Here is a 56,152-nt window from a genome sequence, read left to right as displayed (position 1 = left end):
GCTGTCCGATGGCTTCGAAGATCCGCGGCGTCACCGAGCCCCGAGGGCTGCGGGAAAGCTGGAGGGCGAGTTGCGGGGAAAGCCAAGGGTGGCGCTCGATGGCCTCGAACAGACTCAGGCCGATGGCCCGGATCTCGTCCTGGGGTGAGCGTCCGGCGTCGACGGTCAGGGCGGCGGCGATGACGGACGCGGTCGCGGCGTCGAGCAGCGCGCCTTTGTTCGGCACGTGCCAGTAGATCGCCCCGGGACCGGTGGCGAGGCGCTCGGTCAACGTCCGGAAGGTGAGCCCGCGTTCGCCGTCCGCGTCGAGCAGTTCGACGGCCGCTTCGACGATGCGCTCGCGGGACAAAGCCTCCGCGCGGGTCCGTGGTGCCATGCCGTTCATCCTGGCAGAGCGCGGATCGGTGACTTTCGGGCTAGTTTCCCCGTATGGCGAAAAGCTCGGCGGTGGAGATCGAGGTCGGCGACCGGACGGTGCGCGTCTCGAACCCGGATCGTGTCTATTTCCCGGCGCGGGGCGAGACGAAGCTCGACCTCGTCGAGTACTACCTCGCGGTCGGCGACGGGATCGTGCGGGCGCTGCGGGAACGGCCGTGCATGCTGCACCGGTTCCCGTCCGGGGTCTCGGGCGACAAGGTCCACCAGAAACGGGTCCCGAACGGTGCCCCCGACTGGTTGCAGACCGTCCGCGTCGACTTCCCGTCCGGCAGGCACGCCTACGAACTGTGCGTCACCCATCCCGCCGACGTGATCTGGGCGGTGCAGATGTCGACCGTGGAGTTCCATCCGTGGAACTCCCGCCGCGCCGACACCGAACGCCCCGACGAGTGGCGGATCGACCTCGACCCCATGCCCGACTGCCCGTTCTCCACCGTGCGGAAGGTCGCCGGCACCGTCCGCGAGATCCTGGACGAACTCGGCATCACCGGCTTCCCGAAGACCTCCGGCGGACACGGCATGCACGTCTACGTCCGGATCGAACCGCGGTGGGGTTTCCAGGAGGTGCGCCGGGCGGCACTCGCCTTCGCGCACGAGGTCGAGCGGCGGATGCCCGACGAGGTCACCACGACCTGGTGGCGCAAGGACCGCGACCCCTCGAAACTGTTCGTGGACTACAACCAGAACGCCCGCGACCACACCATCGCGAGCGCGTACTCGGTCCGCGGCGTGCCCGAGGCCGTCGTCTCGACCCCGATCCGCTGGGACGAGGTGGACGACGTCGAACCCCGCGACTTCACGATCGCCACCGTGCCCGCGCGCTTCGCCGAACTCGGCGACCTGCACGCGGGCATCGACGACACGGCGTACTCGCTCGACACCCTGCTCGAATGGGCCGATCGCGACGGTCTCGATACCGAGGGCGAGTGACCCCCTTCCCGCATTTAGAGGACTAAATGCGGGAAGGCGTGGGCCTTGCCCGGTGGCTTTCGCAACGCCAGCTGCTGCCGTCTCCCGCGAAACCCGCGACCATCACCTCGGCGCCGACTCGGAGTGTCGCGAAAGCCACTTTCGAGACATCTAGCGTCCCGAAAGTGGCTTTCGCGACGCGTGCGATCCCGTGCCTCTTCCCGCATTTAGAGGACTAAATGCGGGAAGAGGGAGGGCGTCACTTGCCGACGTAGGCCGCCAGGTGTTCACCGGTGAGCGTCGAAGCGCTCGCGACGAGATCGGACGGCGTGCCCTCGAAGACGATCTTGCCGCCGTCGTGGCCGGCGCCGGGGCCGAGGTCGATGATCCAGTCGGCGTGCGCCATGACCGCCTGGTGGTGCTCGATCACGATCACCGACTTGCCCGCGTCGACGAGCCGGTCCAGCAGGCCGAGCAGGTTCTCGACGTCGGCGAGGTGCAGACCGGTGGTCGGCTCGTCGAGGATGTAGACGCCGCCCTTGTCGCCCATGTGCGTCGCGAGCTTCAACCGCTGCCGCTCGCCGCCGGAAAGCGTGGTGAGCGGCTGGCCGAGGCTGAGGTAGCCGAGCCCGACGTCGTCGAGCCTGCTGAGGATCGCGTGCGCGGCGGGGATACGCCCTTCGCCCTCGCCGAAGAACTTCACGGCCTCGGACACCGGCATCTCCAGTGCCTCGCTGATGTTCTTGCCGCCGAAGGTGTACTCCAGGACCGAAGCCTGGAACCGCTTGCCTTCGCATTCCTCGCAGGTGGTCGCGGTGCCCGCCATGATGCCGAGGTCGGTGTAGATGACTCCCGCGCCGTTGCAGGTCGGGCAGGCGCCCTCGGAGTTGGCGCTGAACAGCGCCGGCTTCACGCCGTTGGCCTTGGCGAACGCCTTGCGGATGGGTTCGAGCAGCCCGGTGTAGGTGGCGGGGTTGCTCCGCCGCGAGCCGCGGATGGGGGTCTGGTCGACCGAGACCACGCCCTCGTCGGCCGGGATCGATCCGTGGAGCAGGGAGCTCTTGCCGGAGCCCGCGACGCCGGTGACGACGCACAGGACGCCCAGCGGGACGTCGACGTCCACATTCCGGAGGTTGTGCCGGTTCGCGCCGCGGATCTCCAGTTTGCCGGTGGGCTTGCGGACGCTGTCCTTGAGCGACGCCCGGTCGTCGAGGTGCCTGCCGGTGCTCGTGTCGCTGGCGCGCAGACCGTCGACGGTGCCCTCGAAGCAGATCGTCCCGCCCGCGGTGCCCGCCCCCGGCCCGAGGTCCACGACGTGGTCGGCGATGGCGATGGTCTCCGGCTTGTGCTCGACGACCAGTACCGTGTTGCCCTTGTCCCGCAACTGCTGGAGCAGGTTGTTCATCCGCTGGATGTCGTGCGGGTGCAGCCCGATGGTGGGCTCGTCGAACACGTAGGTGACGTCGGTGAGCGAAGACCCGAGGTGCCGGATCATCTTCGTACGCTGCGCCTCGCCACCCGAAAGCGTGCCGGAGGGCCGGTCGAGGGAGAGGTAGCCGAGTCCGATGTCGACGAAGGAGTCGAGCGTGTGCTGGAGCTTCTCCAGCAGCGGCGCCACCGACGGCTCCTTGAGCTTGCGGACCCAGTCGGCCAGGTCGCTGATCTGCATCCGGCAGGCGTCGGCGATGTTGATCCGCTTGATCTTCGACGACCGCGCGAGCTCGCTCAGCCTGCTCCCGTCGCATTCCGGGCAGACCGCGAAGGTGACCGCCCGGTCCACGAACGTGCGGATATGCGGCTGCATCGCCTCGCGGTCCTTGGACAGGAACGACTTCTGGATCGTGGGGATCAGCCCCGAATAGGTGAGGTTGATGCCGTCGATCTTGAGTTTGACCGGCTCCTTGTAGAGCAGATCGTCCAGCTGCCGCTTGGTGTACTTCTTGATCGGCTTGTCCGGGTCGAAGAAACCGCAGCCGCGCAGGATGCGGCCGTACCAGCCCTCCATGGAGAAACCGGGGATCGTCAGCGCGCCCTCGTTGAGCGATTTGGTGTCGTCGTACAGCGCGGTGAGGTCGATGTCGTTGACCTTGCCCCGGCCTTCGCACCGGGCGCACATCCCGCCGGTGATGCTGAACTCGCGGCGTTCCTTGGTGGTCCGGCCGCTCTTCTCGACGGTCACGGCACCCGCGCCGGAGATCGAGGCGACGTTGAACGAGAACGCCTGCGGCGAACCGATGTGCGGTTTCCCGATCCGGCTGAAGAGGATGCGGAGCATCGCGTACGCGTCGGTGGCGGTGCCGACCGTGGAACGGGGGTCGGAGCCCATCCGCTGCTGGTCGACGATGATCGCGGTGGTCAGGCCGTCGAGCACGTCGACCTCGGGCCGGGCCAGCGTCGGCATGAAGCCCTGCACGAAGGTGCTGTACGTCTCGTTGATCAGCCGCTGCGACTCGGCCGCGATCGTGTCGAAGACCAGGGAGCTCTTGCCCGATCCGGAGACGCCGGTGAACACCGTCAGCCGTCGCTTCGGCAGCTCGACGGCGACGTTCTTGAGGTTGTTCTCGTTCGCCCCCACGACGCGGATCAGGTCGTGACTGTCGGCGGGGTGTTCCTCGGTCGCCTGCGGCCGGGAGGTCTTGCGCATCGTTTCTCCATCCTCATGGGGGCCGCGTGACGTTCCGTCAGCCTCACCGGGCTCGATCTAACCAGCTTCGAGCCGTTCTTCCTCGACGACGATCACGCTAGGTGAGTTCGGGGGACTTCCGCTTCTCGATTCCTGATCCGTATTCAGACGCTCCAGCCCTCGCTCTTGGTCGCCTTCAGGTAGTCCTCGACCGGCGGCCCGACCGGCCTGCCCTCGTACTGCGTCGACAGCACCACCGACGACCTGATCTCGCCGTGCTCGCCCAGCCGTTCGAAGAGGCCTTCGAGGTGTTCGAGCGATACGGCCCGCACCTTCAGCATGGTGCAGCGGTCGCCGCTGAGCCGGTGCAGTTCGACCACCTCGGGGTAGTCCTCCGACTTGCTGGTGCGCAGCAGGCAGCTGCCCAGCGAGCAGCGCATCTCGACGAACGCCTGCAGGCCGTATCCGGCGCGGTGCGCGTCGACCTGGGCGCGATATCCGGTGATGACGCCCGCCTCCTCCAGCCGCCGGACCCGTTCGGCGACGGCGGGTGCCGAGAGGTTCACGCGGCGGCCCAGCTCCTTGAACGAGAGCCGTCCGTCGGCCTGGAGCGTTTCGAGGAGCCGCCAGTCGAGGTCGTCCAGCGCCCTTTCCGATCGTAAGGTCATCGCGCCCGGATTCCTTCCATGATGCGCCTCGCACCCCCGCGAGGCCTTCGTCAGCCTATTCGCCGCGGCGCCGGGAATCCCTAGGTTTGAATCATGAAACCGATGTTCGCGCTCTTCATGGGCGTAGCCTGTCTCAGCACCGCGGTCGTCGGCCTGTCCACCACGGCCGCGCTGATCATGGTCGAGCACGCCGGCGCGGCGTGGAGCGGATTGCCGAGCGCCGTACTGGTACTCGGTTCCGCCGTGGGTTCGCTCTCGTCCGGCACGCTGGCCGCGCGGTTCGGCAGGCGCTTCGTTTTGGTGCTGCTGTACGGCGCCGCGGTGACGGGCGCGCTGATCTCGTTCGCCGGTGTGCTCGGCGGATCCGTGCTCGCGCTGGTGGCGGGGATGCCCCTGATCGGCTTCGGCAACAGCGGGGCGCAGCTCTCCCGGTACACCGCGGCCGACCTGTCGCCCGAGCACCGCAAGGGTTTCGCACTGTCCACAATGGTCTGGGCGGGGACGGTCGGCGCGGTCGCGGGGCCCGCCCTGATCGCGCCCGCGGCGGCAAGGGCGGAAGCCGCCGATCTTCCCGCTTTGTCCGGTCCGATCGCGGCGGGGGCGATCGTGGTGGCCATCGCCGTGGTCGCCGTCGCCACCCTGCCGCGGGGCCTCGCCGCCCCGGAGGAAGGAGTGCCGAAGCACCAGCGGATGTCCGTGCGGAACCCGGTGGTACTCGGACCGCTCGTGGCGATGGTCGGCGCGCAACTGGCGATGGTGGCGGTGATGACGATGACCCCCGTCCAGTTGCACGAGCACGGCCAAGGTCTCGACGTCGTCGGCTGGGTGCTGAGCGCCCATCTGATCGGGATGTTCGCGCTGGCGCCGTTGTCCGGCTGGATCGCCGACCGCTGGGGCGGCCGCGCGACCATCTTCGGCGGGATCGGGACGATCACCGTCGCGGCGGTCACCGTGATCGGCGCCCCCGATTCGCATCACGTGGGGATCCCGGTCGCACTCTTCCTGCTGGGTTACGGCTGGAACCTGGTGTTCGTCGGCGGCAGCAGCATGCTCAGCCGCGATCTCCCGGCCGCCCAGCGGACGAGGGCGCAGGGCACGGTCGACGCCTTCGTCTGGGGCACTTCGGCCGGTGCGAGCCTGCTCGCCGGACAGCTGTTCGGCCTGGGTGGCTACGTCCTGGTCGGCGTCGCGGGTGGTCTGTGCGCCCTCGCCCCGCTCGCGGTACTCGCCCGGCGGCCGGTGGTGCGCGAGGCCGGTGAAAAAGCCGGGCTCCGCTGATCTGCGAAACCCCGGCGCAGCCGTCATACTGCTTCACTCCGACGCGAACGAACCCGTGATGACGCAGATCACGTGGGTGACCGATTCGGAGGGTCCTAGGGTGAAAGCACACAAGGTGCGGGAGATCGGGGGTGCACGATGAGCGAGTTCGCGGTGAATCTGCGGGACCGGGTACGGCAGGCGAGGGAGGACGTTCAGATCGCCAAGCAGGCCTCTGACGAGGACCGGGCCTCGGCCGTCGGCGCCGATCTGGCCAACCTGGAGCGACTGGCCGCCGAACACGGGGTCGACCTGCCGGAGCAGGCCTCGGGTGACGCCCGCGCGTGACCCGGGTTCCAGGCCGGTGATCGGCCTTTGACACCCTGGGGCGTGTGACCGAAAGCCTGAACCGGATCCGCGCCTTCCTGGCGGATCGCGAGCCGCCGACGCCGTGCCTGGTCGTCGACACCGATCTGGTCGCGGAGCGTGCGGCCGCGGTCTCGGCGGCTTTCCCGGGTGCGCTGATCCGTTACGCGGTCAAGGCGAACCCGGCTCCCGAGGTACTCGACGCGGTGGCGTCGACCGGCGCGGGATTCGACGTGGCGGGGACGGCGGAGATCGAGCTGTGCCTGTCCCGGGGCGCGCGGCCGGCGGAACTGGCGTACGGCAACACGATCAAGAAACCGGCGGACATCGCCTTCGCCTATGCGCGCGGAGTCCGTGAATTCACCACGGACTCCGCCGGCGATCTGGCGAATCTGGCCGAGCACGCGCCCGGTTCGCTGGTCTCGGTCCGCCTGCTCACCGGCGGCCCGGATTCGGTCACGCCGTTCGGCCACAAGTTCGGCTGCGAACCGGCGATGGCCGCGGCCCTGCTCCGCCAGGCCGTGGATGCCGGGCTGCGCCCGGGAATCGCGTTCCACGTCGGCTCGCAGCAGCCGGATCCGGCCGCCTGGGAGATCGGGATCGCGACCGCGGCCAAGGTCGCCGCGGAGGCGGGTGTCGTACTGGAGCGGCTGAACATCGGGGGCGGTTTCGCCACCGAGCACCGGGAACCCGTGCCGTCGCTGACGGACTACGCGGCGGCGATCCACGCCGCCCTCCGTGAGCACCTCCCGGAGCCGGAACTGCTGTTGGAGCCGGGCCGGGTGATCGTCGCCGACGCCGGGCTGATCAGGACCGAAGTCGTCCTGGTGACCACTCGCGCCGCCGCCGACGAACGCCGCTGGGTCTATCTCGACGTCGGCAGATACAACGGAATGGCCGAGTGCGAGAACGAAGCCGTCGCGTATCGGCTGGAGCCCGTCGGCGTCAAGGGACCGCAAGGACCGGTGGTCCTCGCGGGGCCGACCTGCGATGGTGACGACGTGTTGTACCAGCGGACGCCGTGCGCGCTGCCGAGGTCGTTGAAGGCGGGCGACCGGCTGGACATCCCGGGAACCGGGGCGTACACCGCCAGCTATTCTTCCGTCGCTTTCAACGGAATCGAGCCGTTGCGCACCTATTGTGTGGGGAGGTTCGCCGATGCCGGGTGAAGAACCACTCGTCGGCCGGTTCGCCGGCCGCCACGTACTCGCGGAGTTCGAGGGGATCGAGCCGTCGTTGCTCGACGACGCCGTACTCCTCAAGAAGACCCTCGCCGAAGCGGTGACCGAGGCGGGGGCGACGGTCTGCGAGGTCGTGTCGCATTCCTTCGCCCCGCAAGGGGTCACGGTGCTCGCGCTGCTGGCCGAATCGCACGCGTCGGTGCACACCTATCCGGAGATCGGCTCGGTGTTCGTCGACGTGTTCACCTGCGGGGACCGGGCCGATCCGGAACGCGCGGTCGCGTTGCTGGCGAAGATGCTGGGCGCCGGCACCGTCCGGATGTCCACTGTGGAACGAGGAGAGAACTGATGGCGCAGCGAGTGATCGTCGAGCCGATGGGCGCGGGGCTCACCCGGAACTGGGACGTCGAGGAGGTCCTGTTCGAGGGCCGCACCGCGTTCCAGAACGTCCTCATCGGACGGACCGCGCAGGGGATCTCGCTCTTCTGCGACGACGAACGGCAGAGCACCGAGCTGAGCCAGCTCGTCTACCACGAGGCCCTGATGGTGCCGACGCTGCTGCTCGCCGAACGCGTCGAGCGGGTGCTGATCATCGGGTCCAGCGAAGGGGTCGCCTCCCAGCTCGCCGTCGCGGCCGGGGCCGAGGTGGTCGACCACGTCGACATCGACGCCGAAGCGGTGCGTGTCTGCGCCGAACATCTTCCGTACGGCTACACCCTCGACGAGCTCGGCCGTGCCGAACGCGGGGAGGGGAAGATCCGGGTCCACTACCGCGACGGCTGGGAGTTCCTCGCCGAAGCCCGGGAGCGCGGCGACTCCTACGACGTGGTCGTGATCGACCTGCCGGACGAGAACGACGACCCGGCGGCGCAGCACAACCGGTTGTACGGAACCGACTTCCTGGCCCGGTGCACGGCGCTGCTCACCGACGGGGGAGTGGTCGGCTGTCAGGCCGGCTGCCCGACGCTGTGGCGCAACCGGACACTGATCACGTCCTGGCGCCGGTTCACCGAGTCGTTCGGGACCGTGCTCTACTACGGTTCGGACGAGCACGAGTGGGCCTTCCTGACCGGCAGGGCCGACACGATCGCCGACCCCGGCGCCCTCGTCGCGGAAAAGATCGGCAAGGCGGGGATCGGGGAGTCCACTATGGACGAAGACGCGCTGAGGGCGAACACGGTGCCGCCGTTTTCCCTGCGTAGCCACTGAGAGCCCGGCGACCGGTGTCCCGCCGAGATCACCGGTCGTCGCTGTGCGTGGCCCTCGGTCACAGGATCCTCCATCTGGTCGTTGCCGGGTGTCGCGGTGCGGGCCAGAATCCCTCTAGTGGGTAGCTGGAACGCGGAAATCGCCGCCAGGGCGGACAGAGAGCCCGCGGTCTGTGCCGCCTTCGCGAGTTTGACCGCGAGTGTCACGGAAGACCTCGGACCGGATCGGGTCGTGGACACCTTGTCCAGCGAATGCGCACGGCTGCTGCCGATCGACTCCACCGAGGTCTTCCTGCCCGGCGTGGAACTCGAACGCCATTCCGCGGTCGCGGAGGACGGGCCCGCGCTCGAATCCTTCGAAACCGGGAAGGACATCGCCGTGCACGACCTTTCCGCCGAGATCTCGCGCTGGCCGGGTTACGTCGCCAGGATGGCAGGGCAAGGCTTCGCCGCGGTTTCCGCGCTTCCGTTGCGGGCGATGGATGAAACCGTCGGTTCGATCGCCTTCCTCAGTGCCGAAACCGTCGTGCTGAGCGCCGAAGACCACCGGCTCGGCCGCGCGCTCGCCGACGTCGCGACGCTGTGTCTCCTGCAGCAGCGGGAATTGCGGCACTACCGGACGCTGTCGGAGCAGTTGCAGAGGGCGCTCGACAGCAGGGTCGTCATCGAGCAGGCGAAGGGTATGCTCGCCGAACGCGCCGGTATCGACCTCGGCACCGCATTCAACCGCATGCGTTCCTTCGCCCGTAGTTCGAACAAGAAGCTGTCGGACGTCGCACGCGGCGTCGTCGAAGGAACACTGGACACCCGGAAACTCCTCCGGCCGCGAAACCGGTGAAATTCGACGGAAAATGCCGGTCGATCGCTGGTAGGGCCGTTGGTCACCGGAACCGATGACTTGTCCCCGTCGATGCGCGACCGTGCGGCCCTAGGGCGCGAGGACGTAATCGGAAAGGCTTCACCCAGACGAAAGGTGCGGTGGAGTCATGGCGTTGTTGGGAAGCCTTCTCGGGAAGAGCCGGTCGGTACGGCCGAGCCTGCTTCCGTTGCTGGAATTGAGGTCGGCGGTGCTGACGCTGCGGTCCGGTCACGCGCTCGCGCCGACCGGTTCGGGGACGGTCTGCTTCGTCGCGGAGGGACGTCCCGGTGCGGGGACGGAGGCGGAGATCATCGCCGGTCTCGCCGGGGATTCCGCCCGCCGCAACGTGGTCACCCACGACGCGCACGGCAGGACGATCGTCCGCTGCTGGCGGGAGAACGGGGACCTCGGCTGGCTGCTCGACGACCTCGTCGACGTCAACGAGAGGCTGGCGCAGGCCGGGTTCGCGTCGTGGCTGCTGCACACGACGGTCGACTTCGCCGAGCTGCGGGACATGCGTCACCCGCGGCTGACGATGGTGTACCGCCGCGAACGCGGCACCTTCTACCCGTACGCGCCGCGCGGAACCCGGGGCCGGGACAGGGCGATGGAGCTGAAGATCCGCTCGTCGCTGACCCGGATCGTGCCGATGGAGTCCGACATCGGCCGGTGGCGCCCGGTATGACCGGCGGAACTCGCGTGCTTGGAGCCGTCACACGCGTGATTGGAGCCGGAACTCGAGAGTTCCGGCTCCAATCACGCGAGTTCCGCCCTCGATCACGCGAATGACGGGTCAGCCGGGGACGCCGCTGAGCCAGCCGCGCAGACGCTGGACGCGCCGGTCCCGCGGGCTCCATCGCGGGAAGCGGCGCCGCGACCGGGTGGCGAGGGCCGCGCCGTCGAGATGCCGGATCGCGGTCAGGACGTCGTCGAGCAGCGAGCCGTGTGTCTCCGGTTTCGCCACGACCCGCGGCAACCGCTCGAGTTCGGCGGCGAGCGGCACCCGGCGGCCGGAGGCGTGCGTGCCGGGACGGCGGCGGGTCTCGCAGATTCTCGTGGTCACGTCCCGGTCACCCTCTTCCCGTGGTCACGGCCGTCGAATTCGTCCCTTACGACGATGCGGTACCGAAGGCCGTTCCGGTCAGCGCCGAAGGTTGTGCCATCGAGGGCACAAAGACCCCACTCGGTCGCCGGACGGGTACGGCGGGTCACGGGTTGGCGTCGAAAGGACAGCCGGGGCGGCGGCGGTGGGACAATGCGCCGGCGCGCCGATCGCGAATCCGCACGCGGGTGAATACGGCCGTGGGCAGGATTGATTTCCGGGAATCTGCCGGACAATGGTCCGGCGAGACCACGATCGACGGAGAAGGTGCATGCCGAACCCGAACTCCCCGCAGCCCATGCCCCCGGCCGCGGCCCCGATCCGGGTGCTGCTCGTCGAGGACCACAAAATGGTGGCCGAAGCCCTCGGCGCGGCCTTCGAGGAGTTCCCGGAGATCGACCTGGTGGCGTCCGTGGAGTCCCTGGCCCACGGGATGATCGCGGCGGAGGAACACCGGCCCGACATCGTGCTCCTCGATCGGCGGCTCCCGGACGGCGACGGGATCGAGGCGATCGCCGGGTTCCGCGCGGTCTCCCCGTCGAGCCGGGTGCTGGTGCTGACCGGCGACGCGAACAGCGCCATCGTCGCCAGGATCCTCGAGGTCGGCGGGGCCGGGCTGCTGTTGAAATCCGGTCTCCTCGACGAGCTGATCACCGCGATCAGGACCATCGCGGCGGGCGACATGGTCATCGACCCGGAATTGCTCAGTGGCGCGCTGGCCATGCTGGGCGGCGGTTCGGGCCGGATCGGCCCGGTGCTGACCCTGCGGGAACGGCAGGTGCTGGGTTTGATCGCCGAAGGCGCCGGAACCGACCGGATCGCCGAAGAACTGCGGCTCGCGCGGAATACCGTGCGGAATCACGTGCAGCGGATCCTGGTGAAGACCGGGACCCATTCGAAACTCGAAGCAGTGGTGCACGCACGGAAGAATGGCCTCCTCGAACGGCCGTAGCGGGGAGACGTATCCGAGTGCCAAGCTGCACTATGGCCATGCTGCCATCGGAACAGACGCCTGATCACCGCAGCGCTGTGCTCTTCGAGTTGTTCATGCACAGCGTGGCCGACTACGCCATTTACCTGCTGGACGCCGACGGGCGGGTGATCAGCTGGAACCCGGGGGCGGAACGGATCAAGGGATACTCCCAGGACGAGATCCTCGGCCGCCATTTCTCCGTTTTCTACACCGAGGCCGACGTCGCCGACGGCAAACCCGCGGCGGAACTGCTGGTCGCCGCGGAGATGGGGAGCCACGAGGACGAGGGCTGGCGTGTCCGCCGTGACGGGTCGCGGTTCTGGGCCAACACCGTGATCACCGCGTTGCGCGACGAACAGGGCGGTCTCGTCGGTTTCGGAAAGGTCACCCGTGATCTCACCGAACGCCGGAAAACACTGGAGGAAAGGACCGAACGGCGACAGGCGTTCGCGCATTTGGTCCGCGCACAGGAAACCGAACGTCGCCGTATCGCGTGGGATGTTCACGACGATTCCATTCAGTCGATGATCGCGGTGAGCATGCGGTTGCAGATGCTCGCCGCACAACGGCGTGATCCGGCTTTGATGCAACTCGACGAAGCGATTCAGGGGGCCATCCGACGATTACGGATCCTCGTCGCCCAATTGCGCCCGCCCGCGCTGAACGACGAAGACCTGATCGCTTCCGTCCGCGACTATCTCGACGAGGTCGTCGCCGGCTGGGGCCTCGACTGCACCCTGCGGCACGATCTCGCCGTCACCCCGCCGCCCGACCTCGTGGTCACCGCCTTCCGGATTCTCCAGGAGGCGCTGGTGAACGTGCGCAAACACGCGAACGCCCGCACCGTCGTGGTCTCGCTGACCGGACAGGACGACGGTCTGCTGGTGGAGATCGCGGACGACGGCGACGGGCTGAAACCGGACGGCGAGAACGCGCACGGGACCTTGTCGGGCGAGCACATCGGAATGGCGTCGATGCGTGAACGTGCGGAAGCGGCGCAAGGCTGGTTCCGGATCTCCAGCAGGCCGGGCGAAGGTACTTCGGTGACCTTCTGGATTCCGCTGGGCCCTCCCGGACCCTCGCGGACATGAACGAAGGAGGCACTTCGATGCCGGAACCGGGAAGCAAGCGCGGGACGAGAGAAGTGGTCCGGGTGGGCGGGGCGATCGACGACCAAGGCCTGCAGCGGCTGCTGGAGGGGCTGAAAGCCGTTCGCGACGGCGATTTCAGCACCCGCCTGCCCCAGGTGGACGACGTCCTGATGGACGAGATGGCGGTCGTCTTCAACGGGATGGTCGATCAGCTGGCGCTGTTCACTTCCGAGGTCACCCGGGTCGCGCGCGAGGTGGGGACCGACGGGAAGCTCGGCGGCCAGGCGGCGGTGCCCTCGGTTTCGGGAACGTGGAAGGACCTCACCGATTCGGTGAACGCGATGGCGGGCAACCTCACGGGCCAGGTCCGTGACATCGCCGAGGTCGCGACCGCGGTGGCGAAGGGCGATCTCTCGCAGAAGATCACCGTCGACGTCAAAGGCGAGATGCTCGAACTGAAGAACACGATCAACACGATGGTGGATCAGTTGTCGTCGTTCGCCGACGAGGTCACGCGAGTCGCTCGCGAGGTCGGCAGCGAGGGACGGCTGGGCGGTCAGGCGGAAGTCCCCGGGGTCGCCGGGACGTGGCGGGATCTGACGACGTCGGTGAACTTCATGGCGGGGAACCTGACCGATCAGGTGCGGTCCATCGCCGAGGTCACCACGGCGGTGGCGAAGGGTGATCTCTCGCAGAAGATCACGGTCGACGCGCGGGGCGAGATCCTGGAGTTGAAGAACACGATCAACACGATGGTGGATCAGTTGTCGTCGTTCGCCGACGAGGTCACCCGTGTCGCGCGCGAGGTCGGCACCGAGGGCGCGCTCGGCGGGCAGGCCCAGGTGCCCGGGGTGGCGGGGACGTGGCGGGATCTGACGACGTCGGTGAACTTCATGGCGGGCAACCTCACCGCGCAGGTGCGCTCGATCGCCCAGGTCGCCACGGCGGTGGCGAAGGGTGATCTCTCGCAGAAGATCACCGTGGACGCGCGGGGCGAGATCCTGGAGTTGAAGAACACGATCAACACGATGGTGGATCAGTTGTCGTCGTTCGCCGACGAGGTCACCCGCGTGGCCCGCGAGGTCGGCACCGAAGGACGGCTGGGTGGTCAGGCGGACGTCAAGGGTGTGTCGGGTACCTGGAAGGGCCTGACCGAGTCCGTGAACGTCATGGCCGACAACCTCACCGACCAGGTGCGGTCGATCGCTGAAGTCACCACCGCGGTCGCGAAGGGCGATCTCTCGCAGAAGATCCGCGTCGACGCCCGCGGCGAGATCCTGGAGCTCAAGGACACCATCAACACGATGGTCGGCCAGTTGTCGTCATTCGCCGACGAGGTCACCCGTGTCGCCCGTGAGGTGGGTACGGAGGGGCGGCTGGGTGGTCAGGCGGACGTCAAGGGTGTGTCGGGCACGTGGAAGGGGCTGACCGAGTCGGTCAACGTCATGGCCGACAACCTGACGGATCAGGTGCGCTCCATCGCCCAGGTGGCGACCGCGGTCGCGAGGGGTGACCTGTCCCAGAAGATCACCGTCGAGGCCAAGGGCGAGGTCGCCGCGCTCGCGCAGACGATCAACACGATGGTCGACACGCTGTCGGCCTTCGCGGACGAGGTCACCCGCGTGGCGCGGGAAGTCGGCACCGAGGGCATCCTCGGCGGGCAGGCCAGGGTGCCGAACGTCGCCGGCACCTGGAAGGACCTCACCGACAACGTCAACTCGATGGCGAACAACCTCACCGGCCAGGTCCGCAACATCGCCCAGGTGACCACCGCGGTCGCGCAGGGAGACCTGTCCCGCAAGATCGACGTCGACGCGCGCGGCGAGATCCTGGAGCTCAAGACCACCATCAACACGATGGTCGACCAGCTTTCCGCGTTCGCCGCGGAGGTCACACGCGTCGCCCGTGAGGTCGGCAGCGAAGGACGGCTCGGCGGTCAGGCCGAGGTCGAAGGCGTTTCGGGTACCTGGAAGCGGCTGACGGAGAACGTCAACGAGCTCGCCGGGAACCTGACCCGGCAGGTCCGGGCGATCGCCGAGGTGACCAGCGCGGTGGCGACCGGCGACCTGACGCGGTCGATCTCCGTCGAGGCGCAGGGCGAGGTCGCGGAGCTGAAGGACAACATCAACGCGATGGTCCAGTCGCTGCGCGAGACCACGCGAGCGAACGAGGAGCAGGACTGGCTCAACACCAACCTGGCCCGGATCTCGGGCCTCATGCAGGGCCATCGGGACCTGCGGGTGGTGGCCACGCTGATCATGAACGAGCTGACCCCGCTGGTCGGCGCCCAGCACGGCACGTTGTTCCTCACCGAACCGGGGGAGAGCGGCACGCGGCTGCGGCTGATCACCAGCTACGGGCACAGCGAGGCACCGGACGCGCCCTCGGATTTCGCGATGGGGCAGTCGCTGATCGGGCAGGCCGCGCAGACCAAGAAACCGATCGTGGTCGACCGGACGCCACCGGGGTTCGTGAAGATCTCGTCGAGTCTCGGCTCGGCCCCGCCGGTCACCCTGATCGTGCTGCCGATCGTCTTCGAAGACCAGGTGCTCGGCGTCATCGAACTGGCGTCGTTCGGCGAATTCACCGCCGTCCGCAAGGACTTCCTCGAACAGCTGATGGAGACCATCGGGGTCAACGTCAACACGATCATCGCCAACGCGCGGACCGACTCGCTGCTGGAGGAATCCCAGCGGCTCGCCGAGGAACTGCAGGCCCGCTCCGAGGAGCTTCAGGCGCAGCAGGCGAAACTGCAGGTGTCCAACGCGGAGCTGGAGGAGAAGGCCGAACTGCTCGCCCGGCAGAACCGCGACATCGAGGTGAAGAACTTCGAAATCGAGCAGGCGCGCCAGGAGATCGAGGAACGCGCGCAGCAGCTCGCGCTGGCGTCGAAGTACAAGTCGGAGTTCCTGGCCAACATGTCGCACGAACTCCGGACCCCGTTGACCAGTCTGCTGATCCTCGCCGGGGTGCTCTCGCAGAACTCCACCCAGAACCTGACGCCCAAACAGGTCGAGTTCGCGAAGGTCATCCAATCCGCGGGCACCGACCTGCTGCAGCTGATCAACGACATCCTCGACCTGTCGAAGGTCGAGGCGGGCAAGATGGACATCCACCACGAGCCGTTCCCGCTGCGCCAGCTGCTTGACTACGTCGGCACGACGTTCCGGCCGCTGACCGCCGAGAAGGGGCTCGACTTCCAGGTCACCGTCGAACCCAACGTTCCGGAGCTGCTGTTCACCGACGAGCAGCGGCTGCGGCAGGTGCTGCGGAACCTGCTGTCGAACGCGGTCAAGTTCACCGAAGACGGCAGCGTCGAGCTCCGGGTCAAACTGGTCGACACCATCGTTTCGCCGTCCGGAGGACCCTCGCACGAGTCCCTGGTGGCCTTCAGCGTCACCGACACCGGGATCGGGATCGCCGAGGAGAACCTCGATTCGATCTTCGGCGCCTTCCAGCAGGCCGACGGCACCACCAGCCGCAAGTACGGAGGCACCGGGCTCGGCCTGTCGATCAGCCGCGAGGTCGCCTATCTGCTCGGCGGCGAGATCCGGGCGGACAGTGTCCTGGGGACCGGCAGCACGTTCACCCTCTACCTGCCGGTCGCCAGGTTCACCGCACCCGTGAGCCTCGAAGAGTCCACTGTGGACAACTCCGCCGCGGAACGGCGGGTGCTGGTGGTGGAGAGCGAGCAGAACAGTCTGCTGACCCTGCTCGCCCGCGGGGTCGCGGCCGACATCGCGGACAGCCACGGCTCGGTCCAGGTCCGTGCCGTGTCGGACCCGGCGGAGGCGTTCGAGGAACTGAAACGCGACAGCTACCGCTGCGTCGTGCTCGACACCAGCATCCCCGGGACCAGCGCCTTGACGTTCCTCAAACGGCTCGTCGACGGTCCGGATCCGGTCGAAGTCCCGGTGCTGGCGTACGCGACCCGCAAGCTCAGCGCCGCACAGGACCGCTTGCTGCACGGACACGCGCGGGTGCATCCCGTCGAACTCCTGCCTTCGCTGGACATGCTGCGGGAGCGGATCATGCTGCACATCTCGGCCAGCGAACTCGAAGGCATCCTGCCGCTGATGCGCCAGCCCGAGGTGAGTCCGGTGGAGACCGTGCCCGCCTCGGACCAGCCGTCCGATCCGCCCGCCGGGCCGGCGAGGCTCCAGGGACGCAAGGTGCTGCTCGTCGACGACGACGCCCGCAACGTCTACGCCATCTCGGGAATGCTCGAACTGCACGGACTTTCGGTCGTGCACGCGCCCAACGGCCGCAAGGGTATCGAGGAACTGCTGGCCGACGACGGGATCGACCTGATCCTGATGGACGTGATGATGCCGGAGATGGACGGCCACGCGACGACGGCGGCGATCCGCGAGATGCCGAAGTTCGCCGGACTGCCGATCATCACCGTCACCGCGAAGGCGATGGAAGGGGACCGCGAGAAGAGCCTCGCCGCCGGGGCGAGCGACTACGTGACCAAACCCGTGAACGCGGAGGAACTCCTGGCTTGTATGGAACGCTGGCTCACGGACTGAAGTCCTGGCTACTCGGTCCCGTTGGCGCTGTTCGCGCAGATGCGGCGGATGGCCGCGACGATCTCGGTGTTGGGACTGCCCTTCACGAGGTACTCGGTGACGCCCGCGGACGCCATCTGGGCGATGGAGCGGGTGTCGCTGTGCGCGGAGAACGCCATCAACCGCGTATGGGGCACCCGGCGCCGGATCTCCCGCGCCATCCACGCGCCACCACCGCCGGGGATCCGGACGTCCAGCACGGCGACCTCGGGGGACAGCAGCTCGGCGAGCGCGACCGCTTCGCCGGCGTCCAGCGCGACGGCGACCACCTCGATGTCCGGCTCGGAGTCCAGGAGGGCGCGCAGGGCATCGCCGATGACCGGGTTGTCGTCCGCGACGAGCACCCGAAGTCTGGGGGGTGGCGTTCGGTTCATCACCCAGTCCGTGCCCGCGCGGTCTGCGGCGCCGGTGGTGGTCGCGGGCCCCCCGCCGAACATGGCGTGACTCAGCAAGAGATCCGGCGGTCGCCCTCGCTCGGCTGCTCGATGAGCGTCCTGGCGACGTCGTGGATCTTCATGTTGTTGTTGCGGCAGAACGAACGCAGCAGTTCGAACGCGGCGTCGATGTCGATCTGGTAGCGCTCGGCGAGGATACCCTTCGCCTGCTCGATGGGAAGCCGGTGATCCAGCGCGTACTGGAGTTGCTCGGCGCGGGCGCGGTAGAAGCGGATTCGGTTGCGCATCGCCACGAGGTCGTCGGCCGGGTCGGGAGAGCCGGGCGACGGGGTAGGCGAAAGCGTGGTCTCGGACATGAAGCGATCGTCGCAGCGGCGTGACTGCTCCGGGAAGAACAGAACGTCCTGACTCGAATGATGCAAATGAACCTGGTCCGGTCGGCGGCAGCCACTCGAACGGGCGCCGAACAGGGCCCTTTGGCCTGTCGCAGTGACCGGCCGTGCACCGTACGCTCAGCCGAGGAGGGGGAACCGTGGAGGTCGGAATGCTCCGGGTGTTTCTGGTCGACGACCACGAGGTGGTCCGTCGAGGGGTCGCGGACATGCTCGAGGAGGAGGCCGACCTGTGCGTTGTCGGGCAGGCCGCGACCTTTTCCCAAGCGCTGGCGAGGATCCCGGCGCTGCGGCCGGACGTCGCGGTGCTCGACGTGCGGCTGCCGGACGGCAACGGCGTCGAACTCGCGCGGGAACTGAGATCCCGGATGCCGGAACTCAAATGCCTGATGCTCACGTCGTACACCGACGAACAGGCGATGCTGGACGCGATCATGGCGGGCGCGAGCGGGTACGTCATCAAGGACATCCGCGGGATGGACCTGGTGGCGGCGGTCAAGGAGGTCGGCCTCGGCCGGTCGCTGCTGGACGCGAGGGCCGCCGCGACGCTGATGGCGAAGTTCCGCGACGACGCCGCCAAGAAGGGCCCGCTGGCGGGCCTCTCCGAGCAGGAACGCACGTTGCTGGAGCTGATCGGCGAGGGGCTGACCAACCGGCAGATCGCCGAACGGATGTTCCTCGCCGAGAAGACCGTGAAGAACTACGTGTCGCGGTTGCTGACGAAACTCGGGATGCAGCGGCGGACCCAGGCGGCGGTGCTGGCGACGGAACTGCGTCGGCAGTGACGTTTTCGAGGCGCGATCCTCGCTCGGCCCCGAATGTCAGGAAAGGGTCGTTCAGGACGAAAAGTGTCATGAACGACCCTTTCCTGACATGCGCGAGGTGCGGGATGTCCTGAAAGGGTCGTTCATGACACAGGGCGGGGCCGCGCGAGTCAAGCGGAAATGAGCGTATCGAGCAGTACGTCGTCCAGTGGCCGGCGCGGCGTCCACGGCAGCGGCGAGCCGTAGCCGACCCGCAGCAGCACCTGCGGCCACACCCCGCAGCCGAGGATCCGCCGCAGTTCGGCACGGGCCTCGCGGACCATGATCGGCGGCGAGATGAACGACGCGTCTAGTCCCGTGGCGGTCGCGGTGAGCAGCACCCGTTGCAGGGCCTGGCCCGCCTGCAGCCGGTCGAGCCGGTCGTCGGTCAGCGATCCGATCGCCACCACGAGCGGGGCGGGCCGCGGATCGCCGGCCGCGTCGCCGAATTCGTCGAGGAGCCAGCTTTCGTCGGCGGGGCTGCCTTCCATCGCGTAGGACGGCACACCGTCGCGGGTGTTCGCGCCCAGTCCGGTCCAGCGGCCGAGTTCGGCGAGGAAGGCGGGGTCGGCGAGTTGCTCCCGGCGGGCGCGGGCGGTGAGGTCGTGCAGGAGACGGCATTGTTCGGCGTCGAGGTTCGGCATCCACGCGTGTTCGAGTTCGGTGGCGTGGCGAAGCGCGGTGAGCGTCGGTTTCGGGACGACGCTGGAAAGGAACGGCCGCCGGTTGGTCCGACGACGGGGGATCGCCCGGGCCAGCCGCACGACCTTCTGATCGGGCATGCGTTCGGCGAGCGGGCGGACGACGGCCAGCAGGTCGGGCTCGGCGCGGCTGGGCATCAGGGTCGTCGCCGGATGGAAGCCCAGTGCGTGAATCGCCGTCCGGAGGGTGAACAGGGCGGCGCCGCACGAGAGCACGAGTTCGCGTCCGTCCGGATCCGTGACGGGTAAAATACGGCGCGGATCGGCGTGCACCTCGATCCCGGTGCCGGTGCACCGGAAAAGCCACGGCTGGGTGTTGTGCGTCGACGGGGCCAGCATGGCCGACCGGAGCACGGAATTCACCTGTTCGGAGTTCAAACGTCCGACCCTGGTGACTTGTATGGTCATGGTTTCCCCCGCCGCTGCGCCACGGGCAATACGGTTGTCTGATGAGACGGTCCCGCCCGCGGTGCGGGGCCGAAAGAGGAGAAAGTCACCACGGCCGGGAGTCGTCCCGATCTTCGGAGGCGGAGCAGGATGTCGGCTCATGACCGGCTGGGCGGAAGCGACGACCGGATCACCGGCGCGCTGTCCCAGCTGAAGGTTCGTGAGGTGCTGCGGGATCTCCAGGACCGCATCGAACGGCTCATCGGCACCCGCGACAAGATGGACGGCCTGCTCGAAGCGGTGCTCGCGGTCGCGTCGGGGCTGGAGCTGGACACGACGCTGCACCGGATCGTGCAGGCGGCGATCGATCTCGGCGAAGCGACTTATGGCGCGCTCGGGGTGATCGCGGACGACGGTTCGCTCGCCGAATTCGTCTATCACGGCATCGACGGCGAAACGAAGGAACAGATCGGACATCTCCCGAAAGGTCACGGACTGCTGGGTTTCGTCATCGACGAGGCGAAACCGGTGCGCCTGGCCGACATCTCCCGGCATCCCGCGTCGGTCGGGTTCCCGCCGTGCCATCCGCCGATGCGTTCGTTCCTCGGCGTGCCGATCCGGGTTCGCGACGAGGTGTTCGGGAATCTCTACCTGACCGAGAAACGCGGGGAAAGTTTCACCGACGACGACGAGGTGGTCGTCCAGGCGCTCGCCGCCGCGGCCGGGATAGCGATCGAGAACGCCCACCTGTACGAGCAGACGCGGATCCGCCAGCGGTGGCAGGCGGCCACCAGTGAGGTGACCACGGAACTGCTGGGCGGTACCGACCCCGTCGACGCGCTCAACCTGATCGCCGGCCGGGCGCTCGAACTCACCGGTTCCGATCTCACTTTGCTGGCATTGCCCGGCTCCGGCAGGCTCGACGTCAGCCCGGACGGCGAGGAGGAGGCCGACGAGCTGACCATCGCCGTGTGCGCGGGCGCGCGGGCGGCGGAGCTGACCGGGGTGCGGATCAGTGTCGCCACGTCGTTGCCGGGGGCGGTCTATCGAGACCGGACTCCGCGCAGCGTGCCGGAACTGGTACTAGGTCCCGACGGGGAGATCGGCCTCGGCCCGACGCTCGTCGTGCCGCTCCGCGCGCGGGAACGGACGTCCGGGGTGCTGATGGCGGTGCGGAATCCGGGCGCGGTCCCGTTCGAGCTCGCCCAGCTGCCGGTGGTGGCCTCGTTCGCCGACCAGGCCGCGCTCGCGCTCCAGCTGGCCGCGCGGCAGCGCACCGCCAGGGAGCTCGACGTGCTCGCCGACCGCGACCGGATCGCCAGGGATCTGCACGACCACGTCATCCAGCGGCTGTTCGCGGTCGGTCTCGCCATGCAGAGCACCCACCGCCGCGCGGATTCGCCGGAACTGCGGCGGCGGATCGGGGAGAGCATCGACCAGATGCACGAGATCGTGCACGAGATCCGCACGGCGATCTTCGACCTCCACGGCGGCGAGGCGGGCCAGCAGGGGGTGCGGCTGCGGCATCGCCTCTACGACTCGATCACCGAACTGACCGACGACACCCCACTGCATCCGACGGTCAGCCTGTCCGGGCCGCTCGACTCGATCCCGCTCCCGTTCGCCGAACACGCCGAGGCGGTGGTGCGGGAGACGGTCGGCAACGTGGTCCGGCACGCGCGGGCGAGCGGCGTTTCGGTGAGCGTCGCGGTGAAGGACGACGTCCTGCGGATCGTGGTCACCGACGACGGCACCGGGATCGGCGAGTCCGGCGGTTTCGGCGGGCTGCGGAATCTTCGTGATCGCGCGGAGAAGGCGGGCGGGACGTTCCGGGCGGAGACGTGCGAAGGGGGCGGAACCAGGATCGACTGGTCCGCCCCCTTGCGCTGACCGGGGTTCAGTTCGTCGACTGCGTGGCGAGGAGCCCGTCGACTTCGACCGAGCGGGCGACGTCGGAGGCGACGGTCTCCAGCAGTTCCGCGGTGAGGTCCGAAAGCGCCCGCGTCACGGCGAGATAGGAACCGATCTGGGACGCCGCACCGTTTCTCAGCCCGGCCTCCGCGATTCCGACGCCGACGAACTCGCCGCCGTCCTCGAGACGGAGCAATGCTTCCGCGCGTACCCGGTACGGCTCGTGCTGCAGGGACACGTCGATGGTCCATTTGTCCGTCATCGTGGGCTCCGTTCCGGTCATAGAGACTCTCATCGGGGCCGTCCGTGGCACAGGGTCCTTGGTCCTCGCTCTCCGCGAATCGGGGGCGAAAGTCCTCGGAACTCGTGACCGGCGGCCGCTGCGGTCGCCGGGTACCCCGGCCGATGGTGGATCAACCCCTTTCTTCGGGAGCACACGATGAAGATCCCGTTACCGACCCATGTCGACCAGGCGGTGGCGGCGGCCGTCCGTGCGCCGTCCCCGCTCAACACCCAGCCGTGGCGGTTCGTCGTCGACCGAGGGCGGATCGAAGTGTGGCTCGATCGCGCCAGGGTGCTCCGGATCGCCGACCCGGACGCCCGCGAGGCGCGGCTTTCGTGCGGCGCCGCGTTGTTCAACCTGATCGTTTCGTTGCGGTCCAACGGGAAGACCGTCTCGCTGCGGCTGGTCCCGAAGCCGGAGGAGCCGGACCTGCTCGCCGAACTCGTGATCGGCGGCGACCGGTTCTCGTCGCCGGAGGAACGGAAGCTGGCCGAGGTCGTCTTCCGCCGTCACACGAACCGCCGTCCGTTCGCGGACCGGCCGGTGCCGGTCTGGGCGCGGACGACGTTGCGCGCTGCCGCACTGGTGGAAGGCGGGCTGTTGGAACTGTTCGGCCGCGGCGACCGGGCGAACGCGGTCGCGCGGGTGCTGCACCGGGCCGAGGCCGCGCAGGCCCGCAACGGCGCGTTCCAGGCGGAGGTCGCGCTGTGGACGCGGCGCACGGCCCACGCGCCGGACGGCGTCCAGGCACCGACCAGACCGCCGTCACCGCACGGCATTCCCGCGCAGGAGTCCTTCATCGCCGCCGAACCCGAAGGCGGTGAACCGGTGCTCGGCGCGGTCCTCACCGCCGGTGGCGGCCCCGCCGCGGATCTGCGGGCGGGAATGGTGCTGCAGCGGGTACTGCTGACCGCGACGGCCGCCGGTCTCGCGACGTCGTTCGTCGGCAGGCCGTTCGAAACCCCGGAGACCCGGGCGGCGATGGACCGGGTCTTCGCCGATCTCGGCCGCCCGCACGCGGTGTTGCGCTTCGGGTACGGCCGCCCGGCTGCGATGACGGCCCGCCGTCCGATCGGTGAAGTGCTGTTCCGGCGGTCCGAGGCGAGCCTCTGATCCCGGGGTCACCTCGCCGACATCCACGTTTCCGATGGCCGCCACCCACCCGTCATCCCGGGCGGGTTCGGTCTGGGTATGAAGATCATGCGGAAATCCTTGGTGGCGCTGGCCATCGCCGGCCTGTCGGTCGCGGCGTCCGCGCCGGCGGTGGCGGACGCGGACGCCGCCGGGCGCGATCGCGGCTCGATCGTCATCACCGAGCAGGCGTCCAAGCGCATCCTGGTCCTGCCCGCCGACCGGACGTCCTGGCGGGAGCGGAAGGTGAGCTGGGCGTGGGCGCCGAACGCCGCCAACGGGCTGGCGGATCTGGCCGGCTCCTGGAGCAACCCGAGCGACGCGAAGCTCGCCGAACGAGGCGGCGAGAAGTACCTGCTGACGTCGGCGTCGGGTGGTTTCGCGGCCGTTGTGCCGTATCCGGCGGGCGACCGGGCGTACTGGGCGGCGAACGTGGGCGGCCCGGCCAATCCGCACAGCATCGAACTGCTGCCGGACGGGAACGTCGCGGTGGCGGCCAGCACCGGCGGCTGGGTGCGGGTCTACACCGCCTCGCAGGGGCAGCGTTCGACGACCTACGCCGAATACCGGCTGGTGGGGGCGCACGGCGTGGTGTGGGACGCCGGACGGAACGTGTTGTGGGCCCTGGGCACCGACGCGCTCGTCGCGTTGAGCGTCGGCGGGACGCCCGCCGCTCCGGTGCTCACCGAGCAGCGGTCGGTCCCGGTGCCGACCAAGGGCGGGCACGACCTCCAGCCGGTCCCGGACCGGCCGGACCTGCTGTGGGTGACGACGGAAGCTGGGGTGTACCAGTTCTCGAAGACGGGTGGCGCGTTCACCCAGCGCTACGCGGGCGCTCGCGAGATCGACCGGCCGCATGTGAAGAGCGTGTCGACGAACCCGCGGACCGGCCAGATCCTGACGGCCTCCGTGCAGGAGGGCCACTTGTGCACCTGGTGCACGGACACCGTCCGGCTGGCCTTTCCACGCGCCGAGCTGGCGCTGCACGGCGCGTGGATCTACAAGGCCCGCTGGTGGATCGGTTGAGCTGAACTTCCATGTCGGTACCGGCCGTTCGGGGGGCTGCCCGGCCGGTACCGACACACCAGAGAAGAGGGCCCCTCGCCGCGAGAATGACGGCTCGCCGCGTCTTTCACCTGACCGAGTGAATCGGGTCGTTCGGCGCGCGGCGTTGACCCATTCGGGGTATACGCCTCACCCGAGGAAGGTCCGCAATTCGTCGATGACGGTCCGCGGCTGCTCCTCGGCGACGAAGTGCCCGGAACCGGAGACCTTCCGCACCCGGACGTCGGCCGCCTTGGACGGCAGGACCGCGGCGAGGTAGTCGTAGTTGAACTCCGAGCCCAGCCCCAGCATGGGCGCGGTGATCTTCCCGTACGCCTTCTGATCCTCGATGTCCTGGCCGAACGCCTGGTACCAGCCGTTCCCGGCGCGGATGGCGTCCGGTCGGTCGTACGCGGCGGCGTAGATCGCCCGGTCCCGGCTCCCGATCGAGGCAGGGTCGGCCGCCAGGTGGTCGAACATCCAATCCACGAGGAACCGCGACCGGCCGGTCAGCAGCTGCTCGGGCAGCGTCGCGACCTGGTTGAAGGCGAACCACCAGACGTTCACCGGCTGCCCGGGCGGGGCCAGCATCGGGAGCTGGTACAGGCTTTCGTCGGGGTGCGAGACGTCCATGAGCGTGACGGTCTTCGTGGCTTCGGCGTGGTTGGCGGCGAAGGCGAACGTGACCATGGCGCCGATGTCGTGTCCGGCGATATGGGCCTGCCGGTGGCCCAGCGCGCGGACGAGCTCGAAGATGTCGCGGGCCATCGTCTTCTTGTCGTACCCGCCCGGTGGCTTGTCCGAACCGCCCATTCCCCGCAGGTCGACGGCGATCACGCGATACCGCTTCGCCAGCTCCGGCATGACCTTGCGGTACTGCCACCAGGTCTCCGGCCAGCCCGGCAGGAGAATCAGCGGCTCACCCCGGCCACCGGCGACGTAATGCAGCCGGACCCCGTTGACCTGGGCGTACTCGCTGCGGAAGCCGCCGGGCAGCGACCGCGCGAGTTCGGCGTCGGTCGCGGCGGGCCGGCTCGCCTCGGCGACGCCACCCGAGGCCACCAGCGCGGCCGCGGCCCCCGCGCCGAGGGTGAGCATGGACCGGCGGTTGAGGAAGGAACGGCTGTTTTCGGTCATGTCCTGATCGTGGCCCGGTCGCGGCGCCCGCCGTGAGTGGTGTTTTCGCCAACCAGGATCAGTTTCAAGACAGCATGGGTTCCGGCACGCCCAGCCTGGTCCCGAACGTCTCCCGATACGACACCGGCGTGACCCCGACCTGGCGGCGGAAATGCGGCCGGAGCGCGGCCGACGAGGAGAACCCGCAGTACCTGGCGATCTCGTCGACCGGGAGATCGGTGGATTCGAGCAACTGCTGTGCCCGGATGACGCGCTGATGCGTGAGCCATGTCCCGGGTGCGGCGCCGGTGATCTCGCGGAACCGGCGGTCGTAGTTGCGCCTGCTCATATGCGCCCGCCTGGCGAGTTCATCGACCGGGAGTGCCGTGTCGAGCCTGGTCAGCGCCCAGGCCATCGTCTCCGACACCGGGTCGCCCTCGTCGAGTTCCGGCATCGGCGATTCGATGTACTGCGCCTGCCCACCCGGCCGATGCGGCGGGACGACCATGCCCTTCGCCAGCCGGTTCGCCACCTCCGCGCCGCACCAGGAGCGGATCAAGTGCAGGCCGAGGTCCATCCCCGCCGCGCCACCGCCCGCGGTGAGGATGTCGCCGTCGTCGATGTAGAGCACCGACTCGTCGAGGCGGACGGCGGGGAACCGGGCCGCGAGCAGCGGCGCCATCGCCCAGTGCGTGGTCGCGGGGCGCCCGTCGAGCAGCCCGGCGGCGGCCAGCACGAAGGCTCCGCTGCACAGTCCGGCGACCCGGGCACCACGGTCGTGCGCCGAGCGGAGAGCCGCCAGCGCCGCTTCCGGCGGATCCTCCATCGGCGACCGCCAATTGGGGACCAGCACCAAGTCCGCGTCCCGGACCGCGTCGAGATCTTCGGGGACCGGGACGGTCAGGCCGCCGCCTCGCAAGGCGGTGCCGGGTTCACCGCCGACGACCCTGAGGTCGAGGTCGGGTAGCTCCCCGAAGGCCGAAGCCATCTCGAACACCCCGAACGCGAAGGACATCGCGCCGAGCGACGCCCCGTTGAAGACCACCACGGCCAGCCGTCTCATGGGGCGATTGTAGGGAGACCGGACCTGCGGTGGAGCCGGTTTTCGACTGTCCGAAGGGGACGGTAGATTCCTCGCGCACCAGGTTGGCCGGGGGAAGGAACCGTCGATGTCGTATCCGCAGGGACCGCAAGGGCCGCAGTGGCATCCGCAGCAGTACCCCCAGCAGCAATATCCGCAACAGCAGTACCCGCAGCAGGGATACCCGCCGCCGAAGAAGGGCAACGGGCTGCTGATCGGCTTGATCGCCGGAGGTGGCGCGCTCGTCGTGGTCGTCTTCGTGATCCTGGCGTTCGTCGCGCCCGGGTTCCTGCTGAGCGACAGCAAGTCTTCGAGTTCCGCGACGCAGACCCCGCTGCAGCTCGACTGGGGCCCGGTGCTGGCGGGCAAGTTCATGCTCGCGGTGTTCGGTGACGAGCCCGACAAGGCCGCCGAGTCCGCCTGCGCGGATGCCAAGGACAAGGTCCGCCAGGCGGCGAAGGAGTACGGCGACCGCAATGCCTCGCTCCGCGCGAAAGACCCGCGTGCGGTGAGCCCGGACCTGATCCTGGTGACGACGACCGGCACCCTGGATCACAGCGAGCCCTACAACGGGACGATGGAGGTCCGGCGAGAGGCGGGCGACAAGTACTGCATCTCCTCGGTTTCGCCGGTTCCCGCGGGTTGAGTCAGGGGAGCAGACCCGCCCGGCGCGCATGCGTGACGGCCTGCAGCCGCGAGGTTGCGTCGAGTTTGCGCATCGCGTCCCGCAGGTAGCTCTTCACCGTCTCCGCGGTCAGGCCCAGCCGGTGTGCGATCTCGGCGTTCGTCAGCCCGAGCGCGACGAGCGAGACCGTGTCGAGCTCCCGCGGCGCCAGGCGTAGCGCGGGGGAAACGGCGCCCGTGAGGTTCTCGCACACCGCGTCGAGGCGGTCGCGGAGAACACTGTCGTCGAGCTGGCCGGAGAGCGCCCGTAACTCCGCGTAGACCTCGCGAAGGCGTTCGCGCGGGGCGGCCTCCTCGTGGTGTTCGGCCAGCGGTCGTGCCTCGGCCAGCCGCTGCTCGATCTCGTCCTCGACGGCCAACGTCTGTTCGAGATCGCGCGCGGCGTGCAGGGCGGCGGTGATCGTCCGGTCGGAAAGGGTCGCCTCGTCGCGCAGGCCGCCGTACAGCACGGCGCGGACGCGACGGCGCACGACCACCGGGATGGCGACCACCGAGTGGATGCCCTCGTCCCGGACCGGCTCGTCGTAGTCGTGACTGATCGTGGTGGCGCGGTGGTAGTCGTTGGCGACCACCGGCCTCGTCAGCGCGAGCGCCTTGCCGCCGAGACCGCAGCCCGCGCGGACGGACAGGCCGTTCAGCGCGGTGCCCCGGTTGCCGAGGAACGCGGTCAGCCGCATCCGCGGTGAGGTGCCGGCGATCCCGGCGAAACCGACCGGCAGGCCGGTGTCCCGGCGCAGGTCCGAGACCGCGCCGAGCAGCTGGGCGTCGTCGACCGGCATCGGCTCACCCTCCTCGGTGATCCCCCTCGATCGGGGGTGGTGGGCGGGTCGGGCCCGCCCGCACGATTTCCGGAACTGTACGCCTTCGCCACGTCCCGGGAGAAACGATGACCGACACTCACGTCCGGCGGTTGCTCGAGGTCTACGACGACGAGCGGGCCAGTGCGGCGACGCTGTTGTGCGACCGGCATCCGGCGGAGGCGGTCGCGTTCACCGTGGTCGAGGCGGATCTGACCAGTGTGGACCTCACCTACGGCGAGCTGCGTGAGCAGTCCGAACGCTTCGCCGGGGCGCTGCTCGGTCTAGGTGTCGGACCGGGGGACCGGGTGGCGACGCTGATGGGCAAGTCGGCGGAGCTCGTGGTGGCGCTGCTCGCGATCTGGCGGCTGGGCGCGGTGCACGTCCCGCTGTTCACCGCGTTCGCGCCGCCCGCCATCGCGTTGCGTATCACCGGCAACGGTACGAAGGTCGTCATCGCCGACGCCAATCAGCGCTCGAAGCTGACGCCGTCCGCCGATCTGCCCGCCGACCCGGCGCGGCGGATCGTGGTGGTCGGAGAGGGCGAGGACGGCGACCTGTCGTTCCGCGAGATGCTGGCCGACGCCGCGCCGCTGCCGGGATCCGCGGAGACCGGTGGAGCCGGGGTTCTGGTCGAGCTGTTCACCTCCGGGACCACGGGGACGCCCAAGGCTGTCCCGATTCCGCTCCGCGCGCTCGCGGGTTTCCAGGCGTACCAAGACTTCGCGCTCGACGTCCGCGCCGACGACGTCTTCTGGAACGCCGCCGACCCGGGCTGGGCCTACGGTCTGTACTACGCGATCATGACGCCGATGGCGACCGGCAGGCGGAGTCTGTTGCTGCACGCGGGTTTCTCGGCCGAACTGACCTGGGCGGTGCTGGAGAAGTTCGGCGTCACCAACTTCGCCGCCGCGCCGACGGTGTACCGCGCGCTCCGGAACTCGGCCGCCCCGGTGCCGGACGGCCTCCGGCTGCGGCACTGTTCGTCGGCGGGTGAACCGCTGACCCCGGATGTCCTGGAGTGGGCGTCGTCGAAGCTCGGCGTCGGCGTTTACGACCACTATGGACAGACGGAACTCGGCATGGTGGTCGGCAACGCTTGGCATCCGGACCTCCGCTCGGAGGTCAAACCCGGTTCGATGGGGCGCGTCCTGCCGGGCTTCGCCGTCGAGGTCCTCCGAGAAGACGCCGACGTGATCGCCGAGCCGGGAGAACGCGGACGCGTCGCCCTGGACCTCTCGGCGAGTCCGCTGGTGTGGTTCCGGGGCTACCGCGACGCACCCGAGCGCACCGCCGCGCGGTTCAGCCCCGACGGACGTTGGTACTACACCGGCGACGTGGCCGCCAAGGACGCCTCCGGTTACCTGACCTTCGCGTCACGGGACGACGACGTCATCCTGATGGCGGGTTACCGCATCGGCCCGTTCGACGTGGAAAGCGTTCTGCAGCAACACTCCGCGGTGGCCGAATGCGCCGTGATCGGGGTCCCGGACGAACTGCGCGGCGAGGTGGTCGTGGCGTACGTGGTGGCGCGCGAAGGTGTTTCCGCCGATGCCGCCCTGGTTTCCGAACTGCAGCAGTTGGTGAAGACCCGGTTCGCCGCGCACGCCTACCCGCGTGACGTGCGCTTCGTGCCGGAGCTGCCCAAGACACCCAGCGGGAAGATCCAGCGATTCCTCCTGCGGCAGAAGCATTCGAGCTACTGATCGATCGGCCAGGTTTCGTCCCGTAGCAACCGTTTGAGTACCTTCCCGGTCGCGTTCCGGGGCAGCTCCTCGACGAAGTACACGTCCCGCGGGACCGCGAAACGGGCCAGGCGGTGGTGGATGTAGGCGCGGACGTCGTCCGCGCTCATCCGCGCGCCGCGTTTCGGGACGATGTACGCCGCGAATCGTTGCCCGAACTCGCGATCCGGCACACCGATCACGGCGGCCTCGTGGACGCCGGGCAGGGCGACGATGGCCTCCTCGACCGGACGCGGGGACACGTTCTCCCCGCCGGACACGATCATCTCGTCCGCCCGGCCGGTGACGAAGAGGCGGCCGGCGGCGTCCTGGTAGCCGACGTCGCCGGTCGCCATCAGGTTCTCCGCGCGGGGCACGCTGGCGCCGTCGGTGTAGCCCTCGAACAGCATGTCGTTGCCGACGAAGATCTGTCCCTCCCAGCCCGGCGGGACCCGCTTGTGGTCGTCGTCGAGGATGGCGACGCGGGTGCCGGGCGGGCAGCGGCCGGCGGTGGTCGGCGCGGCGCGCAAGTCCTCGGGGGTGGCGATGCTGGCCCACGAAACCTCTGTGGAGCCGTAGAAGTTGTAGAGCACGTCGCCGAAGGTGTCCATGAACTCGGTGACGATCGTGCCCGGCAGCGCGGATCCGCTGCTGGCGACGATCCGCAGCGAAGACAGGTCGTAGCGGCTGCGGATCCGTTCGGGCAGGTCGAGGATGCGCTGCAACATGATGGGGACGGCGAACAGCACACCGCACCGATGTTCCGCGATGGTCCGCAGGATCTCTTCGGCGTCGAACCGGCGGATCAGCGACAGCGAAGCCCGTACGGCCATCCCGATCTGCATTCCGGCGAGCCCCCAGCTGTGGAACAGCGGCGCGGCCACGACGAAGCGGTCTCCGGAGTGGAGCGGAATGCGGTCGAGCATGGCGGCCGACGTCGACAGTCCCTTCGGCGTCGGCCGTCGTGCGCCTTTCGGGGTGCCCGTGGTGCCCGAGGTGAGGACGACGAGTCTGCCGATCCGGTCCACCGGTTTGAGTTTGGTGGCGGGCACCCCGGCGATGAACTGGTCGATCGTCGGGTAGCCGTTCTCGGTCTCCGGCCAGGTGGACAGCCGGAGGAAATCGCCGGGGATGTCGGCGATGATCCGTGAGAACTCGTCGTCGGCGAGCACCGCGACCGGTTTGTGCAGCCCGATCACGTCCGCGACCGCGCCGGCGGACAGGCCGGTGTTGAGCAGGATCGCGTCCACGCCGAGTTTGCTGCACGCGATCAGCGACTCGACCATCGTCGCGTGATTGCGGCACAGCAAGGCGATCCGGTCGCGGGCGCGGACGCCGCGGGCCGCCAGCGCGTTCGCGAGCTGATTGCTGCGATCGGCCGTCTGCTTGAACGTCCGGACGTTGCGTTCATCGTGCAGCGCGACTTCATCGGGGACGCGCGCGGCGTTGGCCGAGTAGCCGCCGGCGACGGTGGCGCCCCATTGCGAGAGCGAGGTGAGTTGCCGCGCGATCTTGTCGGGGCGCGCGGCCGCGAGCACCCCGGCCTTGATCAGCGTGCTCGCGGTGTGCAGCGTGGTCGCCTTGGTGTGCGCCGGTTCGTCCTGAGGTGACGCCGCCCGGCCGGAAAGGTGCAGATCGATCCGCCGGGCCGCCGCGCGGACGGCGCGTTTGAAGGACGCGGCGGACACGAGCGGGGAGTGCGGCGCCGGAAGCATCAGCTGCGCGAGGAGTTCTGTGCCACCGTCGGGGGACTGTCGCAGCTCGACCGAGACCCAGATGCCGTCGTTCTCGACGCCGCACCACACGACGTGCTCGCCCGGCCGCCAGACCCGCGCCTCGATCTCGCCGACGACGAGCGTTCCCGGCCGCGGTTCCAGCCGGACAAGGCATTTCGGGCCGCGCCCGCGTTCGGCGGGACGCTGGAGCTCGCACCAGCTGATCTCCGCGACGAACCTCGAGTAGGACTCGGGATCGCCGATGACTTCCCAAACCTGGCCGGGGGAATGCCCGAGAATCGAGCTCGCCTGGACCACATCGTCTCGCATGCGATTCGCCTCACCACGCGCGTTCGGGTGTTGACCGGGCCGCTGCCGGCGCCTCCTTCGTCGTTCAAGTTCGGCGAACCTACCAGCAATCGGCCGAACGCAATACTCCGAACGACCGCGGGTTCGCGTCCGCCCAAGGGAACCGTCTCGGACGAGGGTAAGTGTTCGGACGGCGCGACGCCCTCCGCCGACGGTGTTGATCGCGACGTCCGATTCTCGCCAGCCTCAGGCAGGTGAGGCAGCGAAGCTGACGAACGTGACAGTTTCCACGACTGCGGCCGAGGCCGCGCACACCCGTATCGAGCCCGGAATCCTCTACTTCGGCACCCCGGTGGTGCTCCTCTCGACGGTCGACCAGGCGGGCACCGTGAACCTGGCCCCGATGTCGTCGGCGTTCTGGCTCGGCTGGCGGGGCATGCTCGGGCTGGGCGCGAAGTCCAAGACCGCGCAGAATCTCATGCGCAACCGTGAATGTGTTCTGAATCTCCCTTCCGACGCGCTGGCGGCCGCCGTCGACCGGCTGGCGCTGACCACCGGATCGGATCCGGTCCCAGCCCGCAAGTACGAGCGCGGCTACCGGCACGAACCGGACAAGTTCGCCCGTGCGGGGCTCACCCCGGTCGCTTCGGAGACGGTCCGTCCGCCGCGTGTCGCGGAATGCCCGGTGACGATGGAGGCCGTTGTCGAGGCCGTGCATCCCCTCGCCGAGGACGATCCGAAACAACGCGGCGGCGTGCTCGTGTTCGAAGTGCGCGTTCAGCGTGTCCACGTCCACGACGACGTGCGGATGCCGGGTACCGAAGACCGGATCGACCCCGACCGGTGGCGGCCGCTGATCATGAGCTTCCAGAAGCTCTACGGCCTCGGCCCGCAGGTCCATCCGTCGACGTTGGCGAAGATCCCGGAGCGGCTCTACCGCGGGCCCGACATCGAGCGGTCGCGAGTGAACGAGAACCGGTTCACCAACGGCAGCCAGCGCTGATAGGACCCGGCCAGCAATGGCCACGCTTCGCCGGAGAGGCCACGTTCGAGCTTCGGCCGCAGTTCGTGGTCGTTCATCGAGGACACGATCTCGACGGCCTTGTCGCCGGGGTCGGTCCCCTCGATGGAGGCGAACCACCGGACGGCGTCCGGATGTCCGACGTGGACCGCGAGCAGCACCAACACCGCGCGGAACGGCGCCTCACGGTCGCCGTCGGAGAGGAACTCCGCGAGGTCTTCTCCGGCGAACCGTGCGCGCAGCAGGCGATACAGGTTCAAGAGCCGTTTCGCGGCACGAGGGGACCGGACGAGCGGGGCCAGTGTCGGCAGGAAGTCCAGTTCCTGTGCCGAGATCACCAGCCGAGGAGGTCGTAGGTCTATTGTGGACTGTTCGGACGACGGTCGCGGTGCTTCCGCGCGAGGACGAGAACCGGTCGCGACCGCAGAGTGGTCGCCGGTGGCCTGATCCGTTTCGGCGGGTGCGGGCGCCGGGGTGGAGTCCTGGACCTCGGTGTCGGCGAGCCCGCGCACGAGCCCCGCGAACCCTGGATCGTCCATGGGGGACAACGTGAACGGCACCTGGAAGATCTTTTCGAGGTAGCTCTCGGCGAAGGTTTCCGGGTCGTCGCCGAGCATCTCCTCGTAGTGCTGCTCGACGGCCTTCTTCAGCCAGCGGGAGTCGACGCCCACCACGACGACGAACACGGGCAGGGCCAGCAGGAGATGGATGGCTTCGAGGACCTGGACGACGACCTTGGGCGGGCAGCGATCGAGGTCGTCGATGTAGAGAACGGTCCGTTCGATCTTGCCGGAACCGTGCGGGACCTCGGCGAGCATCGTCGCGAACGTTTCGAGATCCTTGCGCAGTAAGGAGACCACGCCCAGATGCTCGACGTAGTCCGAGACCCGGGACTCGGCGAACGACACGAGGTCCAGCCCCGGCGCGAGTTCGCTGACCGCCTTTTCGAGCCGGTCGGATTCCGCGTCCAATTCGGCCAGGCGCCGCTCGGTCTCTTCGTCCTCTTCGGACGGACCGCCGAGTTTGTCGAGCGCCTGGCGGATCCGGTCCGCACTGGCGCGCATCCGCAGGACGACGGTCAGCGCGGAACTCACCACCGTGAGCCCGCCGAGCACTCCGGAGACCTGTGACCGGCCGACGAGCAAGGTGACCACCAGTACCGTCAGCAGTCCGCCGATCAGGACCAGCAGCGGCACCGGATCCTGGCGCAGGCGTCGCCAGAATTCGGCGACGTCGGAACGCAGGCCGCCGGTCTCCTGCGCGAGGCGTTCGAGATCCTCGGCGGTCGGCTGGTCGACGCCGATCTTGGACGCGATCCACGCCTTGTCCGCCTCGGTGAGGCTGTCGAACACCGCGAGGACGTATTCGCGCGGCTTCCGTCGCCTTCGCTTCGCTTGTTTCTGCTGGGCCGTCAGGGTTCTGCGTTCGAGCCGGACCGCGCTGAGCCTGCCGAGCAGGGTCTTCTCGGTCTTGCGGCGTTCGGCGAGCAGATCGGCCTGGCGCTGAAGGTCGTTTTCGGCGCCGCTCGCGGCGAGGTTGTCGAAGATATGCGTGGCGAGGCTGGCGAGGAGGTTCGCTTCGCTGTAGTGCCAGGCGTTGAAGCTGATCTGGCGGACACTCGAACAGTAGGAGGACACGGACTTCCCGTGCGCGCTCGCCTCGGTTTCGGCCGTCCGCGCGGAATCGGCGAGTTCGCGGACGCGCAGCTGCATCTGCCGCATGAAGAAGCTCTTGCCCGAACCCCAGCTGCCGAACAGGCCGATCGACAGGGGAGGGGTGATCATGCGTGAGACCACCAGGTCGGCGAGCATGCGCACGTCGGTGCCGATGCCGAGGCGGTCGACGCCGTCTTCGGTGTCGGGCCGGTAGTCGGCGACGTGGGCGGCGAACGGGTCGGGGGACACGATCGGCTTGGGCGGCTGCGTTTCGGCGGGCAGGCCGGCGAGTTGCCCGGCTCTACGGACCGGTGCGGATTCGGGGAACATCTGGTCGGCGACGAGGCGCTCGCCGCCGGAGAGACCTGCGGCGAGCCTCACGATGGTGGGGCGAAGAGGGCCGAGGGCCTCTCGCAGCTCCGGGTTCTCATACCGGTCCTCCCGGATGACCCCGAGCGCCCGGCGGGCGGTGCTGTGCCGAAGCCAAGTAGCCAGAGGGAGCGAGAGACCGGTGTTCACATCCAGCTCGCCGTCCAGCCAGACGACGGCGGCCGCCGCACCCCGCTGGAGAGCGAGGTCGGTGCTCTGCGGCTTGATGATCAGTTCGTAGTCGGGGTACGACGCCAGCAAAGCCTCGTATGCGGTCCGCCGGACCCCCGAGTTGTGCTCGTAGACGATCAGCGTGAACGGGGCGGCCGACAGCGCGGCCCGGACGTCCTGGTCGACATCCCGCGGCAGATATGGGCGCAGCTCCCCGCCGATGGGCGAGTTCTTCAGCAGGATCGCCGGATCGACGTTGCGTACCAGCACCATTCGAGGTCCCCTCCCAAGGCCGAACGGAAGGGCAGTCTAGAGGGCGGATACTCAGCTGTGGGTGAAACTCCGCATCCGTTCGGTCACCACTCGCTACGTTGGATCTCATGACGGGGGAGCGGCTCGACGGCAGGTACGCGAAGCTCTGGGCGGCGAGTACGACGTCCGCGCTGGGCAGTGGTCTCGCGACGGTGGCGGCGCCGCTGCTGATCGCTTCCCGCACCGACGAACCGCTCGTGGTCTCGGGCGGATTCGCGGTGGCGTGGTTGCCTTGGCTGCTCTTCTCCCTGCCGGGCGGGGTGCTGGCCGACAGGGTGGACCGGCGGAAGCTGATGATCACCCTGGACTGGATCCGCGTACCCGCCGTCGCGCTGCTGGCCGTCGCGATCACGGCGGGAAACGTCGGCATCGCCCTGCTGTACTCCGTCCTCTTCGTGATCAACGCGAGCGAGGTCGTGTTCCGGACGGCGAGCGGGGCGATGCTGCCCGCGATCGTCCCGAAGTCGTTGTTGGAACGGGCGAACGGGCGGCTGTACGCCGGGACGACACTGGCCCACGGCATGCTTTCCGGTCCGCTGAGCGGATTCCTGTTCGGCGTCGCGGCTAGCATCCCGTTCTACGTCAACGCCGGCACGTACGCGGTCAGCGCCCTGCTGCTCGGGCTCATCGCCGGTGCCTATCGCTCGCGGCCCGGCGACGAACCCGGCGAGCCCGTGGTGCGTCGCTCGATTCGGGCGGAGGTGGCCGAGGGATTCCGGTGGCTGGCCGGTCAGCGTCTGCTGCGGACCATGGTCGGGCTGATCGGCATGCTGAACCTCACGCTCGTCGCTGCCACGTCCGTGTTGGTGTTGCTGGCGAAGGAGCGGCTCCAGCTGGGTTCCGTCGGCTACGGCCTGCTGTTCACCTGTATGGCGGTGGGCGGGCTGTTCGGCTCGGTCACCGGAGACCGGCTGATCGCGTGGTGCACGCCGACCTGGACGTTGCGGATCGGTTTGCTGATCGAAGCCGCGACCCATCTGGTGCTGGCGACGAGCACGAACGCGCCGGTCGTCGGGGTGACCTTGTTCCTGTTCGGGGTGCACGGAGCGCTGTGGGGCATCGTCGCCAGCTCCCTGCGGCAGCGGCTCACCCCGCCGGACATGCTCGGCCGGGTCGGCAGCACCAGCCTGTTCGTCATCGCGGGCGGCAATTGCGTCGGCGCGTTGCTCGGCGGTGCGGTGGCGTCGAAATTCGGGCTGACGACGCCGTACTGGGCCGGTTTCGTGGTGGCGGTGCTCGTTTCCGCGCTCACCTGGCGGGTGTTCGACCGCGCGGTCGTCTCCGCGGCCTACGCGGAAGAGCCTGCGGTCAGCCGTTGATGCCGGTGAGAGCGAAGAATTCCTGCCGCGAGCGGGCGTCTTCGCGGAGCGTGCCGAGCAGGGTGGAGGTGACGGTGCTCGACCCGACGGCCTGGACGCCGCGCAACGTCATGCAGGAGTGCTCCGCCTCGATCACGACGCCGACGCCACGGGGTTCGAGCTGCTCTTCGAGCCAGTCGGCGACCTGCTTCGTCAGACGCTCCTGAACCTGCGGACGGCAGGCGAAATGCTCGACGATCCTCGCCAGTTTGGACAGGCCGAGGATCCGGTCGCCGGGCAGGTAACCCACGTGCGCGACGCCGACGAACGGCAGCAGGTGGTGTTCGCAGACGGACCGGACCGGGATTCCCCTGGCGAGGACGAGTTCGTCGTAGCCCTCGTCGTTGGGGAAGGTCGTGAGGTCGAACGGACGCGGGGTGAAGAGTTCGGCGTACGCGCGCGCCATCCGGCCCGGCGTGCCGCGGAGGCTCTCGGAGTCCAGTGAGATGCCCAGTGCGGTGAGGAGATCGGCGGCCGCGGCCTCGGCGGCCGCCAGGTCCGGTCCCGGCCCGGTTTCGTGCACGACGCGCAAGGCGGGAGTGGACATTGGGCCTCCTAGGCTGGACACGGTCCCCAGTGGTTATTTAACCAAGACTTTTGGGTGTTTTGCCACCCGCGGGCTCATCGTACATGGTAGATCCCTGCTCCAGAGTGTTCCGTCGGTTGAGATAGGCGATATCGTGGTGTACGTGACAGTGCCCGATCCGGACGGCCTCGACGTCCCCGCCATCGCCGCGGTGGCGGCTCTCGACGACGACCTTCGCCGGGGTATGTACGCCTACGCACGGCGCGCGCGGCGCCCGGTCACCCGGGACGAGGCGGCGGCCGCGGTGGGGATCTCCCGCAAGCTCGCCGCCTTCCATCTCGACAAACTCGTGGACGCCGGACTGCTCAGATTCGGTTTCGCGGCGGGCCCGGTGGTGAAGGTGGGACGCAGGCCGAAGGTCTACGAACCCGTCGACGACACCATCCAGGTGCAGCTTCCCGCCCGGCGGCACGAGGTGCTCGCGGGGATCCTCGCCGAAGCCGTGCTCGCCGAAGGGAGCGGTGAGACGGCGAGGGAGGCCGTCCGCCGCGTCGCGGGGGAGCGGGGCTTCGCGGCGGGCGAGGAGGAACGCGCGCGGACGCGGCCCGGCAGGCTCGGCGCCGAACGTGCGCTCACCGTGGCCGAAGGGATGCTTCGCCGCTACGGTTTCGAACCGAGCCGGGACAGCAGGACCTGCGTCCGGTTGCGGAACTGCCCGTTCCATCCGTTGGCCGCGAAGGCTCCGGACCTGGTCTGCGGGATCAACCAGGCGTTCTTGGCCGGTTTCCTGGACGGCGTGCGCGCCGGGAACGTGGAAGCGGCCCTCGTTCCCGGCGCGGCCGAGTGCTGTGTGGAGCTACGGCAGGCCGAATAGGCCGGTCAGGAGGCGCCGGCGATCTGCCGTGTGGCGACGTTGAGCCGGTTCCAGGTGTTGATGGCGGCGATCGAGAGGACCAGGCTGGAGAGCTGCTTGTCGTCGTAGTGACGAGCGGCCTCGTTCCAGACCGCGTCGTCGACCGGGTCGGCCCGGTCCGCGATCCGGGTGAGGGCCTCGGCCAGCGCGAGTGCCGCGCGTTCGGCGTCGGTGTAGTAGGCGGTGTCGCGCCACGCCGCCACGGTGAAGATCCGCTCGTCGGACTCGCCGGCCTTGCGCATTTCCTTGGTGTGCATGTCCAGGCAGCCGCTGCAGCCGTTGATCTGGCTCGCGCGGACGTGCATGAGGTAGTGCGTGGTCTTCGGGACGCCGGTGTCGCCGGCCGATTCCGACAACGCGATCAAGGCTTTCAGGGTGGCGGGGTTCGACAGGGCGGGATTCGGGATGCGGGTTTCCATACCGGTCTGACGGATCCCGAAGCGGAGATGTGACCTACCAGGGCACGGTTTCGCCGTAGAGATCCAAGAACTGCAGACCGGGCGCGCCCGCCTGCGCTTCGAGGACGTCGACGACGGCAGGCATGCTCTCCGCGGCGGTGAGAGGGGCGCCGGAGCCGCCGAGCGGCGTTTGGTTGTGGCCGGGGTGGATGAGGAGTTTGGTGTGCCCGTCCTCGGCGTACCGGGTGGAGTAGCTGCGCATCAACTGGTTGAGCGCGGCCTTGCTGGCCTTGTAGGCCTCGAATCCCGGCCTGGTGTTCAGCGAAATGCTGCCCTGCCTGGACGACATGACCGCGACGGTGCCACCCGGTACGACCAGATCGCGAAGGGCTTCCAGGGTGCGCAGTGGGCGCAACGCGTTGGTGATCATGACTTCGGCGAAGGTCTCGGTGGAGACCTCGGTGATCGGCAGATTCCCGCGGTCGATCGCGGCGTTGACGAAGAGCAGGTCGAGCTTGGTGCCGTCGAGCCGTTCACGCAGGGCGGCGAGCTGCTCGTCACTGGTCATCTCCAGTGATTCGACCCGCAGCCGCCCGTCCGAGGCGTCGGCCTTCTCCTGAAGGTCTCCTCCGCGCTGGCGCGTGGTGGCGACGACCTGCCAGTCGCGCCGGGTGAGCTCCTCGGCCAGGGCCAGTCCCAGGCCGCGCGAAGCGCCGATGACGAGAGCCCGGCGCTCGGTTGTTCGAGACACGAAAACTCCTTGATGAAGAGGTTTGTCTAGACGAGACGTTGCGTCTCGACAATAGCGCGGTAAGGTGGCCGCATGCCAGCCGTGAATTCGCAGCCCCGCAGGGCGCGCTCCGGCAACCAGCGCGACGAGGCCGCCCGCCTGGCCGTGCTCCATGCCGCGGACGACCTGCTCGTCGAGCACGGCTTCGCGCGGTTGACCATCGAGGCGATCGCGCGGCAGGCGGGGGTCGCCAAGCAGACGATCTACCGCTGGTGGCCGTCGAAGGTCGAGATCCTGCTCGACACGCTCATCGAGGACAGTGAAAAGCGCTTCGCGGTCCCGGTGGACAAGCCGTCCGATCTCCGCGGCTACTTCCGCGGCTACGCGCGGTTCGTCACCCGCGACCCGGCGGGCAAGGTCCTGCTCGCGCTCATCGCCGAGGCCCAGCACAGCCCCGAAACCGCCAAGAGCCTGCACGACCGCTATCTCGGTCCGCGCCGGGAGCTGGAACGCGAACTCCTCGCGCGCGGGATCGAGGCGGGCAAGGTCTCGACCGCGCTGGACCTCGACGCCGCGCTCGACGCCGTCGTCGGCCCGATCGTCTACCGGGCGATGACCGGAGCGAGCGTCCCCCGTGCCCTGGTGGACGCCCTGGTCGACGGACTGCTCAAGGCTTAGGCGGGCACCGACGCGCGATCGCGGAGCGAGACCTCCAGCTTGAAGCCCTCCGGCTTGAGGGTCAGCAATTCCTGCACCTTCAGCCGATAGGACGGGTCGCTCCGCAGGTCGTACCGGCTCAGCAGCATGCCGAGCACCAGCGTCGCCTCGTGCAGGGCGAACTGCCGTCCGATGCAGGCGCGCTCGCCGGTGCCGAAGGGCTTGTAGACATGCGCCGGCCGGGCGCGGTTGCGTTCGGGGGAGAAGCGATCCGGGTCGAACGACTCGGGATCGTCTCCCCAGACGGGATCGCGATGCAGCGCCGGGATGAGGACCAGCGCCCACTGCCCCTTCCGCATCGGGTACTCGCCGCCGACGACGGTGTCCACCTGGGCTTGGCGTGCGAACGCGGGCGCCGTCGGCCAGAGCCGGAGCGCTTCGTCGAGCACTCGCCGGACGTAGCGGAGTTTGGCGACCTCTTCGTAGGACGGATCCGGGTTCTCGCCCCAGACCTTGTCCACTTCGGACCGCGCACGGGCCAGGACGTCCGGGTTGCGGGCGAGGTAGTACAGGGCGAACGACAGCGCGCCCGACGTGGTTTCGTGGCCTGCCACGAGGAAGGTGATGATCTGGTGCCGGATGTTGTCCTCGTCCAGCACCGCGCCGGTGCTCGGTTGCGTGGTGTTCAGCATGAGCCCGAGCAGGTCTTCGGTGCTCGGATCGTTCCGGCGTGCCTCGATCACGTCGGCGACGACGGAGTGCAGGAACGCGAGGTCGGCTTCGTTGCGCTGGTTCGCTTTCCGGCTCAGGAGCGGGCCGATGACCGGCGGCTGGATGGCCGTCCGCTGCGCGTGCCGCAGCGTGCGGACCATCGCGGCGACGAACGGATGCGGTTCGGCGCGTTCGAACGACGAGAAGCTGTAGCCGAAACCCGTCCGGCCGATGGTCTCCAGCGTCAGCTTGGTCATGTCGTCCGCGACGTCGACCTCGCCGCCCCTGTCCCACGTGTCCAGCAGTTCGCGGGTGATCGCCAGCATCGTGGGGTGGTAGCGCTGCATGGCGTTGCGGCTGAACGCGGGCGCGAGGATCTCGTGCGCACGCCGCCAGTTCGGCTCCTCGTTGTGCGCGGTGAACAGCCCGTCGCCGCCGAGCGGACGGAGGTTCGAGATCGCGGGAGTGACGTGCTTCGCGAACCGCTTCTCGTCGGAGAGATCGGCGACCATCTCAGCGCCGTGCACGAACACGATGCTCCGGCCGAACACCTTGCGCTCGAAGACCGGGCCCAGCTCGGCCGCGTGCCGCATCGAGTCCTGGACCGGCGTCTTCGGCGAGACGCCGAGCACGTCGCCGATCAGCGGGATCCGTCGCGGGGGATGGGGGAGAGCGGTGGTCATCGAGCCCCTCCAGGGTGAGCGCTGTTGAACCGGCATCCAATAGCGAGCGTGGCCTGTTACTGAACCCGTGTCAAGTAAGTACGATGCCCGGATGGCGCCGAGTACTTCCGGGAAGCCCCGCAGCAGGCTGTCCACCGCCGAGCGGCGGGAACAGCTGCTGCGGATCGGTGCCCGCCTGTTCGCGGAGCGGCCGTACGACGACGTGTGGATCGAGCAGGTCGCGGACATCGCCGAGGTGTCCCGAGGGCTGCTGTACCACTACTTCCCGACGAAACGGGACTTCGTCACCGAGGTCATCAAGGCACAGGGCGAGCGGCTGCTCGAGATGACCAAGTCCGATCCCACGCTGCCGGTCGAGGAGCAGCTGACGGCCGGCCTCGACGCGTACCTCCGCTATGTCGAAGCCAACGAGGACGGGTACCGGGCACTGCATTCGGGCACGTCCATCGCCGTCGACGGCGTCCGCGAGGTCCTGGACAACAACTTCGCCGAACAGGGTCGCCGCATCCTCGAAGTGCTGTGCCCGGAGAGCGAGCCGCCGGAGGCCCTGCGGGTGCTCGTGCGCGGCTGGCTGGCCTTCGTCGTGGCGGTCTGCCTCGACTGGCTCAAGTACCGGAGGCTGAGCCGGGACGAGGTCCGGGATCTGTGCGCGAAGGCGTTGCTCGACCTCGTCGACCTGCCAACATGACCTCGGCGCGTTCCTCGATCAGCCTCATCCGCGCGAGCCGCTCGCCGTCGTCGTTGTGCGCCGCGGATTTGGTGACCTGTCCGGGCCACTTCCGGTAGAACATGCCGCACGTGGCGATGAAGTAGCCGTCCGAGCAGGCGTTGGCGGCGAGGATCAGCCCGGTGTCCTCCGACGCGGGCAGCGCCATCCAGCCGCCCAGATCCAGCAGCAGTTCGCGGCGGATGCACAAGGTCCCGGCCACCACCGAAGACACGTAGCCGTTGCGCTGCCAGTGCCGCAGGATCGCGCCGCGCTCGATCGGCCCCTCGTCGGGGTCGCTGTCGAAGCCGGCCGTGGTCCCGTCCGGGAGGAGGTCGAGGACCCGGCAAGTGGTCCAGCCGATCGCCGGATCCACAAGCGCGGCGATGTCCCGCGAGAGCGCGCCGGGGGTGAGGAGGTCGTCCGCGTCGAGGGCTTTGATCAGCTCTCCGGAGGCGCGAGACAGGCCCATCATCCGCGCCACCCCGGGACCACCCCGGCGGCCCGAGCCGGGCAGCACTCGCGCGTCCGCGGGGAGGGCGCCGTCGAGCAGGCCGGTCTCGCCGTCCTCCTGCACCAGCCATTCCCAGCTCCAGCCGGGCGGGAGTTCCTGCGCGACGAGGGATTCGTACGCCTCGGTCAAGAACGGCAGGCTCGGCGCGTGGACCGGCGTGATCACGCTGATGGTCGGCATGATCAGCCCGGGCGCCGAGCGGTGATCAGGAGATGCTCCTCCGGCGGGGTCCCCGGCTCGTCCGCGGTGAAGATCTCCGAGTGGGTGCCGGTGACCTCCAGCCCGGCCGCCTCGACCCGCCGGACGAGGTCGTCCGGCGCGAAACTGGTCTCGAGAAAGGTGCGGCCGAAGAATTCCGCCGGCACGTCTTCGGCGTCCCGCGGCACGGTGACCAGCGCGAAAAGGCCACCCGGCACCAGCCAGCGCGCGATGTCGGCGAGCACGGCTTCGGTGTCCTTGCGTGGCATCTGGAGGAACGGGAAGAAAGCGCAGACCGCTTCCCAGGTCTCGGGCGGCGAGGCCCATTCGCGCACGTCGGCGTGGACGAAGGTGGCGGCCGGAACCTGCTCGCGCGCGATGTCGATCATCACCGACGACACGTCGAGCCCGGTCACCCGATGGCCCGCGGCGGACAGCTCCTCGGCGACCGGCTTGCCGGTACCGCTGCCGATGTCGAGCACCCTCGACGACGGCGGCAGGGTGTCCAGCAGATGCCGCACCGCCTTGTCGACCACCGGAGCCCGCCCGAAGACGTCTTCGTAGTCGGACCCGATGGCGTCGAACAGCTCCGCCGCGGTGACGGGTCGGTCCATTGCACAGCTCCCCGGATCGAGTGGATCTCCCTCGGCGAATCTACCGTTCCGCCGTCTCGCGTTCTCGACGGAAGTGGCTGTTTAGACTGGGGCGGACGGAGTTCCTGGGGTTTGGGGTACAGATGAGCGTGTCGAGTGACGAGTTCCACCGGATGCTGAAGACGCTCGCCGACGTCGAGCGCTCCGACGCGAAGGAGTGGGAGTCGTTCAGCGTGCGCGGGAAGCGGTTCGGCTACTACTGGCCGCGGACCCAGACCGTCGGACTGAAGCAGACCCTCTCGGAACAGGAAGCCCTCGTGGCCGAGCGACCCGATGTCTTCGAGGTGCAGTTCACCGCCGGGGGATTCGGCTGGGTGGTGGTCTACCTCGACGGGATCGAAGCGGACGAGCTCACCGAATTGGTCTACGAGGCGTGGCGGCTTTCCGCCCCCGAGGAACTCGTCGCCCAGGTTCCGCCGCCGTGCTGAGCGTTAGCGCATTCGTGTGTTGACGCGCGTCACTCTTTTCTTGGGGAACGTTTTCGGGGACGTGGCGTTGTAGAGGGTGTCGGTACGGATGGTGCCCCCGGGCCTCACCCTTCGCCTTCATGGAATACCGGTTCGGCCGGAGCCATGTCGTGCCTTTCGCCGAGAGGCGGCCCACCGTATCGGCCTTTGCTCCCGCTTCCGCTCGCAGGTAACCCCCAGGCCTTCGCTGAGCGGGAGCGGGTCTTTTTATTCCGTCCGTCGACGTGGGTCACCTTTTGTTCGTGTAGACGCGGGTCACATCGATTCGGGCTCGCCGCCGGGGAACATTTCCGGTGGTGATGCGTTGTAGAGAGTGTCGGTACGGATGGTGCCCCCGGGCCTCACCCTTCGCCTTCGCGGAATACCGGTTCGGCCGGAGCCGCGTCGAGCCACTCGCCGAGAGGCGGCCCCCGTACCGGCCACAAACTCCCGCTTCCTGCTCGCAGGAACCCCCAGCCTTCGCTGAGCGGAAGCGGGACCTTTTCTTTCGCATTTAGCCGACTAAATGCGAAAGAGGCGCCGCCGGATCAGGACTCCACCAGAGCTCCATCGGCCAACCGAACCCGCCGATCCACCTTGATCTCCTTCAGGAACCGCTCATCATGGCTCACCACAACGAAAGCCCCCTGATAAGCACCCAGCGCACTCTCCAGCTGCCCGACGCTGACCAGGTCCAGATTGTTCGTCGGCTCGTCCAGTAGGAGCAGTTGCGGCGCGGGCTCGGCGAACAGGACGCAGGCCAGGGTGGCTCGAAGGCGCTCGCCGCCGGAGAGAACTCCGACGGGAAGCTGGCTTCGCGCGCCTCGGAAAAGGAAGCGGGCGAGGAGGGTCATTCGCTGTGACTCTGGCAAGCTCGGGGCGAACGTCGCGAAGTTCTCGGCGATGGTCCGGTCGAGGTCCAGGAGATCGAGCCGTTGCGAGAGGTACGCGATCCGGCCCTCCGCCCGCTTCAGCACGCCGCTGTCCGGCGTGAGGTCGCCGTTGAGCACCCGCAGGAGCGTCGACTTCCCCGTGCCGTTCCCGCCGGTCAGCGCGATCCGTTCGGGGCCGCGGATCGTCAGGTCGACGCCGTCGCCCGCGAAGACGTTCCGGTCGCCGTAGCGGACCTGGATGTGCTCGCCGTGGAACATCGTGCGTCCAGCGGGGACGTTGGTGCCCGGCAGGATCAGGGCGATCTTCTGATCGTCGCGAAGGGAGCGTTCGGCCTCGTCGAGGCGGTTCTTCGCGTCGCTGACGCGGGCCGCGTGCGTCTCGTTCGCCTTGCCGGCCGACTCCTGGGCGTTGCGTTTCATGGTGCCGGCGAAGATCTTCGGCAGACCGGCGTTGCCGAGGTTGCGGGCCGCGTTGCCCGCACGCCGCGCCGCCCGTTCGCGCGCCTGCTGCATCTCCCGCTTCTCGCGTTTGACCTCTTGCTCGGCGCTGCGGACGTTGCGTTCGGCGACCTCCTGTTCGGCCTTGACCGCCGCTTCGTACTGGGTGAAATTCCCGCCGTGGTACCGGAGATCGCCGCGGTCGAGTTCGGCGATCCGGTCCATCCGATCGAGTAGTTCGCGGTCGTGACTCACCAGCAGCAGGCAGCCGGACCAGTCCTCGAGGACGCCGTAGAGCTTGCGGCGCGCGTCGAGGTCGAGGTTGTTGGTCGGTTCGTCCAGCAGCAGGATGTCCGGCCGTTTCAGCAACTGCGCGGCGAGGCCGAGGGAGATGATCTGCCCGCCGCTCAACGTCCGCAGGCTCCGATCCAGCGAGATGCCATCGAGGCCGAGCCGGTCGAGCTGGGCGCGGGTGCGCTCCTCGATGTCCCAGTCGTTCCCGATGGTGGTGAAGTGCTCTTCGCTCGCATCACCGGACTCGATGGCGCTCAGTGCCGCGAGCTGCGGCGCGATGCCCAGTACCTCGGCCACGTCGAGGTCGGCGGTGAGCGGCAGCGACTGCGGCAGGTAGCCGAGGACTCCCTGCGCAGAGACGGACCCGGACACCGGCCGCAGTTCGCCGGCGATCAGCTTGAGGAGCGTGCTCTTGCCCGCCCCGTTCGGCGCGACCAGGCCGGTGCGGCCTCCGGGCACGGTGAAGGACAGGTCGTCGAAGACCGGGGTGTCGTCCGGCCAGGCGAACGACAGGGCGGACACGACGACGAAGGCGTCTGACATGGAAATGACCTCGTGAAAGACAGCGGGCGCCGCGAGGCGGCACCGCGATGGACGTGGCTGTGAAGGGACGACAAAGTGGCCACGTCGGCGTCAACGCCGGTGGCCTGCCAACTCCGGCTCACCCGGAGATGTCGTCTTCACCTGCCACGTCTGGTCTCCCTGTTTTCTCGATCAGGTCCAGCCCACGATAACAAGACCCGCCGGGACGCGGCCACCGCAATCCCGGCGGGGTGACGGCGACGCCGTCAGCTCAGCCCGTTCCGGCTGATCGTCCGGGCGTACCAGAGCGCGCTCCGCTTCGGCGTCCTCCGCTGGGTCGCGTAGTCGACGTGCACCAGGCCGAACCGCTTGGCGTATCCCTCGGCCCACTCGAAGTTGTCGAGCAGCGACCAGTAGAAGTAGCCGCGCAGGTCGACGCCCGCCTCGATCGCCTCGTACGCGGCGCGCAGATGCGAGTCGAGGAAGCCGATCCTGTCGGTGTCCGCGATGTCCCCGCCGATCAGCGCGTCGGGATACGATGCGCCGTTTTCGGTGATGTACAACGGGATCGGCCGATAGTCGCGGTGCACCTGGAGCAGGCATTCGGTGAGCCGCGACGGCTGGACCTCCCAGCCCGAGTCGGTGCGTGGCGCCGTCTCGTCGGGGACGAAATGGACGTCGGGGGAGCCAAGCCAGTCGGCGCTCGCCGGTTCGCTGCCGGGCAGGGGAGTGCCCGCGACCTGGTAACCGCGGTAGTAGTTGATGCCCAGCCAATCGATCGGCGCGGCGATGGTCGCGAGATCGCCGTCCCGCACGAGCTCCTCGATGCCGAGCGGCGCCAAGTCAGCTCGCAGATCCGCGGGATAGGAGCCACGAAGCACCGGGTCCAGGAACAGCCGGTTCTGCAGGCCGTCGATCCGGCGCGCGGCCTCGACGTCCACAGTGGACGAAGGGTCGACCGCCGACACCGGATACAGGTTCAGTGTCACGCCCGACGACGCGGCGGGCGCGTGCCGCCGCAGGACGTCCATCGCGAGCCCGTGCCCCAGCAGCAGATGGTGCGCGGCCGCGACGGCGGCGCGGGGCTCCTGCCTGCCGGGCGCATGGATCCCGCGCGCGTAGCCCAGCATCGCGGCGCACCACGGCTCGTTCAGCGTGGACCAGCGCGGCACACGGTCGCCTAGGTGCGCGACGACCGTTTCGGCGTATTCGGCGAACCGGAAGGCGGTCTCGCGTGCCGCCCAGCCGCCCTGGTCTTCCAGGGACTGGGGGAGATCCCAGTGATACAGCGTCGCCCAGGGCTCCACTCCGGCTTCGAGCAGCTTGTCCACGAGCCGGTCGTAGAACGCGAGTCCCCGGGGATTCGGCGCGCCGCCGTCGGGCCGGATCCGCGGCCACGACAGGGAAAACCGGTACGCGCCGAGCCCGAGCCGCCGCATCAGGTCGACGTCCTCGGCATAGCGCCGGTAATGATCGGCGCCCGGTTCACCGGTGTCTCCGCCGACGACGGCGCCGGGGCGGCGGGCGAAGACGTCCCAGATCGAGTCCGTCCGGCCGTCGGCGGTCGTCGCCCCTTCGACCTGGAAGGCCGCGGTGGCGGCGCCCCACACGAATCCGGGCGGGAACAGCAGCGCGGTCTTCGCCCGGACACTGTCGGGATGAGCGGACATGGTCACCCTTTCACGGCACCTTGCATGATCCCGGCCACGATCTGGCGGCCGAGGAGGAGGAAGACGATGAGGATCGGGATGGTGGCCAGGGTGGTTCCGGCCAGCACCAGCGAATAGTCGACGTAGTAGCCGCTCTGCAGCTTCTCCAGTGCCAGCTGGACGGTGGGGTTTCCGGCGTCCAGCACCACGAGCGGCCACAGGAAGTCGTTCCACGACGTCATGAACGTGAACATCGCCAGGATCGCCGCCGCCGGACGGACCGCGGGCAGGCAGACGTTCCAGAAGATCCGGATCATGCTGCAGCCGTCGACCCGCGCCGCCTCGATCAGTTCGTACGGCACCGCGTCCAGCGTGTACTGCCGCATCCAGAAGACACCGAACGCGGTCACCAGGTTCGGCACGATCACCGACTGCAACCCGCCCGCCCAGCCGAACTCCGACATGGCCATGAACAGCGGGATGATGCCGAGCTGGGTCGGCACGGCGAGGGTGATGACGATGAACACGAACAGCCCGTTCCGGCCGCGGAACCGCAGCTTGGCGAACGCGAACCCGGCGAGCGCCGAGAACAGCACCGTGGTGAGGGTGACCGTGCCGGACACGATCAGGCTGTTCCCGAGCGCCTTCCAGAACGGCACCGTGTCGAAGACCCTCGCCGCGTTGGCGAAGAAGTTCCCGCCCGGCAGGAAGGGCGGCACCCGTTCGGTGAGCATCCCGCTGTCCCGGCTGGCCACCAGGAACGACCAGTAGAACGGGAAGAGCGAGCCCAGCACGAAGATCGTGAGCACGACGTAGGTCGCCCGGCGCGGTTTGCCGAGCGCCGAGACGCCACGCTTTAGTCCATTGTGGATCGTGGTCATTTCTTCTTCACCGCCGTGAGCCTGCCGGTGAGGAAGAAGTTCACCAGCGCGATCAGCACGATGATCACGAACAGCACCCACGCGATCGCCGAGGCATAGCCGAGTTCGTAGTTCTCGAAGGCCGTTTGGTACAGGTACAACGTCACGGTCTGGAACTGGTTGGACGAGCCGCCGTTGTTCGAGCCCGGCATGGCGTCGAACAGCTTGGGTTCGGTGAAGATCTGCAGGCCGCCGATCGTCGAAGTGATCGTGACGAAGATCAGCGTCGGCTTCAGCAAGGGCAGCGTGATGCTGAAGAACCGGCGCGCGGTCCCCGCACCGTCGATGAGGGCGGCCTCGTGCAGTTCCTTCGGGATGGCCTGCATCGCCGCCAGCACGATGAGCGCGTTGTACCCGGTCCAGCGCCAGTTCACCATGATCGCGATCGCGACATGGCTGCTGAACCGGCCGGCCTGCCAGTCGACCGGGTCGAGCCCGATCGTCTGCAGCAGACCGTTGACCAGTCCGTACTTCGGCCCGAACAGGTTCGCGAAGATGATGCCGAGTGCCACCAGGCTGGCGGCGTACGGGAGCAGGACGCCGACGCGCCAGCCGGTCGCCCCGCGGATCCTGGCGCTGAGCAGCGCGGCCAGGAGCACCGCGATGATCAGCTGCGGAACGCTGGAGAGCAGGAAGATGCTGACGGTGTTCTCGAGTGCGTTCCAGAACTGCGTGTCGGCGAAGAGTTCCTTGAAGTTGTCCAGCCCGATGAAGGTGGGATCGTCATCGCCCGCCTCCCAGCTGAACAGGGACACGTACGCCGTGTAGAGCAGCGGGAACAGCCCGACGATCCCGAACACCACGAAGAACGGGGCGATGTAGAGGTACGGCGAGACCTTGACGTCCCACCGGCTCAGCCGATGGCGGAGGGTGGGCCGGGGCGGCGTGCGCGCCCCGGCCTTCGCCTCGTCCGGCGCGATCTTGTCGACGACGGTCATCGGTCAGCGCGTGATCTTCTTCGCGGCGTCGAGCAGTTGCGTCCAGCCCTCGGCCGCGGACTTGCCCTGTTCGACGGCCTGCAGCGCCGGGCTCGACGCGTTCTCCTGGATCTGGCCGTCGCCGGGGCCCTTGTACTGCGGCTTCGCGACCTTCTTGGCCTGCTCGGCGAACAATTGCCCGATCTTGGCGCCACCGAAGTAGGCGTCGGTCTCGCTCAGCAGTGCGGGGTCCTCCAAAGCCTTGACCTGGCTGGGGAAGGTGCCCTTCGCCTTGAACGCCTTGATCTGCTGCTCGGGCGCGGTCAGCCAGGCGGCGAGTTCGGCCGCCTCCTTCGGGTGTTTCGACTGTGTGGGCACGGTGAGGTACGAACCGCCCCAGTTCCCGCCGCCACCGGGGAAGGCCGCGGTGACCGCCCACTTGCCGGCGTTCTCCGGGCCGGAGTGCTCCTCGATCACGCCGAGCATCCAGGCGGGGCAGACCTTCGTGGCGAAGGCGCCCTGCTTGAATCCGGAGTTCCACTCGTTGCTGAACGCGGTCAGTTTCGCCGACTGTCCTTTCGCGACGGCGCCGGTGACCTTGGTCCAGGCGTCCTTGATGCCCTGGTTGGATTCCACCGCGAGCTTGTCGTCGCTGCCGATGTAGCCCGTCGGGAGCTGGTTGACCATCGCGTTGAAGTTCTGGGCGGCCGAGTCGAACCAGGCCTTCCCGCCGGACTTGGCGACGTACTGCTCGCCCGCCGCGAAGTAGCTGTCCCAGGTCGCGAACAGCGGTTTGACCGCTTCGGGGTCGGACGGCATCCCCGCCGCTTCGAGCATGTCCTTGCGGTAGCACATGGCCAGCGGGCCGATATCCGTCCCGTAGCCGATGACCTTGCCGTCCTTGGTCTTCGCCGCGTCGTACTTCCAGCCGAGCCAGCGGTCGGGTGACGCCTCCGCCGGGCCGATCTTGGTGAGGTCGTTGAACTTCGAGCCCTTGTCCAGGACGTTCGACAGATGCCCTTCCTCGACGGCGGTGACGTCGGCGAGTCCGGACCCGGCGGCCAGTTTCGTGATCAGGTCCTGGTGGTACGGCCCGCCCTGGCCGGTCTTGCGGTGGGTGATCTTGATGTTCGGGTGCAGCCGCTCGTACTCGGGGATGAGCTCCTCGTAACCGAACTCGGTGAACGTCGCCAGTGACAGCTCGACCTTCGCGTTCGGGTCGGACGCGGCGGGCGCCCCGCCGTCGTCACCGCCGCACGCCGCCAGTCCGAACGTCGTCATCGTGATACCCAGTGCCAGCACCAGGCCGTTCCGGATGCTTCTCACGTCAATGCCCCTTGCAGGTGGGTGGGAAGAAAATGGGAGCGCTCCCAGGATGCGCCGAGTCTGTCGCCAAGGTATGGCCGTGTCAATAGCTTGTAATGAGAGTGTTTCCGGCAGGGGAGCGCTCTCAGTGCGATGGCCCGCCGGACACTAAGCTGTCGGTGTCCGGATGGAGCTGAAGAGTGAAGGTGGCGCTGGTGGGGCCTCGACCAGGGGAAGACGGCAGGCCGACGCTGGAAGACGTCGCCGCGTCCGCCGGGGTCAGCCGGTCGACGGCGTCCCGTGCGCTGAACGACGACGGCTACGTCAGCGCGCGCTCCCGCGAGAAGGTCCAGGCCGCGGCCCGCGAACTCGGGTACTCCCCGAACCAGGCGGCCAGATCCCTGGTCACCAAGCGGACCGGTGCGGTCGCGGTCGTGCTGTCGGAGCCGGAGGCGCGGCTGCTCGACGACCCGTACCGCACCGCGGTCATGCGTGCGGGCTATCGCGAGCTCGCCGACATCGGCTGCCAGATGGTCTTGATCTTCAGCGACACCCGCGAAGACCTCGACCGCACGGTCCGGTTCCTCGACGGCGGGCACGTCGACGGCGTGCTCGTGTTCGCGCCGCATCGCACGGATCCGCTGCCCAAGGCGTTGCGGCAGTTGAGGATCCCGGTGGTGTACGGCGGGCAGGCCGCCGGGCTCAAACGCGGTGTCCACGTCGTCGACTTCGACAACGAGGGCGGCGCGAAGCTCGCCGTCGCGCATCTGGTCGAGGCCGGCCACCGGCGGATCGCCACGATCGCGGGCCCGCAGGACCAGAGCGCGGCGATCGACCGGCTTTCCGGTTGGCGCAAGACCCTTCTCGACGCAGGGCTCGACCCCGCGGATCTGGTGGAGGAGGGCGACTTCACCCTGACCGGTGGGGCGAAGGCGATGTCGAACCTGCTCGCCCGGCGCCCCGACCTCGACGCCGTCTTCGTGGCCAGCGACATGATGGCCCTCGGCGCGCTCCGTACGTTGCATTCGGCCGGACGGCGGATTCCCTCGGACGTCGCCGTCGTCAGCTTCGACGACAACGCCACCCTCGCGCCGGAGATGGACCCGCCGCTGACGTCGGTCCACCAGGATCCTCGGGAACAGGTCCACGCGATGGTGGAGACCCTGCTCGCGGTGATGGACGACCGGGATCTCAAGCCTCGCCAGCGGATCTTGCCGGTCTCGCTCACCCGTCGCGCCTCCAGCTGAGCCGAGGATGGTCGTGAGTGGCGTTTCGGGTTCTAACCCGAATTGCCACTCACGAGGCTCCTTGTGCGGAGCTGGCCGTGTCGCGTGACTGGACGGACGACACGCGTGACGGGTTGGACGACATGGCGAGTCGTCCCTCTGGACACATGTGTCGTCCCGCCAGTCACGCGTGTCGTCCATCCGCGCACGGCGGCAGGTGCCGAAGGCGACCTCGGCATGCCAACCATGGCTCAGGGAACCGGTCCGTGACCCGACTGTGACTCGGGGAGCGCTTGACCCGGCTCGTGTTATCGCTAACACTTGCGGCACTCGTCACACGGTACCGGGATTGGGAGATAGGCGATGGCGCGCGAAACCACCGAGAGCAAGCAGGCCAGTCTCACCGACGTGGCCGCGCTCGCGGGTGTTTCGCATATGACGGTCTCGCGCGTCATCAACGGCACCGGCCCGGTCCGCGCCGAGACGCGGGTCCGCGTCAACGCGGCGATCGAGCAGTTGGACTACCGGCCGAACTCGGTCGCCCGCGCGCTGGTCACCGGCCGTTCGGGCACGCTCGGCGTGGTCGCGCTGGAGGCCAACCTCTACGGTCCGGCCAGCACGTTGAGCGGCATCGAGCACGCCGCCCGCGAGGCCGGCTACGCGACGACCATAACCAGCATCAGCCGTCCGGGCCGGTCGTCCATCACCGACGCCGTGGAGCGCCTTCGTCGCCAGGCCGTCGAGGGCATCGTCGTGATCGCGCCGCACGTCACCGCGGCCCGCGCGCTGGAGGCGGCGCCGAACGACGTACCGCTCGTCGCGGTCGGCGGTGGCGAGAAGGCGCCGGTGCCGGTGATCTCGGTCGACCAGTACGACGGCGCGCGCCGCGCCACCGAACACCTTCTCGGTCTCGGACACGAGACCGTCTGGCACGTGGCCGGACCCGAGGATTGGCTGGAGGCGCTGGACCGCGAACGCGGCTGGCGCGAGACCCTGGAACGGCACGGCGCGCCGATCCCGCCCGTCATTCGCGGTGACTGGAGTGCGCGGTCCGGGTACGCGGCGGGGCGATCCCTTGTCGGCGAAAAGGGCCTGGACGCGGTCTTCGTGGCCAACGACCAGATGGCCCTCGGCTTCCTGCGCGCCTGCACCGAGGCGGGCGTGAACGTGCCGGGGGAGATGCGGATCGTCGGCTTCGACGACGTTCCCGAGGCGGCGTACTACACGCCGCCGCTGACGACGGTGCGCCAGGACTTCGTCGAAGTCGGCAGGCGCACGTTCGACCTGCTCCGCCGCCGGATGAACGGCGGTGAGGACCGAGATCGCGACCTGGTGGTCCCCGAACTGATCGTGCGGGAGAGCACCGGTCTTTCGTAGCTCCGAGAGCAGTCCCTGCGGCTCAAGGCGCGAATGTTAACGCTAACTCAATTGATCAGTGCGGATCTAGGAGTCGATGTGGCAAGAAAACCGTGGACGGCGATCGTGGCCGGAGTGGCCGGGCTGCTCCTGCTCTCCGCGTGCGGCGGTGGCGGCGGGACGGGTGGCAGCGGTGCGCTCACCCTCGGATTCGCCCAGGTGGGCGCGGAAAGCGGCTGGCGCACAGCGAACACGAAGTCGATCCAGGAATCCGCGAAGGCGGCCGGAATCGAGCTGAAGTTCTCCGACGCGCAGCAGAAGCAGGAGAACCAGATCGCCGCGATCCGGTCCTACATCCAGCAGAAGGTCAAGGTGATCGCCTTCTCACCGGTCGTGGAATCCGGCTGGGACACCGTGCTCAAGGAGGCGAAGACGGCGAACATCCCGGTGATCCTCACCGACCGGGCCGTCGACTCGGCGGACAAGTCGCTGTACAAGACCTTCCTCGGCTCGGACTTCGTCGCCGAGGGCAAGAAGGCGGGCGAGTGGCTGGCCAAGGAGTTCGGCTCGGCGGCCGGCGACGTCAGCATCGTGGAACTGCAGGGCACCACCGGTTCCGCGCCGGCGAACGACCGCAAGAAGGGCTTCGCCGATGTCATCGCGTCGAACCCGAAGTTCAAGGTCGTCGCGTCGCAGACCGGTGAGTTCACCCGGGCGAAGGGCAAGGAGGTCATGGAGGCCTTCCTGAAGTCCCAGCCCAAGATCGACGTGCTGTACGCGCACAACGACGACATGGCTCTCGGTGCCATCGAAGCGATCGAAGCGGCGGGCAAGGTGCCCGGCAAGGACATCAAGATCGTCTCGGTCGACGGCGTCCGCGACGCCCTGCAGGCGCTGGCCGACGGCAAGATCAACCACGTCGTCGAATGCAACCCGTTGCTCGGCCCGCAGCTGATGGATCTGGTGAAGAAGGTCGCGGCCGGCGAGCAGGTGCCGCCGCGCATCGAGACCACCGAGACCGAATTCGACCAGGCCGCGGCCAAGGCCGCGCTGCCGCAACGCCAGTACTGAGCCGATGACGGAAACCCCTGCGATGCTGCGGATGAGCCATATCCGGAAGGAATTCCCCGGCGTGGTCGCCCTCGACGACGTCTCCTTCCGGATGTTCCCCGGTGAGGTGCACGCCCTGATGGGCGAGAACGGTGCGGGCAAGTCCACTTTGATCAAGGTGCTCACCGGCGTCTACGGGGTCGACGCGGGCACCATCGAGCTCGACGGCGCCCGGGTCGCGTTCAGCGGCCCGGGTGAGGCACAGCGCTCCGGCGTGAGCACCGTCTACCAGGAAGTGAACCTCTGCCCGAACCTGTCGGTGGCGGAGAACATCTGCCTCGGCAAGGAGCCGCGACGGCGCGGCCGCATCGACTGGCGCGAGACACGCCGCCGGGCGACCGCGCTGCTGGCCAGGCTGGACGTCGAAGTGGACGTCTCGGCCGAGCTGGGAAGCTGCTCGATCGCGGTGCAGCAACTGGTCGCGATCGCCAGGGCGCTCGACGTCGAGGCGCGGGTGCTCGTGCTCGACGAACCGACGTCCAGTTTGGACGCCGGCGAGGTCGAGCAGCTGCTGAACGTGGTGCGCTCGCTGCGGGACCAGGGGATGGCGGTCCTGTTCGTCTCGCATTTCATCGAACAGGTCTTCGCCGTCGCGGACCGGATGACGGTGCTGCGCAACGGGAAGCTGATCGGGGAGTACCGCACCGAGGAGATCACCCCGGTCGACCTGGTGACCAGGATGATCGGCAAGGAACTCGCGGCGCTCGAAGACATCGAGGACGCGGGGCACAGCCGGTCGGACGTCGCCGGTGCGCCCGTCTTCCTCGAAGCGGGCGATGTCGGCCGCAAGGGCGGTGTCGCGCCGTTCTCGCTCGGCTTCCGGTCCGGCGAGGTCGTCGGGCTCGCCGGACTGCTCGGTTCGGGCCGCACCGAACTGGCGCGGCTGCTGTTCGGCGCCGATCACGCGGACAGCGGTACGGTGCGGATCGACGGCGAGCCGGTGTCGCTGAAAACACCGCGGACCGGCCTGGACCACCGCATCGCGTTCTGCTCGGAGAACCGCAAGACCGAAGGCCTCGTCGAGGAACTCACCGTGCGGGAGAACATCGTGCTCGCGCTGCAGGCCTCGCGTGGCTGGGCTCGGCCGATCCCTCGGCGGCGGCAGGACGAGATCGCGGAGCGCTACATCAAGGCGCTCGACATCCGGCCCGCCAACGCCGAGGCGAAGGTCGGCGACCTGAGCGGCGGCAACCAGCAGAAGGTGCTGCTCGCGCGGTGGCTCATCACCGAACCGCGGCTGCTGATCCTCGACGAGCCGACGCGCGGGATCGACATCGGTGCCAAAACGGAGATCCAGCGACTGGTCGCGCGGCTCTCGGGCGAGGGGATGGCCGTGGTGTTCATCTCCGCCGAACTCGAGGAAGTGCTCCGGCTGAGCCACCGGGTCGTCGTGCTGCGCGACCGCGCGGTGGTCGCCGTGCTGGACAACGAAGCGCTGACCGCGGACCAGGTGATGGCGACGATGGCCGAAGGAGTCGCACGATGACCAAACATCGGTTGTTCTGGCCGGTCGTCGCGCTGCTGGCGCTGCTGCTCGGCGACCTCATCGCGCATCCGGCGTTCTTCGCGATCGAATTCCGCGACGGGCATCTGTACGGGAACCTGATCGACATCCTCAAGAACGGCGCCCCGCTGATCCTCATCGCGATCGGCATGACGCTGGTGGTGGCGACGCGGGGGATCGACCTCTCCGTCGGCGCCGTGGTCGCGATCAGCGGCGCGCTCGCGTGCCTGCACCTCAGCGGACTCGGCGATCAGAACAGTGTCGGCGGGACGCTCGCG

General features: G+C 68.6%; 52 protein-coding genes (2 of these 52 running past the window's edge). 28 read left to right on the top strand and 24 right to left on the bottom strand.

Annotated features, from left to right (window positions below):
- On the bottom strand, window positions 1-376 hold the 5' portion of the coding sequence (locus tag AB8M46_RS21845) for a TetR/AcrR family transcriptional regulator (RefSeq protein ID WP_037338812.1). Its footprint begins 299 nt before the window's first position; only the first 376 of its 675 coding nucleotides appear in the window; the start codon lies at window positions 374-376; its stop codon lies beyond the left edge, outside the window.
- 53 nt (window positions 377-429) lie between these two features.
- Between AB8M46_RS21845 and ligD the strand changes: the two genes are divergently transcribed.
- A complete protein-coding gene (gene ligD, locus AB8M46_RS21840) occupies window positions 430-1,368 on the top strand; it encodes a non-homologous end-joining DNA ligase (protein WP_200882709.1) in 939 nt (312 codons plus the stop codon).
- A 238-nt stretch (window positions 1,369-1,606) separates the two neighbouring features.
- On the opposite strand, the gene AB8M46_RS21835 is transcribed toward ligD, so the two are convergent.
- Window positions 1,607-3,991 (bottom strand): ATP-binding cassette domain-containing protein, encoded by a 2,385-nt coding sequence (locus AB8M46_RS21835; protein ID WP_394361372.1) that lies wholly within the window; start codon window positions 3,989-3,991, stop codon window positions 1,607-1,609.
- Between the two features lie 143 nt (window positions 3,992-4,134).
- On the bottom strand, window positions 4,135-4,638 hold the full coding sequence (locus AB8M46_RS21830; protein WP_394361371.1) for an Lrp/AsnC family transcriptional regulator: 504 nt from the start codon (window positions 4,636-4,638) through the stop codon (window positions 4,135-4,137).
- Window positions 4,639-4,731: 93 nt separating this feature from the next.
- Here AB8M46_RS21830 and AB8M46_RS21825 point away from each other — a divergent pair, with 93 nt between their 5' ends.
- From AB8M46_RS21825 to AB8M46_RS21795, 7 genes are all read left to right on the top strand, one after another.
- Window positions 4,732-5,916: an MFS transporter gene (locus AB8M46_RS21825; protein WP_394361370.1), complete on the top strand. Its 1,185-nt coding sequence runs from the start codon at window positions 4,732-4,734 to the stop codon at window positions 5,914-5,916.
- A 138-nt stretch (window positions 5,917-6,054) separates the two neighbouring features.
- Window positions 6,055-6,243 carry a hypothetical protein gene (locus AB8M46_RS21820; protein ID WP_125695710.1) on the top strand — a complete coding sequence of 63 codons (189 nt, stop codon included), beginning with the start codon at window positions 6,055-6,057 and terminating at the stop codon, window positions 6,241-6,243.
- Window positions 6,244-6,287: 44 nt separating this feature from the next.
- Window positions 6,288-7,430 carry a type III PLP-dependent enzyme gene (locus AB8M46_RS21815; protein WP_394361369.1) on the top strand — a complete coding sequence of 381 codons (1,143 nt, stop codon included), beginning with the start codon at window positions 6,288-6,290 and terminating at the stop codon, window positions 7,428-7,430.
- The gene (gene speD, locus AB8M46_RS21810; protein ID WP_016334696.1) at window positions 7,420-7,791 is read left to right on the top strand and encodes an adenosylmethionine decarboxylase; all 372 of its coding nucleotides are present in this window, start codon (window positions 7,420-7,422) and stop codon (window positions 7,789-7,791) included. Before AB8M46_RS21815 ends, speD begins: the two co-directional genes overlap by 11 nt.
- Window positions 7,791-8,651 (top strand): spermidine synthase, encoded by an 861-nt coding sequence (locus tag AB8M46_RS21805; RefSeq protein WP_394361368.1) that lies wholly within the window; start codon window positions 7,791-7,793, stop codon window positions 8,649-8,651. The genes speD and AB8M46_RS21805 overlap by 1 nt, the downstream gene beginning before the upstream one ends.
- 117 nt (window positions 8,652-8,768) lie before the next feature.
- The gene (locus tag AB8M46_RS21800; RefSeq protein ID WP_394361367.1) at window positions 8,769-9,488 is read left to right on the top strand and encodes a GAF and ANTAR domain-containing protein; all 720 of its coding nucleotides are present in this window, start codon (window positions 8,769-8,771) and stop codon (window positions 9,486-9,488) included.
- A 148-nt stretch (window positions 9,489-9,636) separates the two neighbouring features.
- Window positions 9,637-10,194 carry a hypothetical protein gene (locus tag AB8M46_RS21795; RefSeq protein ID WP_073843629.1) on the top strand — a complete coding sequence of 186 codons (558 nt, stop codon included), beginning with the start codon at window positions 9,637-9,639 and terminating at the stop codon, window positions 10,192-10,194.
- 108 nt (window positions 10,195-10,302) lie between these two features.
- Here AB8M46_RS21795 and AB8M46_RS21790 read toward each other — a convergent pair whose 3' ends face one another.
- Window positions 10,303-10,572: a hypothetical protein gene (locus AB8M46_RS21790; RefSeq protein ID WP_394361366.1), complete on the bottom strand. Its 270-nt coding sequence runs from the start codon at window positions 10,570-10,572 to the stop codon at window positions 10,303-10,305.
- Between the two features lie 310 nt (window positions 10,573-10,882).
- Here AB8M46_RS21790 and AB8M46_RS21785 point away from each other — a divergent pair, with 310 nt between their 5' ends.
- The 3 genes from AB8M46_RS21785 to AB8M46_RS21775 are packed head-to-tail and all read left to right on the top strand — an operon-like array spanning window position 10,883 to window position 17,207.
- A complete protein-coding gene (locus tag AB8M46_RS21785) occupies window positions 10,883-11,563 on the top strand; it encodes a response regulator transcription factor (RefSeq protein WP_125735845.1) in 681 nt (226 codons plus the stop codon).
- A gap of 32 nt (window positions 11,564-11,595) precedes the next feature.
- Window positions 11,596-12,675 (top strand): PAS domain S-box protein, encoded by a 1,080-nt coding sequence (locus tag AB8M46_RS21780; protein WP_394361365.1) that lies wholly within the window; start codon window positions 11,596-11,598, stop codon window positions 12,673-12,675.
- Between the two features lie 17 nt (window positions 12,676-12,692).
- Complete coding sequence (locus AB8M46_RS21775; RefSeq protein WP_037340137.1) at window positions 12,693-17,207, top strand: HAMP domain-containing protein; 4,515 nt, start codon at window positions 12,693-12,695, stop codon at window positions 17,205-17,207.
- A gap of 8 nt (window positions 17,208-17,215) precedes the next feature.
- On the opposite strand, the gene AB8M46_RS21770 is transcribed toward AB8M46_RS21775, so the two are convergent.
- Together AB8M46_RS21770 and AB8M46_RS21765 are read right to left on the bottom strand one after the other, a co-directional pair.
- Complete coding sequence (locus AB8M46_RS21770; RefSeq protein WP_037340135.1) at window positions 17,216-17,590, bottom strand: response regulator transcription factor; 375 nt, start codon at window positions 17,588-17,590, stop codon at window positions 17,216-17,218.
- A gap of 101 nt (window positions 17,591-17,691) precedes the next feature.
- Window positions 17,692-17,997 (bottom strand): ANTAR domain-containing protein, encoded by a 306-nt coding sequence (locus tag AB8M46_RS21765; protein WP_037338780.1) that lies wholly within the window; start codon window positions 17,995-17,997, stop codon window positions 17,692-17,694.
- 188 nt (window positions 17,998-18,185) lie between these two features.
- On the opposite strand from AB8M46_RS21765, the gene AB8M46_RS21760 reads away from it, so the two are divergent.
- Entirely contained in the window at window positions 18,186-18,818 is a 633-nt protein-coding gene (locus tag AB8M46_RS21760; protein WP_394361364.1) for a response regulator, read from the top strand.
- A gap of 149 nt (window positions 18,819-18,967) precedes the next feature.
- Here the strand turns inward: AB8M46_RS21760 and AB8M46_RS21755 are convergent, their stop codons facing one another.
- Window positions 18,968-19,945, bottom strand: coding sequence for an Acg family FMN-binding oxidoreductase (locus AB8M46_RS21755; protein ID WP_394361363.1), 978 nt, complete (start codon window positions 19,943-19,945; stop codon window positions 18,968-18,970).
- A gap of 129 nt (window positions 19,946-20,074) precedes the next feature.
- Here AB8M46_RS21755 and AB8M46_RS21750 point away from each other — a divergent pair, with 129 nt between their 5' ends.
- The gene (locus AB8M46_RS21750; protein ID WP_394361362.1) at window positions 20,075-21,814 is read left to right on the top strand and encodes a GAF domain-containing sensor histidine kinase; all 1,740 of its coding nucleotides are present in this window, start codon (window positions 20,075-20,077) and stop codon (window positions 21,812-21,814) included.
- A gap of 7 nt (window positions 21,815-21,821) precedes the next feature.
- Here the strand turns inward: AB8M46_RS21750 and AB8M46_RS21745 are convergent, their stop codons facing one another.
- Window positions 21,822-22,097 (bottom strand): dsRBD fold-containing protein, encoded by a 276-nt coding sequence (locus tag AB8M46_RS21745; RefSeq protein ID WP_378421744.1) that lies wholly within the window; start codon window positions 22,095-22,097, stop codon window positions 21,822-21,824.
- Between the two features lie 177 nt (window positions 22,098-22,274).
- Between AB8M46_RS21745 and AB8M46_RS21740 the strand changes: the two genes are divergently transcribed.
- Window positions 22,275-23,231 carry an Acg family FMN-binding oxidoreductase gene (locus AB8M46_RS21740; RefSeq protein WP_037338774.1) on the top strand — a complete coding sequence of 319 codons (957 nt, stop codon included), beginning with the start codon at window positions 22,275-22,277 and terminating at the stop codon, window positions 23,229-23,231.
- 78 nt (window positions 23,232-23,309) lie between these two features.
- A complete protein-coding gene (locus AB8M46_RS21735; protein ID WP_394361361.1) occupies window positions 23,310-24,275 on the top strand; it encodes a DUF6528 family protein in 966 nt (321 codons plus the stop codon).
- A 168-nt stretch (window positions 24,276-24,443) separates the two neighbouring features.
- On the opposite strand, the gene AB8M46_RS21730 is transcribed toward AB8M46_RS21735, so the two are convergent.
- Together AB8M46_RS21730 and AB8M46_RS21725 are read right to left on the bottom strand one after the other, a co-directional pair.
- Complete coding sequence (locus tag AB8M46_RS21730; RefSeq protein ID WP_394361360.1) at window positions 24,444-25,430, bottom strand: alpha/beta fold hydrolase; 987 nt, start codon at window positions 25,428-25,430, stop codon at window positions 24,444-24,446.
- A gap of 64 nt (window positions 25,431-25,494) precedes the next feature.
- Complete coding sequence (locus tag AB8M46_RS21725) at window positions 25,495-26,472, bottom strand: GlxA family transcriptional regulator (RefSeq protein WP_037338763.1); 978 nt, start codon at window positions 26,470-26,472, stop codon at window positions 25,495-25,497.
- Window positions 26,473-26,578: 106 nt separating this feature from the next.
- Between AB8M46_RS21725 and AB8M46_RS21720 the strand changes: the two genes are divergently transcribed.
- Window positions 26,579-27,136 (top strand): hypothetical protein, encoded by a 558-nt coding sequence (locus tag AB8M46_RS21720; protein WP_125735835.1) that lies wholly within the window; start codon window positions 26,579-26,581, stop codon window positions 27,134-27,136.
- Window position 27,137: 1 nt separating this feature from the next.
- On the opposite strand, the gene AB8M46_RS21715 is transcribed toward AB8M46_RS21720, so the two are convergent.
- Window positions 27,138-27,953, bottom strand: a complete 816-nt coding sequence (locus AB8M46_RS21715; RefSeq protein WP_038512728.1) for a helix-turn-helix transcriptional regulator — start codon at window positions 27,951-27,953, stop codon at window positions 27,138-27,140.
- Window positions 27,954-28,060: 107 nt separating this feature from the next.
- Here AB8M46_RS21715 and AB8M46_RS21710 point away from each other — a divergent pair, with 107 nt between their 5' ends.
- Window positions 28,061-29,677, top strand: coding sequence for an AMP-binding protein (locus tag AB8M46_RS21710; protein WP_394361359.1), 1,617 nt, complete (start codon window positions 28,061-28,063; stop codon window positions 29,675-29,677).
- On the opposite strand, the gene AB8M46_RS21705 is transcribed toward AB8M46_RS21710, so the two are convergent.
- On the bottom strand, window positions 29,671-31,740 hold the full coding sequence (locus AB8M46_RS21705) for an AMP-binding protein (RefSeq protein WP_394361358.1): 2,070 nt from the start codon (window positions 31,738-31,740) through the stop codon (window positions 29,671-29,673). The two genes, AB8M46_RS21710 and AB8M46_RS21705, sit on opposite strands and share 7 nt — an antisense overlap.
- A gap of 256 nt (window positions 31,741-31,996) precedes the next feature.
- On the opposite strand from AB8M46_RS21705, the gene AB8M46_RS21700 reads away from it, so the two are divergent.
- The gene (locus AB8M46_RS21700; RefSeq protein WP_037340128.1) at window positions 31,997-32,722 is read left to right on the top strand and encodes a flavin reductase family protein; all 726 of its coding nucleotides are present in this window, start codon (window positions 31,997-31,999) and stop codon (window positions 32,720-32,722) included.
- Here AB8M46_RS21700 and AB8M46_RS21695 read toward each other — a convergent pair.
- The gene (locus AB8M46_RS21695; RefSeq protein WP_394361357.1) at window positions 32,653-35,208 is read right to left on the bottom strand and encodes a P-loop NTPase fold protein; all 2,556 of its coding nucleotides are present in this window, start codon (window positions 35,206-35,208) and stop codon (window positions 32,653-32,655) included. The two genes, AB8M46_RS21700 and AB8M46_RS21695, sit on opposite strands and share 70 nt — an antisense overlap.
- Window positions 35,209-35,315: 107 nt before the next feature.
- On the opposite strand from AB8M46_RS21695, the gene AB8M46_RS21690 reads away from it, so the two are divergent.
- On the top strand, window positions 35,316-36,566 hold the full coding sequence (locus AB8M46_RS21690) for an MFS transporter (RefSeq protein WP_394361356.1): 1,251 nt from the start codon (window positions 35,316-35,318) through the stop codon (window positions 36,564-36,566).
- Here AB8M46_RS21690 and folE read toward each other — a convergent pair.
- Complete coding sequence (gene folE, locus AB8M46_RS21685; RefSeq protein WP_038512743.1) at window positions 36,556-37,152, bottom strand: GTP cyclohydrolase I FolE; 597 nt, start codon at window positions 37,150-37,152, stop codon at window positions 36,556-36,558. The two genes, AB8M46_RS21690 and folE, sit on opposite strands and share 11 nt — an antisense overlap.
- 136 nt (window positions 37,153-37,288) lie before the next feature.
- On the opposite strand from folE, the gene AB8M46_RS21680 reads away from it, so the two are divergent.
- Window positions 37,289-38,005: a helix-turn-helix transcriptional regulator gene (locus AB8M46_RS21680; RefSeq protein ID WP_394361739.1), complete on the top strand. Its 717-nt coding sequence runs from the start codon at window positions 37,289-37,291 to the stop codon at window positions 38,003-38,005.
- Between the two features lie 5 nt (window positions 38,006-38,010).
- On the opposite strand, the gene AB8M46_RS21675 is transcribed toward AB8M46_RS21680, so the two are convergent.
- Entirely contained in the window at window positions 38,011-38,463 is a 453-nt protein-coding gene (locus AB8M46_RS21675; protein ID WP_394361355.1) for a carboxymuconolactone decarboxylase family protein, read from the bottom strand.
- A 34-nt stretch (window positions 38,464-38,497) separates the two neighbouring features.
- Window positions 38,498-39,193, bottom strand: coding sequence for an SDR family NAD(P)-dependent oxidoreductase (locus tag AB8M46_RS21670; protein WP_394361354.1), 696 nt, complete (start codon window positions 39,191-39,193; stop codon window positions 38,498-38,500).
- 72 nt (window positions 39,194-39,265) lie between these two features.
- On the opposite strand from AB8M46_RS21670, the gene AB8M46_RS21665 reads away from it, so the two are divergent.
- Window positions 39,266-39,850: a TetR/AcrR family transcriptional regulator gene (locus AB8M46_RS21665; RefSeq protein ID WP_394361353.1), complete on the top strand. Its 585-nt coding sequence runs from the start codon at window positions 39,266-39,268 to the stop codon at window positions 39,848-39,850.
- Here the strand turns inward: AB8M46_RS21665 and AB8M46_RS21660 are convergent.
- A complete protein-coding gene (locus tag AB8M46_RS21660; RefSeq protein WP_394361352.1) occupies window positions 39,847-41,223 on the bottom strand; it encodes a cytochrome P450 in 1,377 nt (458 codons plus the stop codon). The genes AB8M46_RS21665 and AB8M46_RS21660 overlap by 4 nt on opposite strands.
- 91 nt (window positions 41,224-41,314) lie before the next feature.
- Here AB8M46_RS21660 and AB8M46_RS21655 point away from each other — a divergent pair, with 91 nt between their 5' ends.
- Window positions 41,315-41,911 (top strand): TetR/AcrR family transcriptional regulator, encoded by a 597-nt coding sequence (locus AB8M46_RS21655; protein ID WP_394361351.1) that lies wholly within the window; start codon window positions 41,315-41,317, stop codon window positions 41,909-41,911.
- Here AB8M46_RS21655 and AB8M46_RS21650 read toward each other — a convergent pair.
- Window positions 41,829-42,623 (bottom strand): glycosyltransferase family 2 protein, encoded by a 795-nt coding sequence (locus tag AB8M46_RS21650; RefSeq protein ID WP_394361350.1) that lies wholly within the window; start codon window positions 42,621-42,623, stop codon window positions 41,829-41,831. The genes AB8M46_RS21655 and AB8M46_RS21650 overlap by 83 nt on opposite strands.
- Before the next feature lie 2 nt (window positions 42,624-42,625).
- Entirely contained in the window at window positions 42,626-43,255 is a 630-nt protein-coding gene (locus tag AB8M46_RS21645) for a class I SAM-dependent DNA methyltransferase (protein ID WP_394361349.1), read from the bottom strand.
- Between the two features lie 122 nt (window positions 43,256-43,377).
- On the opposite strand from AB8M46_RS21645, the gene AB8M46_RS21640 reads away from it, so the two are divergent.
- Entirely contained in the window at window positions 43,378-43,722 is a 345-nt protein-coding gene (locus AB8M46_RS21640; protein WP_037338722.1) for an MmcQ/YjbR family DNA-binding protein, read from the top strand.
- 566 nt (window positions 43,723-44,288) lie between these two features.
- Here AB8M46_RS21640 and abc-f read toward each other — a convergent pair.
- The 5 genes from abc-f to AB8M46_RS21615 all read right to left on the bottom strand — a co-directional run bounded on the left by abc-f (window position 44,289) and on the right by AB8M46_RS21615 (window position 50,699).
- Window positions 44,289-45,908, bottom strand: a complete 1,620-nt coding sequence (abc-f, locus tag AB8M46_RS21635) for a ribosomal protection-like ABC-F family protein (protein WP_394361348.1) — start codon at window positions 45,906-45,908, stop codon at window positions 44,289-44,291.
- A gap of 245 nt (window positions 45,909-46,153) precedes the next feature.
- Window positions 46,154-47,563: a GH1 family beta-glucosidase gene (locus AB8M46_RS21630; RefSeq protein ID WP_394361347.1), complete on the bottom strand. Its 1,410-nt coding sequence runs from the start codon at window positions 47,561-47,563 to the stop codon at window positions 46,154-46,156.
- A complete protein-coding gene (locus tag AB8M46_RS21625; RefSeq protein ID WP_125735821.1) occupies window positions 47,560-48,417 on the bottom strand; it encodes a carbohydrate ABC transporter permease in 858 nt (285 codons plus the stop codon). The genes AB8M46_RS21630 and AB8M46_RS21625 overlap by 4 nt, the downstream gene beginning before the upstream one ends.
- Window positions 48,414-49,394 (bottom strand): carbohydrate ABC transporter permease, encoded by a 981-nt coding sequence (locus tag AB8M46_RS21620; RefSeq protein ID WP_038512778.1) that lies wholly within the window; start codon window positions 49,392-49,394, stop codon window positions 48,414-48,416. Before AB8M46_RS21620 ends, AB8M46_RS21625 begins: the two co-directional genes overlap by 4 nt.
- Before the next feature lie 3 nt (window positions 49,395-49,397).
- Window positions 49,398-50,699 carry an ABC transporter substrate-binding protein gene (locus tag AB8M46_RS21615; RefSeq protein ID WP_394361346.1) on the bottom strand — a complete coding sequence of 434 codons (1,302 nt, stop codon included), beginning with the start codon at window positions 50,697-50,699 and terminating at the stop codon, window positions 49,398-49,400.
- Between the two features lie 179 nt (window positions 50,700-50,878).
- On the opposite strand from AB8M46_RS21615, the gene AB8M46_RS21610 reads away from it, so the two are divergent.
- The 5 genes from AB8M46_RS21610 to AB8M46_RS21590 all read left to right on the top strand — a co-directional run.
- A complete protein-coding gene (locus tag AB8M46_RS21610; RefSeq protein ID WP_394361345.1) occupies window positions 50,879-51,925 on the top strand; it encodes a LacI family DNA-binding transcriptional regulator in 1,047 nt (348 codons plus the stop codon).
- A gap of 342 nt (window positions 51,926-52,267) precedes the next feature.
- Window positions 52,268-53,281 carry a LacI family DNA-binding transcriptional regulator gene (locus AB8M46_RS21605; RefSeq protein WP_394361344.1) on the top strand — a complete coding sequence of 338 codons (1,014 nt, stop codon included), beginning with the start codon at window positions 52,268-52,270 and terminating at the stop codon, window positions 53,279-53,281.
- Between the two features lie 78 nt (window positions 53,282-53,359).
- Window positions 53,360-54,331 carry an ABC transporter substrate-binding protein gene (locus AB8M46_RS21600; RefSeq protein ID WP_394361343.1) on the top strand — a complete coding sequence of 324 codons (972 nt, stop codon included), beginning with the start codon at window positions 53,360-53,362 and terminating at the stop codon, window positions 54,329-54,331.
- Window positions 54,332-54,353: 22 nt separating this feature from the next.
- Window positions 54,354-55,856 (top strand): sugar ABC transporter ATP-binding protein, encoded by a 1,503-nt coding sequence (locus tag AB8M46_RS21595; protein ID WP_394361738.1) that lies wholly within the window; start codon window positions 54,354-54,356, stop codon window positions 55,854-55,856.
- On the top strand, window positions 55,853-56,152 hold the start of the coding sequence (locus tag AB8M46_RS21590; protein WP_125733718.1) for an ABC transporter permease. 738 nt of this gene lie beyond the right edge of the window; 300 of the gene's 1,038 nt are visible here — the first part of the coding sequence; the start codon lies at window positions 55,853-55,855; its stop codon lies off the right edge, out of view. The genes AB8M46_RS21595 and AB8M46_RS21590 overlap by 4 nt, the downstream gene beginning before the upstream one ends.

Source organism: Amycolatopsis sp. SB7-3 (assembly GCF_041021335.1).
Taxonomy (GTDB): Bacteria; Actinomycetota; Actinomycetes; order Mycobacteriales; family Pseudonocardiaceae; genus Amycolatopsis; species Amycolatopsis japonica.
Note: the sequence above shows the minus strand (reverse complement) of the source record. Positions and strands in the feature narration are given on the sequence as shown.

Coding starts and splice junctions, on each gene's coding strand:
- AB8M46_RS21640 (WP_037338722.1), top strand. CDS start 43,378: ATGAGCGTGTCGAGTGACGAGTTCCACCGGATGCTGAAGACGCTCGCC.
- AB8M46_RS21775 (WP_037340137.1), top strand. CDS start 12,693: ATGCCGGAACCGGGAAGCAAGCGCGGGACGAGAGAAGTGGTCCGGGTG.
- AB8M46_RS21785 (WP_125735845.1), top strand. CDS start 10,883: ATGCCGAACCCGAACTCCCCGCAGCCCATGCCCCCGGCCGCGGCCCCG.
- AB8M46_RS21605 (WP_394361344.1), top strand. CDS start 52,268: ATGGCGCGCGAAACCACCGAGAGCAAGCAGGCCAGTCTCACCGACGTG.
- AB8M46_RS21720 (WP_125735835.1), top strand. CDS start 26,579: ATGTCGTATCCGCAGGGACCGCAAGGGCCGCAGTGGCATCCGCAGCAG.
- AB8M46_RS21795 (WP_073843629.1), top strand. CDS start 9,637: ATGGCGTTGTTGGGAAGCCTTCTCGGGAAGAGCCGGTCGGTACGGCCG.
- AB8M46_RS21715 (WP_038512728.1), bottom strand. CDS start 27,953: ATGCCGGTCGACGACGCCCAGCTGCTCGGCGCGGTCTCGGACCTGCGC.
- AB8M46_RS21655 (WP_394361351.1), top strand. CDS start 41,315: ATGGCGCCGAGTACTTCCGGGAAGCCCCGCAGCAGGCTGTCCACCGCC.
- abc-f (WP_394361348.1), bottom strand. CDS start 45,908: ATGTCAGACGCCTTCGTCGTCGTGTCCGCCCTGTCGTTCGCCTGGCCG.
- AB8M46_RS21780 (WP_394361365.1), top strand. CDS start 11,596: ATGGCCATGCTGCCATCGGAACAGACGCCTGATCACCGCAGCGCTGTG.
- AB8M46_RS21825 (WP_394361370.1), top strand. CDS start 4,732: ATGAAACCGATGTTCGCGCTCTTCATGGGCGTAGCCTGTCTCAGCACC.
- AB8M46_RS21735 (WP_394361361.1), top strand. CDS start 23,310: ATGAAGATCATGCGGAAATCCTTGGTGGCGCTGGCCATCGCCGGCCTG.
- AB8M46_RS21725 (WP_037338763.1), bottom strand. CDS start 26,472: ATGAGACGGCTGGCCGTGGTGGTCTTCAACGGGGCGTCGCTCGGCGCG.
- AB8M46_RS21730 (WP_394361360.1), bottom strand. CDS start 25,430: ATGACCGAAAACAGCCGTTCCTTCCTCAACCGCCGGTCCATGCTCACC.
- AB8M46_RS21760 (WP_394361364.1), top strand. CDS start 18,186: ATGCTCCGGGTGTTTCTGGTCGACGACCACGAGGTGGTCCGTCGAGGG.
- AB8M46_RS21665 (WP_394361353.1), top strand. CDS start 39,266: ATGCCAGCCGTGAATTCGCAGCCCCGCAGGGCGCGCTCCGGCAACCAG.
- AB8M46_RS21650 (WP_394361350.1), bottom strand. CDS start 42,623: ATGCCGACCATCAGCGTGATCACGCCGGTCCACGCGCCGAGCCTGCCG.
- AB8M46_RS21765 (WP_037338780.1), bottom strand. CDS start 17,997: ATGTCCGAGACCACGCTTTCGCCTACCCCGTCGCCCGGCTCTCCCGAC.
- AB8M46_RS21805 (WP_394361368.1), top strand. CDS start 7,791: ATGGCGCAGCGAGTGATCGTCGAGCCGATGGGCGCGGGGCTCACCCGG.
- AB8M46_RS21750 (WP_394361362.1), top strand. CDS start 20,075: ATGTCGGCTCATGACCGGCTGGGCGGAAGCGACGACCGGATCACCGGC.
- AB8M46_RS21820 (WP_125695710.1), top strand. CDS start 6,055: ATGAGCGAGTTCGCGGTGAATCTGCGGGACCGGGTACGGCAGGCGAGG.
- AB8M46_RS21705 (WP_394361358.1), bottom strand. CDS start 31,740: ATGCGAGACGATGTGGTCCAGGCGAGCTCGATTCTCGGGCATTCCCCC.
- AB8M46_RS21830 (WP_394361371.1), bottom strand. CDS start 4,638: ATGACCTTACGATCGGAAAGGGCGCTGGACGACCTCGACTGGCGGCTC.
- AB8M46_RS21695 (WP_394361357.1), bottom strand. CDS start 35,208: ATGGTGCTGGTACGCAACGTCGATCCGGCGATCCTGCTGAAGAACTCG.
- AB8M46_RS21745 (WP_378421744.1), bottom strand. CDS start 22,097: ATGACGGACAAATGGACCATCGACGTGTCCCTGCAGCACGAGCCGTAC.
- AB8M46_RS21835 (WP_394361372.1), bottom strand. CDS start 3,991: ATGCGCAAGACCTCCCGGCCGCAGGCGACCGAGGAACACCCCGCCGAC.
- folE (WP_038512743.1), bottom strand. CDS start 37,152: ATGTCCACTCCCGCCTTGCGCGTCGTGCACGAAACCGGGCCGGGACCG.
- AB8M46_RS21620 (WP_038512778.1), bottom strand. CDS start 49,394: ATGACCGTCGTCGACAAGATCGCGCCGGACGAGGCGAAGGCCGGGGCG.
- AB8M46_RS21625 (WP_125735821.1), bottom strand. CDS start 48,417: ATGACCACGATCCACAATGGACTAAAGCGTGGCGTCTCGGCGCTCGGC.
- AB8M46_RS21595 (WP_394361738.1), top strand. CDS start 54,354: ATGCTGCGGATGAGCCATATCCGGAAGGAATTCCCCGGCGTGGTCGCC.
- AB8M46_RS21660 (WP_394361352.1), bottom strand. CDS start 41,223: ATGACCACCGCTCTCCCCCATCCCCCGCGACGGATCCCGCTGATCGGC.
- AB8M46_RS21690 (WP_394361356.1), top strand. CDS start 35,316: ATGACGGGGGAGCGGCTCGACGGCAGGTACGCGAAGCTCTGGGCGGCG.
- AB8M46_RS21710 (WP_394361359.1), top strand. CDS start 28,061: ATGACCGACACTCACGTCCGGCGGTTGCTCGAGGTCTACGACGACGAG.
- speD (WP_016334696.1), top strand. CDS start 7,420: ATGCCGGGTGAAGAACCACTCGTCGGCCGGTTCGCCGGCCGCCACGTA.
- AB8M46_RS21645 (WP_394361349.1), bottom strand. CDS start 43,255: ATGGACCGACCCGTCACCGCGGCGGAGCTGTTCGACGCCATCGGGTCC.
- AB8M46_RS21675 (WP_394361355.1), bottom strand. CDS start 38,463: ATGGAAACCCGCATCCCGAATCCCGCCCTGTCGAACCCCGCCACCCTG.
- AB8M46_RS21740 (WP_037338774.1), top strand. CDS start 22,275: ATGAAGATCCCGTTACCGACCCATGTCGACCAGGCGGTGGCGGCGGCC.
- AB8M46_RS21755 (WP_394361363.1), bottom strand. CDS start 19,945: ATGACCATACAAGTCACCAGGGTCGGACGTTTGAACTCCGAACAGGTG.
- ligD (WP_200882709.1), top strand. CDS start 430: ATGGCGAAAAGCTCGGCGGTGGAGATCGAGGTCGGCGACCGGACGGTG.